The following is a 42394-nucleotide window of genomic DNA, read 5'->3' as shown; positions in this document are numbered from 1 at the left end:
AGTGCTTTAATATCGTTTTTTAGAAAATGTAAATTAAATTGTTTTTTGCATGGAAATGTTCATCCCATGCATTGTCGATATTATGATTTTTATGCTTTTTTGCAAAAAAAGCAATTTAACATTATCGTTTACTCTCAACTAAGTTTATCTTATAATATGAAGGATTTTGATAAGTTTTTTAAACTTATAGATAAGAAAGTTCCAATCCTGTTTTTAGTAAGAGATCCCATATCAAGATTAAAAACAGGAACAAATCATCCTATTGCTAATCCAAATAGCATAAAAGATCTTAATTTGAACACTAATATTTATGATGTTTTTAAAAATAAAATGTATGTTGGAGATTTTGGAAAGAATTTTTGTTATTCGGAAGAGCCTTCGATGAAATATTTGCCAAGATGGATTATTGATGATATTCTTTTTCAAACTTCTTTGATTAATTTTTTACTGCATAGAGATATTTTTTATCTTGATATGGAAGAAATAAAACCAGCAAGAGCATTTGATACTATGTGCGATTTAGCAGATAAGTTTAATTTTGAAAAACCCACTGATAAACATTTTTTTGAAGGGATTATGAATGGGGATCTAATGCTTTTTATTCCCCTTAATTTTTATGCAAGTAAAAAAAATATAATCAAGAATGATGATGTGGTTTACAAAGATGAAAGCAGTATATATATATTAATTTCTTCTGATAATTTTGTTGAATATTATAAACAATCCAAAGAATATATTAATTTTACTAAAGAATTTTTTGACCATCCTTTAAAATATGAAAATTTAGGAATATTTTTAAAACAACAAGAATTTGAGCGTTTGAAAAAAGATAATAGTTTATTTGATGCTGCTAAAAAATATTTAAATAATTTTGTAAAAGCTTTAGAAGAGAAAATAGAGTTAGAAAAAGCTAAATTATTTAAAGAAGAAGATGTTTTAAATTATTTTAAAGAAAATAAAGAGTTAAGGCTAAAATTGAAAAATATATTAGACAAAGAATTGGTTCATATTAAAAAGTATCGTCCTGATATAGTAGCTTCTTGGAAGTATTATCAAGAATTTGAAAAAATGTGTGAGGAGTTGGATGGTTAAGATTTGTGAAATTTCTTAAACAGTTTCATCCAGCTCTTACTTAACATTTTTTTAGGGGTTATTATGGCATTTTCTTTACCATTAACTGTATGATAAACGCTTACTCCATATTTGCTTGCGTAAAATTTCATCAATAATTGCTGAAGTTTATATTCGCTTGAGTGATTAAACCAAGCATTGTTACTTATGGCTATGATAATTTGAGAATTTTGATAATTTTTTTCTTTAGTTGCTTCATAGCAAATCGCATTGGTGATGATTTTATGATCGAGCTTGTATTTACTTTGAATGGGACCCTTAGAAAATTCTTGAGTGTTAGGTAAAAAATATTTTTGAATAAGATCTTTAAAGATCGGAATTTCTTCCCCAAATGGAACTAGATAATGTTTATTGAATATATAGACATTGCCTTCTTTAAAAATATAAGTGCTATTGTAAATATGATCATTTTCGCTATTAAAAGCTCCTGTAATAATTGTGATTTGATAAGATAAATTTTTGAGTAAATTTTGATAGGGGGTATTTTTCAAATCAAAAGGAAAAGCAGTTTCAGGTAAAATTACTAATTTTTTATTTTCTTTAATTGCTTCAACGATCTTTTCTAAAAGGAATTCTGTATTGGATTTTATATTTTCTGCTAAAAATTTTTGATCTTGAGATATATTTGTATTGATTAATTTGTAAGATATGTCTAGTTTTTGAGCTTCTTTTTCGTGGTATTGTAGTCCTATAAAAAATAAAATTAAAACTATAGCTATTTTATAATATCTTGAAATATAACCTTCATAAATAAAATAAGCGATTAGAAAAATAGAAATAATGCCCTTGTAACTTGTATCAAAAAAACCATAAACAGTAAATATTCCCCAATTTAGCCAATCAAACCCAAATGGATGGATAAAACTAAGGCAAAAAATTCCACAAAGTCTTAAAAAATCAAATTTCAACCAATGACAAATTCTAAAAAGTAAGCCATAAAACAATCCTACAAAAAAGATGATAATTGGAACTAAATAACTAAGATTAAAATAAATAGAAGAAAGCCCTATCCACCAAAACCAAAGTATTCCTGTAAAAAAACCTATCCAAAAATATTCTTTAGCTTTTTTATGTTTTAAAAGTAATATTAAACCCCAAATCGCTAAAAATGGACTTATAGTTTGAGTAAAAATGTTTTCAAAAAAAGATAAATAAATTGGATTTGAAAGTAAAATTGCAACAAAAAAGACTTTTATTATTTTAAAAATGGTAGAATTAGTATTTAATTTTTTTAGAATAAAGGAAAAGTATGGAAGAAAAGTCAATTTTAACCTCATTGTTACCTCTTGTTGTTTTATTTGCTATTTTTTATTTTTTAGTAATAAGACCGCAGCAAAAACAAGCAAAAACTCATAAAGATATGCTTAATTCTTTGCAAAAAGGCGATAAAATTATTACCACTGGTGGACTTATTTGTGAAGTTGTAAAACCAGAAGAGGATTTTATCAAAGTTAAGCTTAATGAAGACAATGTTACTGCGAAAATTTCGCGAGAATTTGTAGCAAAGAAAATTGATGCGTAATTCTAAACTAACCTATAGACTGATTGTTTTTATAGTGGTTTTTATCTTTGGAGTGATTTTTTCACTTCCTTCTTTTTTACAATCTCAAAAAGGTGCCAAAATCAATTTAGGTCTTGATTTACAAGGCGGACTTTATATGCTTTTAGGGGTGGATAATGAAGAAGCAGTAAAATCTAAAATTAAGTCTATCGCTTCTTCTTTAAATTATTCCTTTAATAAAGAGAATATTTTAAATGATGGATTAAGCACCTATGGAGATAAATTAGAATTTACCTTGCTTGATAATGCAGATGTATCTAAGGTAGATGATTTGCTTAAAGAAATTAAGGGTTTAAAAATCCAAAATGAAAATATGCATTATCAAATTTCTTTTACTCAAGAAGAAGTTAAAAATATCGAAAATTTTGCACTTTTACAAGCCGTTGAGACGATCAGAAATCGTTTGGATCAATTTGGACTTGCTGAACCTACAGTTGCTAGACAAGGCGAAGATAAAATTTTGGTTGAACTTGCAGGCATTAAAACTAAAGAAGATGAGTTAAGAGCAAAAGAGCGAATCACTAAAGCAGCACATTTGCAGCTTATGGAAGTGGATGATTCTAAAATGGGAGAAGCTGCAACTATGAGTGATGTAGAGGCGGCAAGCTATGGACTTATTTTAGTGCCAGATTCTAGAAATCCAAATTTAAAATATCCGTTAAAAAGCGTTCCTATTTTAGATGGATCAATGCTGACGGACGCTAGGGTTGGTTTTAGTGATAAAAGTAATTATCCGGTGATCAATTTTACTTTAAATTCTGAAGGTGCAAAAAAATTTGCTGATTATACAGGATCTCATGTTGGCAAACGTTTAGCAATTGTGCTGGATAATAAAGTTTATTCTGCTCCATCTATTAATGAAAGAATAGGCGGGGGAAGTGGTCAAATTAGTGGGGCTTTTACTCAAGAAGAAGCACGCAATGTAGCCGTAGCTTTAAGAAGTGGAGCTTTATTAGCACCGGTTAAACTTTTAGAACAAAGAAGTATAGGGCCATCTTTAGGTGCTGATAGTATAAAAATGAGCATGATGGCCTTAATAGGCGCTTCTATTTTTATTATAGTTTTCATGATGATTTATTATCGCGTGGCAGGAGTTTTTGCTAATATTGCCATGATAGTTAATATTTTAGTTGTTGTTGCAATTATGGCAATGTTTGGCGCTACTTTAACCTTACCAGGTATGGCAGGACTTGTTTTAACTGTGGGGATGGCCGTGGATGCTAATGTAATTATTAATGAGCGTATCCGAGAGCTTTTAAGGGATGGAGTGAAGATAAAAACAAGTATAGAACAAGGTTATAAAAACGCTATGAGTGCCATTGTGGATTCTAATATTACCTCTTTGGTTACTTCGGTTGTGCTTTATATTTATGGAACAGGATCGGTTAAAGGCTTTGCTGTAACTTTGGGTATAGGTATTGTTGTTTCTATGATCACTGCTATTTTAGGAACTCATGGAATGTTTGATTTGTTTATGCATCGTATCGAAAAAAGCAATGATACAAAATTTTGGTTTGGATATAGGAGAAAATAATGCAGTTTTTTAGCGAGAAGAAAATTTATGATTTTATGAGAATGCGATTTGCTGCAATTTCTCTTTCTTTTTTTCTATTTTTTGGATCGATTTATTTACTTTGGGATAGAGGTTTGCAATACGGTATTGACTTTAGCGGAGGAACTTTGATCCAGCTTAAATATGACAATGAAGTTGCCCCTATACCTCAAATTCGTGAGCTTTTAGAAAAAAAGGGTGGTTTTCAAAGTCTATCTGTGACAGAATTTGGCAATAAAGATGAAGTAACCATTCGTTTTTTAGGAAGTAATGATAACTTAGGAAGTGATATCAGCGCTTATATCGGTGAAATTTTAAAAGATACAGGAAAATTTGAAGTTCGTAGGGCCGATGTTGTAGGCCCAAAAGTTGGAGATGAGCTTAGAAATAAAGGAATTACAGCCGTCGTTATTTCATTGATCGCTATTTTAATTTATTTAGCAGTTCGTTTTGAGTGGCGTTTTGCTATGGCTGCAATCATCAGTGAAATTCATGATGTGGTTATTACTTTGGGTGCGATTTCTCTTTTTAAAATTGATGTTAATTTGGATACTTTAGCTGCAGTTTTAACTGTACTTGGATATTCTTTAAATGATACAATCATTATTTTTGATAGAATAAGAGAGGGGATTAAAACAAGTAAAAGAACGGAACTTGCGCCTATTATTAATGAAAGTGTATCGGCAACTTTATCAAGGACTATCTTAACATCGGGACTTACTTTAGCCACAGTAGTTATTTTGTACTTTTTTGGTGGAGAAATGATACGAGGATTTTCTTTAGCACTTATAGTGGGTATTATAGCAGGAACCTTAAGTTCTATTTTTGTAGCAAGTCCAACTTTACTTTGGTTTAAATTTAATGTGCTTGATTTTAGAAATAAAGAACTTGAAAAACTTAAAAGAAAACAAGAAAAAGAACGTAATCGTTCCATGTATGAAAAAGGAATAGTTTAAGGAGAATAATTGATGGCTTATGAAGCAAAGAGTATAGAAAAAAAATGGCAAGAGATTTGGGATAAAAATAATTATTTTGAACCTAAAAATGATTTTTCTTTACCTAAAAAATATATTTTATCAATGTTTCCTTATCCAAGTGGTCGTATTCATATGGGGCATGTTAGAAATTATAGTATAGGAGATGCTATATCAAGATATTACCGAAAAATAGGCTATAATGTTTTACATCCTATCGGTTTTGATAGTTTTGGTATGCCTGCTGAAAATGCTGCGATTAAGCATAAGGTACATCCAAAATCTTGGACTTATGAAAATATAGATTATATGAAAAATGAACTTTTTTCTTTAGGTTTTTCTTTTTCAAAAAAAAGAATTTTAGCCACTTCTGATCCGCTTTATACAAAATTTGAACAAGAATTTTTTATTAAAATGTATGAAAAAGGCTTGATTTATACTAAAGAAGCTAATGTTAATTGGTGTGAGCAAGATCAAACGGTTTTGGCAAATGAGCAAGTTGAAGATGGAAAATGTTGGCGTTGTGGACATGAGGTTGTCCAAAAAAAAATGCCAGGATATTATGTAAAAATCACAGCCTATGCGGATGAGCTTTTAAAAGAGCTTAAAACTTTGAAAGACAAGTGGCCAAATCAAGTATTAACTATGCAAGAAAACTGGATAGGCAAAAGCGAAGGTCTTGAATTTAAGCTTATTTTGGATGAAAAAAGCCAAGAAAAAAGCCAAGAAGATCGTATTGATGTTTTTACTACTCGTGCTGATACAATATATGGGGTAAGTTATATTGCTTTATCAGTTGATCATAAAATTGTCCAAAATCTTATCAATCATTCTCATTTAGATTCTAAGGTAATTGAAAAAATCAAACAAATTCAAAACCAAACTCCAAGAGAAAGACAAAGTGCTGAAAAAGAGGGCTATTTTTTAGATATTTATGCTTTACATCCTTTAACAAAAGAAAAAATTCCTGTATGGGTTGCTAATTTTGTTTTATCTGATTATGGAAGTGGTGCGGTTATGGCTGTTCCTGCGCACGATGAGAGAGATTTTGAATTTGCAAATAAATATAAGCTTGAAATTAAAAAAGTGATTGAATGTGATTCTAAACTCCCATATACACAAAAATCAGGAAAACTCATAAAAAGTGGTGAATTTAGCGAAATTGAATGCAATATAGCAAGAGATAAAATCATTGCCTTATTTGAAAAAGAAAATATAGGAAAAAGAACTATTAATTTTAAAATTCGAGATTGGGGAGTTTCGCGTCAAAGATATTGGGGTGCTCCTATTCCTATGATCAAATGTGAAAAATGTGGTATAGTTCCACAAAAAATAGAAAATCTTCCTATTGTCTTACCTGAGGATATAGAGATTACTGGAGAAGGAAATCCTCTAGAAAAGCATCCAACTTGGAAAGAATGCACTTGTCCAAAATGCGGTCTTAAAGCTTGCAAGGAAACAGATACTTTAGATACTTTTTTTGAAAGTTCTTGGTATTTTGCACGTTTTGCAAGTGATGAGAAAACTTGGCAAGAAAAAGCCTTGGATGAATCAAGTATGAAATATTGGATGAATGTTGATCAATATATTGGTGGTATTGAACATGCGATCTTGCATTTACTTTACGCAAGATTTTTTCAAAAAGCTTTGAGAGATTTAGGGTATTTAAATGATAGCGAGCCTTTTGATAGACTTTTAACTCAAGGTATGGTTTTAAAAGATGGAGCTAAGATGTCAAAGTCTAAGGGCAATGTTGTAGATCCTGATGATATTATTAAAAAGTATGGAGCTGATACAGCAAGATTGTTTATTTTATTTGCTGCACCACCTGCGAAAGAATTAGAGTGGAATGATGATGCGCTTGAAGGTGCTTATAGATTTATTTGCAGACTTTATGATAAAGCGCAAAATGTTAAAAAAGGAAAGGTTTTAGAACTTAAGCAAGAAAATTTAAGCAAAGAAGAAAAATATGCGAGATTAAAAGTGTATGAAGCTTTGAAAAAATCTGAAGAGGTGTATACTCAAACCTTTGCATTTAACACTTTGATTGCATCTTGTATGGAAGCTTTAAACGCGCTTTCAAATTGTAAGAATGAAACTTTAGAACAAGAGGCTTTTTATATCATCTTAAATATCTTAGAGCCTATTATCCCTCATGTGTGCTTTGAGTTAAGTGAACAGCTTTTTGGATGTGAAAATTTTAAAATTTTAAAATTAAAAGAAGAAGTTTTTATAAAAGATACACTAAATTTAGCCGTAAGTGTCAATGGAAAAAAACGTGCAGAGATAGAAATTTCAAGTTCTGCTAACAAAGATGAGATTCTAAAAACAGCCAAGGAAAGCGTTTTAAAATGGATTCAAGATAAAAATATAGTCAAAGAAATTTATATTGAAGGAAAATTGGTTAATTTGGTGATTAAATGAAGAAAATTCTTATTGGTTTTATAGTACTATTTTTTTCAGCCTGTGGTTATGTTCCAACTTCAAAAATAGCCGATAATATCTTTGATGAGAAGGTTTATGTTAATGTAGAATTAAACCTTCAAGATCCTAAAAATAGTATTTTTGTGGCTGATACTCTTAAGGAAATGGTTATTTCTAAGCTCGGACGAAAACTTGCTTTAAAGCATGAGGCTGATGATATCATTAACGTTAAAATGGATAATCTTGATTTTATTCCTTTGATTTATGATAAAAATGGCTATGTTGTAAGTTATAAGGCCAGATTGAATTTGGAATTTTATGTTATTTTTAAAGATGGCGCAAGCGAACATTTTAGTACAAGTGGTAGTTATAATTTTGATATTTCGCCTAACAGTATTATAAGTGATTCTGCACGTTATGATGCTATCCGTTCTGCTTCGAGCGAAGCTTTTGATGAATTTATTTCAGCTATAGCTATTAAAGGGAATAAGCGTGCTGCCCAACATTAATGAAATCGCAAAAAAAACCTTAATTGCTTTAAAAGAAAGGAAAATGCGCCCTACACCAGAAAACTATACTGAAGTGTTTGAGGAAATTGCACACAAAGATAAGCTTACGACTCTAAATAAAGTAAAATTAGAAAAATACAAAGCCTTGCTTTTGTCAAATTATCAACAAGAACTTGATTCAAAACCTATTCGTACCATTGAAGAGTTTATTACTTTTTTAATTTCTGTTCTTAATAGGCAAAGCGGAAAACAATTTAGCGAATTTTTTGATCTATTATCTACTTTGTGTAAGGCTTTGCAAGTAAGTAAAGATAAGAAAATCAGAGATTTGGCAAAAATTACTTCGATAAGAATTTCTAAAACCATGGATAGCGAAAGTATTTATTTGCTTTCTAAAAAATGGAAAGAACTAGAGAAAAGTTATGAAGAAAATGATTTTGATAACGAGATAAAAAAGTATGGTATTAGTAAATTTGATGATTTTGACACAGCGATTAAAAAACTTTTAAATAAACTTGGCGAAAGAAATTTAGAATATTTTTGCGAACTTTTAACGTCTTGTTTAAATCCTTCTTTGGTCGAAGATCTTAAAATTCAAGGATTTTCACAAAATTTATCTAAAAAAGCTTTTTTAATTAATGAAAATAATTTTAAAAATGAACTTTTGGAAATTGTTGGCCATAGGGTGATGGTTGATAATATGTATGTGCAAAAAAATTTAAATTTTTTCAATGAGAATTTAAAAAAGATTTACGAGCTTTTTAGTTTATTAAATAAAACCAATCAGCAAAATATGGATTTTGTTAATACTTTAAATCCGGATGAAAAAGGCGAGGTTAAGATTAGTTTTGAGTTTTTAAAGAAAAAGCTTGAGCAGCTTAGCGAAAAAATTAATTCTTTAAATACTCAAATTGAATTCACTCAAAGTCTTGAAGAGAGGGAATCTTGGACCGTTGTTAAAGAACTTGAGAAATTGGATGAAAATTTCAAAAAATACAAAGTAAATTATGCTTTAGCCTTATTTTCTATACAGAATTATCGCTTTATTATGGAAAAATATGGAGTTGGAAGTTTAAATGAAATTTTTGTTCGTTTTAAGAAAATTTTAAAAGATAGTTGCAATGAATTTGATGAACTTTGGATGATTGATGAAAAAAGTTATTTGATTATTACCCCAGGAAAAAGTAAAGAGGAGGTTGCTAAATTTGTAAACAATAATTTAAAGACTATTGAGAATTTTCGTTTTATTTATAAGCAAGATGTTATCACACCAAAGATTAATACAGCTTATTTGGATAAGCAAAGCAATCCAGATATAAATATTTTAGAAGAATTAATAAGCCAAATTGCCAATTTAAATCAAAAAAAATGATGCAGAACAAAGTGAATGATTTTTTAGCAAAGAAAAGCCTTTGCTATGATAGAATTGATCGTTTTTTAATGTTTAGAATGTATGAAAAATACAAAAATCAACTTTTAATAAAATCAGTAATTCAAATCATTGGAACCAATGGAAAAGGAAGCACTGGACGTTTTTTAACTCAGCTTTTAGAAAGCATAGGGTATAGCGTTGGGCATTATACTAGTCCTCATATATTTGGTTTTAAGGAACGTTTTTATAAAAATAAAGACATAGTTAGCGATGAGGAATTAGAGCGAGCTCATGAGCAATTAGAAAAAATTTTCAAAGAAGAATTAAACAAACTAAGTTATTTTGAATACGCTACTTTTCTTGCAGCTGTGCTTTTTAGAGAATGTGATTATATTATATTTGAAGCAGGATTAGGCGGAGAGTATGATGCGACTTCAGTTTTTGAAAAAGAAATGAGTATTTTTACAAAAATAGGTTTTGATCATATGCAAATTTTAGGTGATTCTTTGGAAAAAATTGCAAGAACTAAACTTAAGGCTATGTCAAAAAAAACTTTAATTTCATCAGAACAAGAAGAGGTTGTTTTGCAAATGGCAAAAAAAATTGCTAAACTAAAAAATGTCGATCTTATTTTTGCTTCAAATTTTGAAGGCGAATACTTATCATTAATTCAAAATTATATCCGAAAATATCATTTGCCTTTATATTTAAAACACAATTTAATTTTAGCTTTAAATGCCTTTGAGACATTAGTTTCCAAAGAAAAAATAAAAGCAGCTTTAATTAAGCTAGGAAAATTAAATCTCAAAGGGAGACTTGAGCAACTAGAGCCAAATTTATATATAGATGTTGGGCATAATGTTATGGCAGCAGAAGCTTTGCGTGATCAATTTATTGGCGAAAAAATAATTTTAGTTTATAATTCTTATCAAGATAAAGATGTTTTTGAAATTTTAAAAACATTAAAGCCTATTATTGATACAATTAAAATATATAAATATATTAGCGCAGAAAGAAAATTAATAAGTGATGAAATTTATAATATAGCTAATATTTTAGGGATTAAATGCGAAGAATTCACTGTCTTAGATAAGCAGAGGAAAACTTTAGTATTTGGTTCTTTTGCTTTAGTAGAAAATTTTTTAAAGGAATGGAGTGATAAAAAATAAATTTACCATTACGATCACAGATATTAATGGTTCTAAGCATTTTTATCTGAATCAGATTATTAAAAAAATTTTTATTTATATTATTGCTTTTGTGCTTTTGTTTTTAATTTTTAGTGGTTTTTATATCAAATACCTTGATAGCAAAGTTGAGGATGTAAGCAAAAAAAGAGAAGAACTCTTAGAAAAAAGTAGAGAGCTTGAGCATTCTAATATTCAAATGCAGAAGAAAATCGAAGAAAAAGCAAAGCAGTATGCAGCTATCGAAGATAAAATCGCTTCTTTTGAAGAAGCTTTGGGCTTAGAGGCTGAAAACAATCTTACAATTACAGATAGGCTAGAAAATCTTAAGCTTACCAATGAGCAACAGGTTGAGATTTTAAAACAAATTCCTAATGGATGGCCTATAGAAAATAAAGGTATCACTGGAAATTTTGGTTGGAGGGAGCACCCACTTTTAAAAAGAAAAGAATTTCATCCAGGTATTGATTTAAGAGCAGAAATTGGCACGCCTGTGCGTGCCACAGCTAATGGAGTTGTGGAATTTGCAGGATATAGTGATAATGGCTATGGTTATAATGTCATTTTGCTTCATAATTTTGGTTTTAAAACTGTTTTTGCACATATGACGCGCAGAGATATTGTTAAAGCAGGGCAATTTGTCACCAAAGGACAATTGATAGGATATAGTGGAAATACTGGACTTTCAACTGGGCCGCATTTGCATTATGAGGTACGGTTTATCAATAAAACTTTAGAGCCATTGTATTTTTTAAATTTACAAAGAAAAAATATGAATAATTTTTTTAATCAAGAAAGGAGAGTTCCATGGCAATCTTTAGTAAAGGCAGTCACAGCGCAACATCTAGCTCAAACTCAGAAACAACAGTAATTTCTTCGGGTGCTAGAATAGAAGGTAAATTTTATTTTGCCTCAATGCTTCATGTAGATGGAGAACTTAGCGGAATCATACACTCTGAAAGTATTGTAGTGATCGGTAAAAATGGCAATTTAAAAGGCGAATTAAAAGCCGATAAAATTGTTGTAAATGGTTATTTTGAGGGTGATTTGGAGGCAAATAGTTTGGAAATTTTAACCGGCGGTATGGTTAATGGAGATATTAATATTAAAGAATTAGCTATAGAAAATGGCGGTCGCTTTAATGGGGTAAGCAAGATTAAGCAAGATGAACCAGTTAGATTAATAGAAAACGCACCAGAAGAATAAATGCAAGCTAATTTTTTTGAATACTTGCAAGAAAATAAAGCACCACAGCTTGTGCTTTGTGAAAATGATAAAGAAGCTTTTTTATTAGCTCAAGTTTCTCTTTATCAAGGTTTTAAAACTTTTGTTTTGCCAGATTTTAGGGCTGAATTTGGAGATGATTTAAGGGCATTTTCTAAAGAACTTTTTGAAATTTGTAAAGTTTTAAATGCTTATCACAAAGAAAACAATGATAAAATTTTAATCTCTCCATTATCGACTGTTTTAAAAAAACTTCCCTCTAAAAATCATTTAAAAAATTATGTTGTATCTAAAACAGATACATTTAAAATCGATAAATTTCGTGATGAGCTTTTAAAATTAGGATATGAATTTGTTGATATGGTGCAAGATAAAGGCGAGGTGAGTATTAGAGGCGAGGTTATTGATATATTTTGCATCAATGAAGAAACTCCAATTAGAATTTTATTATTTGATGAAGAAATAGAAAGTATTAGAAAATTTGATCTTGAAACCCAAAAATCGATACCTAAAGAATATGAGAGTTTTGAAATTTGTCCATTTTTAAACCATTTTTCAAATTCAGATTATGAAAATTTTCAAAATAATTTAGAGCATTTTGAAAGTAATACTTTAATCAATGATATCAATTCTTTGGGCTTTTGGTGTATAGATGATTTTTATGATTATTTAGAGCTTGATTTTGTTAGTATTAAAAAATTTGATGAACAGGAATGGCAAAAAGATTTAAGCAAGATCAATGCTAGAATTATACCTGAAGCAAAAAAATATAAAGATTTGAAAAGTTTTTATAATAAAGATTTTTTTTATTTTCATCAAAATAAAAAGATTACGGTATTGGCAAAAAATGAGGCTCTTTTTAAAGCTTTAGAATTAGATGAATTTTCAAATATTCACTTTGTAAAAAGCGAGTTGATTTTAAATTTAATCACTCATGAAGAATTGATTATCTCGCTCAATAAAAAAGAAAAACAAAAATACAAACGCAAAGCAAATTTAATTATAGACGAGCTAAAACAAGGTGATTTTATCGTCCATGAAGATTATGGCGTGGGTAAATTTTTAGGTCTTGAGATGATCAGTATAGCAGGAGCTAAAAAAGAATTTGTTTCTATTGAATATCAAAATAGCGACAAACTTCTTTTGCCGGTTGAAAATTTGTATCTTATAGACAAATATTTAGCTACAAGTGGTTCTATTCCACTTTTGGATCGTCTAGGAAAAACCACTTTTATCAAATTAAAAGAAAAATTAAAAGTTAAACTTTTAGTTATTGCTTCTGAGATTGTTGCTATGGCAGCTAAAAGATCCTTGATTAAGCCAAAGCCAATCAAAGTTGATTACGCCCAACAGGCATATTTTACGTCAAAAGCCGGATTTTCTTATACTGAAGATCAAGTTAAAGTGTGCGAGGAAATTTTACAAGATTTTCAAAGCGGTAAGGTTATGGACAGGCTTTTAAGTGGAGATGTGGGTTTTGGTAAAACTGAAGTTGCCATGAATGCCATTTATCCAGTAGTTAAAAGCGGATTTAGTGTTTTTTTCTTTGCACCAACGACACTTTTGTCTCATCAGCATTTTAAGACTTTGAAAAAACGTTTTGAAAATTTTGAAATTCCTATTTTTAAGCTTGATCGTTTTACAAATTCTAAAGAGAAAAAAGTACTTTTAGAATATTTAGATCAAGAAAAACCTTGCGTTGTTGTTGGTACCCATGCGCTTTTAAATTTACAGTGCAAAAATTTAGCTCTTGTGATTATTGATGAGGAGCATAAATTTGGAGTAAAACAAAAAGAAAAATTAAAAGAATTAACCCAAAATTCACACCTTTTATCTATGTCAGCTACTCCTATTCCAAGAAGTTTAAATCAGGCTTTAAGCTCTATAAAATCTTATAGCGTATTGCAAACTCCACCAGAAGATAGACTGGATGTGAGAACTTTTGTTAAAGAAAGTGATGATGCGCTTTTAAAAGAAATTATTTCTAGGGAATTAAGACGTGGAGGGCAAATTTTTTATATCCATAATCACATAGCAAGTATTGAACAATGTAAAAAACATTTGCTTGATCTTTTTAAAAATTTAAAAATTTTAGTCTTGCATTCTAAAATCGATGCAAAGGTGCAAGAAGAGGAAATGCTTAAATTCGAAAATAAAGAATATGATTTACTTTTAAGCACTTCTATAGTTGAAAATGGTATTGATTTGGCTAATGCTAATACTATGATTGTAGAAAAAAGTGATCGTTTTGGAATGGCTGATTTGCACCAATTGCGTGGAAGAGTTGGAAGGAGTAATAAACAAGGATATTGTTATTTTTTAGTTGAAAATAAAGAAAATATCACTCAAGATGCTTTAAAACGTTTAATCTCTTTAGAAAGCAATTCTTTTTTAGGAGCAGGATCTGTTTTGGCTTATCATGATCTTGAGATTAGAGGTGGGGGAAATTTATTAGGAATTGATCAAAGTGGGCATATGGAACAAATAGGACTTAGTCTTTATCTAAAAATGCTAGAGGATGAGCTCAATGCTTTAACAAAAAAAGAAATTTTTGAAGAGAAAAAAATTGATTTAAAATTAAATATCAATGCTTTTTTAAATTCAGAATTGATTTCTGAAGATCGCCTTAGACTTGAAATTTATCGTCGTTTAAGCAAATGTGAAAAAATCAATGAAATTTATGAAATTGAAGGTGAAATTGAAGATCGTTTCGGTAAGCTTGATGTTTATACTAAGCAATTTCTATCTTTAATGATGATTAAAATTTTAGCCTTAGGTAAATTTAAAATAATCAGTAATTTTGAGCAAAATATTCAATTTGTAAATTTTAAGGACGAAAAAGAATTTATTAAAGCAAGAAGCAAAGATGATGATGATGTTATCGATGCTATTTTAACATATTTAAGAAAAATAGATGAAAAACAAAATATCTCAAAGGATATCGTATGAACGGGGCAGAAATTTTTAAAAAATTGTTGAGTTTAAATTTGGATTTTAAAGAATTTGATTGGCTTGAAAATCAGGGCTTAAGCGATGTTGAATTATTAATTTCTGTTATTTTAACGCAAAATACAAATTGGAATAATGTCTTAAAAGCTTTAAATAATCTTAGAAATTCTCAAATCACTTCTTTAGAGCAAATTAGTCAAATTGAAAATAATGAACTCGCATTGCTTATAAAGCCAAGTGGATTTTACAATACCAAAGCAAAGCGTTTAAAAGATTTAATTGAAGCGATTTTAAAAAAATACAATGATTTGGATAATTTTAAGAAAAATGTTTCTAGAGAATGGCTTTTAAAGATTAAAGGTTTAGGTTTTGAAAGTGTGGATAGTATTTTAAACTATCTTTGCAAAAGAGAAATTTTGGTTGTAGATAGTTACACTCATAGACTTGCTTTATTTTTAGGATATGAATTTGAAGATTATGAAGAATTAAGGGAATTTTTTCAAAGTGGTATAGAAAATGAACAAGAAGATTTATGTAAAATTTTAAACAAATCTTATGAGCCTTATGAACTTTATCAGATTTTTCATGCTTTGATTGTTGCTTTTGGAAAACTCGCTTTTAAGGGTAAAAAATTAAGTCTTGAGGGTAAAAAATTGATTCAAATTTTAAAGGAGGGATGATGAGAGCAAAAGGGAGTGATTTGATTCCTGTTTTGACAATAGCGGGAAGCGATTGTAGTGGTGGAGCTGGAATTCAGGCGGATTTAAAGACTTTTAGTGCTCACGAGCTTTTTGGCATGAGTGTGATTTTGAGTGTTGTGGCTGAAAATACAGCAAGGGTTATTTCAGTACATGATATACCAACTACAAGCGTGGATGAGCAAATGTTGGCTGTTTTTGAAGATATAGTGCCAAAAGCAACCAAAATAGGAATGATAGGAAGTTGTGAGCTTATGAGCTGTGTTGCGAAAAATTTAGAGTTTTATAAACCACAAAATTTGGTTATTGATCCTGTGATGTTTGCTAAAAATGGTTACGCTTTAATGCCTGAAGAAAATTGTGATTTTTTTAAAAAGACGATTGTTGCTTTTGCAGATTTACTCACCCCAAACATACCAGAAGCGGAATTTCTTTGTGGTTTTAAAATCAAAAATGAAGAAGAAATGATAGAGGTGGCAAAATATTTATGTACTTTGGGTGCTAAAGCCGTTTTACTTAAAGGCGGACATAGTGAAAATAATGCAAACGATATACTCTTTGATGGTAAAGAAATCCATATTTTAAAAGGTGAGCGTATAGAAACTAAAAATACACATGGAACAGGTTGCACTCTTTCTTCGGCTATTGCAAGTAATTTGGCTAAGGGTTATGATTTGTTAGAAGCAGTAAGCAGAGCAAAAGAATATGTTAAAAATGCGATTTATTATTCTTTAAATTTAGGCAAAGGTTGTGGGCCAACCAATCATTTTTATAGGTTTTTAAGTGAAAAATAATCTTGATTTAAAATTATATCTTGTTGCAAGCAGAGGAAAAAGAAGTGATGAGGTATTTTTAAATATACTTGAAAATGCTATTAAAGGCGGGGTTAATATAATTCAATTGCGTGAAAAAGAGCTAAATTCTCGTGAATTTTATGAGCTGGGAAAAAAGGTGCAAAAGCTTTGCAAAACTTATGAAATACCTTTTTTAATTAACGATAGAATCGATATAGCGTTAGCTTTAAATGCCGATGGTGTGCATTTGGGGCAAGAAGATTTGGAAGTTAGGATTGCAAGAAAGCTTTTAGGAGAGAAGAAAATAATAGGTTTAAGTTTAAAAACCTTAGAGCAACTTGATTTTATAGAAGGTGCTGATTATTTAGGTTGTGGCGCGATTAAGACAACACCAACTAAAGAAAGCTCTCTTATAAGTTTAGAAATTTTAGAGCAAATTTGCAAAAAAAGCCCTATACCTGTAGTGACTATAGGCGGGATTGATGAAAAGGTGATATCTGAATTAAAAGATATTGCTTTAGCTGGAATTGCTGTTGTTAGGGCTATTATGGATGCTAATGACCCTTGTTTGAGTGCAAAGAAACTTAAGGAAACTTTTTGTGCCAATTTATCTTCTAAATAAAGCTTCTTTTGAGGGGGTGAAAAATCTTATCTTAAATGAGATTGTTTTTTTTAATATTAAACTCGATTTAGATCAATATGATGCCTTAATTTGTACTTCAAAAAATGCCTTAATAGCTCTACAAAAAAACAAAATTCCTTTAAATTTAGATATGGAAATTTATACCATAGGTAAGAGTACAGCTTGTTTTGCCCAAAAACTAGGATTTAAAAATATTAAAATTGCTAAAAAACCCTATGCTAGTGAATTTTTTCAAGAATTTAAAGATGAGTTAAAAAATAAAAAATGTCTTTATTTAAGAGCAAAAATCATAGCTTCGAGTTTAAATTTAGATTTAAAAAATAATGGTGTTGATTTAGATGAAGTTGCTGTTTATGAGAATGTTTTTAAATCAAGCAGTGAAATTTTAATACATCCTTCGATATTCATTTTTACCTCTGCTTTGAGTGTAGAGAATTTTTTCAAAAATTATAGTTTACATGAAAATGATATCGCCATAAGCATCGGAAATAGCACAGCAAAAAAGCTTTTTGATTTTAAAAATCTTTTTGTGTGTGAAAAACAAAGTATTGAAGCTTGCGTTGCTTTGGCTAAAAAGTTAGAGTTTAAACTAGTATAATTTAGTTTTTGCGTTTAAGCCAAAAATTTTCTTTTGTGTGCAAAATGAAGGTTTTATTGATTAAAATTTCATCATTAACTCCTTTTTGAGAATTTAAGGCTACACTAATATGAGCGATTATAATCCCATCTTTGCTTAAATTTGCGTCTTGATTGATGGATATAAGTTTAAAATCTTCACACTTAGCGATGGGATAATAATAAGTGATTTGAATTTTATCATTTGGATTAGGATAGTTTAAAGTGATGAAATTTGAACATTCTTTATTTTCTAATTTGGCTTTATATAATAAATATTTGGCGAGTTTTTCATCAATAAGTATTTGTGCTTGCAAATAATAATACGTATCTCTTATAAATCTTGGCGTGTAGCTTAAAAGTGTAGTGTTTAAACTCAGCCAAAATCCTAAAAAAGATATTAAAACTATGAGAGTGATTAAAATATAAGCTTTTTTCATAAAAATAATCTTTTTTCAAGACAATATTCTTGTTTTTGATTTTTAATGCATATTTTTAATTTGGAATTTTGCATTTTGAAAAAACTTATATTTTCAGCTAAGATGGCTTTTTGTTTTAATTCATCGTTAAATCTTGGCTTGATTTCATAATAAATTTGATTGTCTTTAAAAATGAGATTTAATCCAGCACTTATAGGTATAAAGCTTCCAATAAAAGAACTTGAAAGATTGTTTTCTGATGAGATAAAAATTTTTTGAATTTGATGATTATATAAGCCGTAAATTATGTTTTGTTCATCTTTATAAAGTGCTTTTCTATTTTGTAGTTGGGTTTGCAAATCACTTTTTGGGGAATATAAAGTAGCATTATTTTTTAAAATCAAAGCGGAGTTAAGCAAACGTGTTTCTTTATTTTCAAGAATCAATAAATCATCTTTTAAAAAACAATGGATAGAATACTCATCTACCAGACTTATATCAATGCAAGATTGGAGCAATTTTTCTATTTTAAGTAGTGTTAAATGTGTATTGGTGGCAAGTTCTTTTGATTTTAAATTTTTATTATTGAGTTGATAAAATTCCCATAAAGGCTTAGAAAGTATAGCAAGTATTGTTCCAGATAAAAGAAGCGCAATGATGAATTCAAAAAGAGTAAAAGCTTTTTTCATGGTAAAAAATAGTAAGTGTAATTTTGATCTTGTATGTAAAGTCTTTTAAATTTAAACAAATCATTCTCGATACAATGTTCTTTAAATTTTAAATCTTTCAATTCTTGAGTATGAAGTATAATGTCTTTTTGTTTAGGGTTTAGATAAAGTTCATTTTGGAGTGTGTATAGTTTTTGAAAAATATCTAATTTTTTTTCATTCCTATGAAAATAAAAAAATAGTTTTGAAAGGCTTATAAAAACTATACTTAAAATTATAATTGATAGGATGATTTCTAAGAGGGAAAAGGCATTTTTATTCATTTGAGTTGAGATCAATTTTTAAATACAATAGTATTTTCTTGAGGATAAAAAATACTATTTTTTGTATTTAAAAATTTATATTTTAAATGTTTTGATTATTTGTTTTCATTTTTTTTAATGTAATTAGAAATTTGATCAGCTTGGAAAAAGTCAGGATAATTAACTGTATCAAGTATAACTTGAACCATGGTATTATTATCAAGATTGATAACCACAGGGGCTAAAAAATTTACAGTAGATTCTTCTATGCTTTTAGCGATAGCTACTATATTATAAATTTTCATATTAGAATCAGGTGTTAAAGAAAGTAATTCTTGATAATAGGTTGGTATATCAAATTCATAATCAGGTCTTATAAGATAAGGGTTGATAAGTACAAATGAAAAATTTTTACCATCTAGACTTTTTAATCTTACAAATACTTCATCTATAGTTGAAAATTCCATATTTTTAGTTTCTTCAAAACCTAAAATGGGACATTTAACAGCTAAGGTCATTTTTTCTCCTCAAGATTTATAATCATTATTCTACCATAAAATAAGCAATATTAGTTCCAAATTTTAAATTTATTTATCTAAATTTATTATAATTTACAAAAAATAATCGTAAAATAATGATTTTGATTAAGATATTTTAAAAGGTATAAATTAATGAAAAAAAAACTTTTTCTTTTTATTTTAATAGGAATTTTTTTAAGCTCGTGTAGCGTAAAGACTAGCGAGGGTTTATACAATTTAACCGCAAAAGAATGGTATAAACAAATCATCAAAGATTTACAAGATAAAGATTTGGAAAAAGCCGATGAGCATTATAATGGTATGGCTAGTGAGCACGTTTCTAACCCGCTTTTAGAAACTACACTTATTATTTTAGCGCAAGCTCATATTGATGAAGAAGAGTATCAATTGGCCGAGTTTTATTTAGATGAATATAATAAAAAATTTGGTAGCTCTCGTAACGCTGATTATATACGTTATTTAAAAATAAAGGCTAAATTTGATGCTTTTGGGGTGCCAAATCGAAATCAAGCGCTAATGCTTGAGAGTCAAAAAGAAATCAGTGATTTTTTACAAGATTATCCTGATACAGAGTATAATCCTTTGGTGCAAACTATGCTGACTAAATTTAACTTAGCGGTTTTTTATCTTAATGATACGATAAAAGATTTATATTATAGAACTGGACGCACTCAAAGTGCAGAAATTTACGAGCAAAAACTAAGGGAAAGTGAATTTTATAAACAAAGTATTATAAAACCGGAACTTCCTTGGTATAGAAGCATATTTGAAAAATTTTAATTTTAAAGGAAAATAATGCAAATAGAAGACATACAAAAATATCCAGCTGATTTGCCTGTTTTGGTAGAAGATGAATTATTTTTATATCCTTTTATGATCACACCTATTTTTATCAATGATTCTGAAAATATGAAAGCCTTAGATCTTGTAATTAAAAAAGATTCTATGCTTTTTGTTGCTCCTTCTAAATTTGAAAACGGAAGAACTTTTGATGAAATTTATGATTGTGGCGTTGTGGGTACTATTATGAGAAAAGTGCCTTTGCCTGATGGAAGAGTTAAGATACTATTTCAAGGTTATGCTAAAGCTAGGATTATAAAACCAATTTCAAATAAACCTTTAGAGGCAACTATAAATTTAATCGAAGAAGAACCTTTGGATAACACTAAAAAAGAAGCCTTGCTTGGAGTTTTAAAAGAAAAAATCAAAGCATTGGCTAATATCAGCCATTATTTTTCTCCTGATTTGCTTAGAACTATTGATGAGGGAATGGATGCTTCTAGAATTTGCGATTTAGTTTTAAATATCATACGTATTAAAAAACAAGATGCTTATAATTTTTTCATTTTAACCAATTTAGAAGAAAAACTTTTAAAATTAATTGATTTAATAGCTCAAGAAATTGAAGCAAATAAAATTCAAAAAGAAATTAAAAATAAAGTCCATTCTCGTATTGATAAAGTCAATAAAGAGTATTTTTTAAAAGAACAACTCAGGCAAATTCAAAAAGAGCTAGGAAGTGATTCTCAAAAAGAAGATGAGGTTAGAGAATACTATAAAAGATTAGAAAATAAGAAAAAATTTATGCATGAAGATGCCTATAAAGAAATTAAAAAACAAATTGATAAATTTGATCGTATTCATCAGGATAATTCTGAAGCATCTATGATACAAACTTACATTGAAACAGCCTTAGATATTCCTTTTGAAAAAATATCCAAAAAAAAGCTTGATATTAAAGAAGTATCTAAGCATTTAAATAACGATCATTATGCTTTAAATAAGCCAAAAGAGCGTATAGAGGAGTATTTTGCTGTTAAAGAGCTTTTAGAAAAACGTTCGGTTTCTGATAAAGATGGGGCTAAAGTTATACTTTGTCTTTATGGTCCTCCAGGTGTAGGAAAAACTTCTTTGGCTAATTCGGTTGCAAAAGCGTTAAAAAGAGAACTTATTCGCATTGCTTTAGGTGGGCTTGAAGATGTAAATGAATTAAGAGGACATCGTCGTACTTATATAGGAGCCATGCCAGGACGTATTACTCAAGGACTTATAGAAGCAAAGCAAATTAATCCAGTGGTTGTTTTAGATGAGATAGATAAATTAAACCGAAGTTTTAGAGGGGATCCGAGTGCTGTTCTTTTAGAAATTCTTGATCCAGAGCAAAATTCAAAATTTAGAGATTATTATTTAAATTTCAATATCGATTTAAGTAAGATTATTTTTATAGCTACCGCAAATGATATAAGTAATATTCCAGCACCTTTAAGAGATAGGATGGAATTTATAGAGCTTAGTTCTTATACGCCTAATGAGAAATTTCATATTGCTAAAAAATATCTTATTCCAGATGAGCTTAAAAAACATGGATTAAAAGCTAGTGAATTAAGTATAAATGATGAAACTATAGAACTTATTATTAGCGAATACACTAGAGAATCAGGTGTGAGAAATTTACGTAGAAAGGTAGCTGAAATTTGTCGAAAAAGTGCAAAGAAATTACTTTTAGAAAAGATAAAAAAAGTAAATATTAATGTTAAAAATCTAGAGGAATTTTTAGATAAAAAGGTTTTTGAGATTGAAAAAAATGATGGAGAAAATCGTATAGGACAGGTCAATGGTTTGGCTTGGACAACTGTGGGTGGTGATGTATTAAAAGTTGAAGCGATTAAGATAAAAGGTAAAGGAAATTTAACCCTAACTGGAAGCTTGGGCGACGTGATGAAAGAATCAGCTAAAATCGCTTTTAGCGTGATTAAAGTTTTGATCGATCAAGGTAAAATCAAAGTTCCTAAAAAATTTATCTTAGATTCTAAAGGTAATGTTTATGATCATTATGATTTGCACATTCATGTTCCAGATGGTGCAACCCCTAAAGATGGACCAAGTGCAGGTATTACTATAAGTACTGCAATTGCTTCAGTTTTTGGTGATAAAAAAGTATGTGCTAATGTCGCAATGACGGGTGAGATTGACTTGGCGGGAAATGTATTGCCTATAGGAGGTTTAAAAGAAAAACTCATTGCTGCTTATAAGGCTGATATAAAAATCGCTTTAATTCCAAAGAAAAATTATGAAAGAGATTTAAAAGATATTCCTAGCGAAGTTAAGGACAATATGAAAATAATTGCCGTGAAGAGTTTTGATGAGGTTTTAAAATATGCTTTGGTAAAATAAAATCAAGCAAAGGTAAAAAACCTTTGCTTTTTATTATAATCCTTCAAAAGGATTGCTGATTACTTCTTTTCTATCAACTATATAAGGAATTAACGCAACGTGTCTAGCGCGTTTGATCGCTACTTCAACCATTTCTTGATATTTTTTACTTGTGCCTGTTAAACGACGAGGCATAATTTTAAATCTTTCTGATAGAGCATGTTTTAACATAGCTGTATCCTTATAGTCTATAAATTCAACTTTTGCTTCAGTGTATTTGCAATATTTGCGAGAATATTTTCTTTTTTCTGCCATAATTAATCCTTTTTAAAATGGTAAATCCGTGTCGTCGCTATCATAAGCATCGACATCAATTTCTTTGATTTTTTCTTGGTTTTGATTGGAATTTTGCATTTTTTGCGGAGCCTTTTCAAAATTGCTTTGACTTGCATAAGGATCATAGCTTTGATTTTCGTAATTTGCATATGAATTACCAAAATTTCCACTATTTTGAGGAGTATTGTTTGCTCCTAGCATTTCCATATTTTCAACTTGGACACTATGTTTTGATCGATTTTGACCATTTTGATCACTCCATTGTTCAAATCTTAGACGCCCTTCGATTAAAATTTTTGATCCTTTTGTAAGATATTGATTTGCGACTTCTGCTGTTCTACCATAAAAGCTGATATCAATAAAGCAAGTTTCCTCTCTTTTTTCTCCATTTACAGTAAAACGTCTGGTTACAGCAATAGCTGAAGCACCGATCGCATTACCATTTTGCCCATAACGCATTTCTATATTACGTGTAAGATTGCCAACCAAAACAACTTTGTTAAACATTGTATTCCTTATTGAATTTCAGGGGTATCTAAAGGTTTAATCTCTTTTTTAGACTGCTTGATACCATGACTTAGTTTCTCCCAAGCCGCAATCTCTTTTTTGTTTTCATATTTTACAATTAAAAATCTAATAATTTCTTCTGTGATTCTTAAAACCCTTTCTAACTCAGCAATTAATTTAGGAGGAGCTTTAAAATAAATGACAAAATAAGTTCCACGCTCATATTTTTTAATTTTGTAAGCGAGTTTTCTAGTGCCCATTGGAACAACAGTTTCAATTTCTGCACCATTCTTTGCAAGGACTTCTTTTACGAATTCCAACTTAGCATTAACTTCTTCCTCTGTAAGAGTTGGTTTTAAAATAAATAAAACCTCATAATGTTTCATAAATTCTCCTTGTGGATATTAAGCCCATAAATGAGCAAGGATTTTCGCAAAGTTTTAACTATGCAAACTTTTAATTATATCAAAATATACTTAATTTATGCTTGATTAGGATGAAATATTACCAAAGGTAACATTATTTATTTAAATTTAATTAAAATATGTTTTAAATTTATTCAAATGATGTTTTTTGTGCTAAGATAATTAATGATTCTGTTGATTAGGAGAATACTATGCAGACAAAACCTATTCGTTGGTTTACTTTTATTATTTTAGTCATAGGAGGAGGGACCGTCTTTAAACTCTCTTCTTTAAAAGATGCTTTTTATGTTCCTATGCAAGATTTTATGGGACTTAGTAATACTCAAATTGGTCTTGCACTTTCAGTTTATGGCATAGTTCAAACGGTTGGAAATTTCGCTTCAATTTATATAGCAGATAGATTTTCTAAGAAAATCCTTATTCCGTTTTCCTTAGTATGTGTTGGTTTAGTTGGAATTTATATTTCCACTTTTCCATCATTTTATGGTATTTTAATCGCTTGGGGATTATTAGCTTTATTTGGCGAGGTGATTTATTGGCCTGTTCTTTTAAAGGCGATCCGATTGCTTGGGGATTCTACACAGCAAGGAAGACTTTTTGGTTTTTTGGAAGCTGGAAGAGGTGTGGTAGATACTATTGTTGCCTCTAGTGCTTTGGGGATTTTTTTACTTTTAGGATCAGGAGCAGGTGGTTTAAAGGCTGCTATACTTTTTTATAGTATTTGTGTGATTATTGCGGGTGTTTTGGCTTATTTATTGCTTGATGATGATAAGATCAATACCACAGATGAACAAGGTAATGAAATCAGTAAAAATAAGGCCGCTTGGAATGGAGTGATAAAGGCTATAAAAACTCCTGAAATTTGGGTGGTTTCTTTAACTATTTTTACTATTTATTCTATATACTGCGGTTTGACTTCATTTATACCTTTTTTAAAAGATATTTATGGTATGCCAGTAGCTTTAGTTGGAGCTTATGGAATTATCAATCAATACACTCTAAAATTAGTCGGTGGCCCTATAGGTGGATATTTGGCAGATAAAAAATTTCATTCTTCTGCTAGATATTTAAGATTTGCTTTAATTTTAGCAGTTCTTGCGATTTTAATTTTTATTTTAATGCCACATGAAAAACTAAATATTTATTTTGGAATGTGTTTAACTTTAGGTTTTGGAGCGATTGTATTTACTATGCGTGCAACGTTTTTTGCCCCTGTAGATGAGATTAAAATTCCTAGAGAAATCAGTGGGGCAGCTATGAGTATTGCTTGTATTTTTGGATACTCCCCTCAACTTTTTTGCTTTGCGTTATATGGCTTTATTATTGATCACTTTGATAAAAGTTTATTAGGATATAGAATTGTTTTTGGTTTGATGGGATTTTTTGCAATTTGTGGCGTTGTGGTGACAACTATTTTATTAAAAATGATAGTTAAGAAAAAAATAATTAAGGATTAAAAATGAAAATTGGTTTAGAGAGTGAAAGCATGCATTTATGGTTTCAAAATGGTAGAATGGATATATTTTCTTATATTGATTTTGCAAAAGAGTTAGGTTGTGATGGGGTAATTATAAATATCATTAAAGATTTTGGCTTGGATGAGGAATGGGGGTGTTTAGGAAGCAATGAAGAACATCACCTTAACAGGATTAAAGCAAAACTTGATGAATATGATATGTATTGTGAAATTGATGCTAAAGGTTTTGATAAAAATAAATTTGAAAAAATTGCCAAAGTAGCACAAATTTTAAATGCTAAGATTATTAGATCTTATGTGCCTTTAACCGATAAAAGTAAAAAAGTTAAAAATGCGAGTGATGGTAGCTTTGATGATTCTAAGATCACGGCGCTTTTTAATAAAGAAGAATTTTTAAGCTCATCGGATGAAATTAAGGCCTTAATTGACATTTTGGAAAGATACGACTTAAAGCTCGCTATAGAAAATCATGAATATCAGACTTCAGGTGATTTACTTGAATTATTGGCTTTAATTAATCATCCTAGAATAGGATTTTTATATGATTTTGGAAACTCAATGATGGCCTATGAAGATCCCATTAAAGCTTGTAAAGATATGGCAAAATATACTTTTAGTACGCATTGTAAGGATCACATTGTTTTTAGCGAAGATGGGGTGGATTATGTTTGTGGTGTACCTTTGGGTGAAGGAAATATTGATATTAAAGCTTGTGTAGAAATTTTAAGAAGTGAAGGTTTAGATCGTATTAATATAGAGCAATGTTATCCTTATTGTGCAACTTTTAAAAGAGAGAAAGGAACTGGTGGGGTTGCTGAGCTGGGCGAGGGTGCTTTTAAAATCGAAAAACCTTTATTTAAAGGCTTAAAAGCTATGCAATATTATTATCCTCAAGAGGTTTCTAACGAGCAATTAGAAAAGCTTTTAAAGCTACAAAAAGAAGGTTGTGAGAAAAGTGTTCAGTATTTAAAAAGCATTATTTAGAAAAAATTTCATTGATTTTTTTCTCAATTTCATCAAGTATTACAAAACGCTTTTTATACATAGAGCGTTTTTGACTCGGAATTTCTTCAATCTTTTTTCTCAAATGAGAGAGTTTATAATAATTGCGTCTATTGATTTTTATAAGCTCTCCACCATTTTCAAGCCAAATTTTTTGATAATTTGTATAATAACCCTTACTTTGTCCTTTTTTGGATCGAATTTGATTTTTTCATGTGAACACCGAGTGTGATATCACAATTTAAAAATTTAGTTAAAATTTTAATGCATTCTATGATTAAATCTATAGGTCTTAATCCAAAAAATTTTTTAGTATAAATTTTATTGATTTTTTAAAGAATCTAAATTTTCATGCTTATAGCCTTGTATGCAAGCGATTAAAATATTATTTTACAAAGTAAAGCAAAAACTTGCTTGTAAAATGACTTGAGTATTAAGTTTAATTGCCCAAAAACCTTCCTCGTAAACATGATAATTTTGATCAAGATCGATTTCAAAAGTATTTTCTTCATCTTTAAGTGTAAAAATGCTTTTCTTTTCCGGAAGAAAAGTGAATGTTTTCAATCCTTTATCGACATCATAAAGTAAAGTTTTAATTCTATTATTGGCACTAAAGCTTTTATCGCAAAATCTTCTAATGACATTGTAACAAGCATAAGGTCTTTCTTGAAAAAAATATTTTAAATGATTGTTTTTTTTCATTGAGTATTTTAATAAAAAAAATTACTCGAGAAAAATGCAAGAGTTTTTTAGCCCAAAAACGAGAATAACGCCAAAAAATAATACTTTTTTTAGGGTCTGAAAAATCGGGCAAAGGATAGGTAAAATTTTGGCTCATTGTAAAGCTCTTAAAATATCATTAAAAGTAGCAAAAAGCATCAAGCTTAAAAGTATAGCCATTCCTCCATAACTTAGATATTCAAAAGCTTTTTTTGGTACTTTGCGTCTAAAAATAATTTCATAAATATTAAACAGTATATGTCCTCCATCAAGCATAGGAATAGGCAAAAGATTTAAAATTCCTAGATTGATTGAAATTAAAGCAGCGATAAATAAGAGGAGTGTAAAACTTGTTTGCGCCGCTTTTGAGGTGATATTAGCCATTGTGATAATGCCACCTAAATTTTTAGCTTCTACATCTCCAACAATAAGTTTTACTATACCTTTAACAATAAGCGTTGAGGCTTTGATACTTTCATCTAAAGCATAATTTAGGCTTTGTAACCCTGTGTGAAAAACCAATACATTAGTGCCTTTTGGACTTACTCCAAGTTGTGCTTTTGGAACTAATTGACCAAAATCATTATACCCTTGTCCTATTTTTGGGGTAAGATTAAAATTGATTTTTTCTCCATTTCTATCAACTACAATATTTAAAGGTTGTAAATTTAGGTGTTTTGAAATTTCATCGAAACTTTGAATTTTAACCCCATTGATGGATAAAATTGTATCATCAGGTTTCATTCCAGCTATTTGTGCAGCAGAATTTGGCGCAATTGCACCTATTTGTGCTGATAATTTTTGTATCCCTAAATTTCCAATGAGAATATAAAGCATAAAAGCTAAAAGGAGATTGAAAAAAGGCCCAGCAAATAAAATATAAATTTTCTTCAAAGGATGTAAAATACTATAGCTATCAGGATCTAAATTTTCAAAACCTGGACGCATATCATCTTGTCCTTTAAGTTTAACATAGCCTCCAAAAGGTAAAGCACTTAAGCGATAAACGGTATTTTTAAAATTAAATTCTAAAAGACTTTTTCCAAAACCGATGCTAAAAATTTCCACCTTAACACCTAGAGATTTTGCGGCTAAAAAATGTCCAAGTTCATGAAAAAAGATTAAAAAAGAAATCACTAAAATTGTTGCTAAAAATTCAATAGAATAAAATTTAAATCCAAGTATGAGTATTAAAATTAAAAAAAATAAAGATTTCATTGTAATTTTCCTTTGTTTTGTTTCATATAGCTTAAAACGTATTCAAAACTAGAATAAAGAGTTAGAACAAAGGCAATATAAAGCAAAATTTGTCCCCCTGTCCATTGCATTGTTAAAAAACCTATGGCTATCATTTGAAAGGTTGTTTTTAATTTTCCTGCAAATGAGGCATTGACGTTTAAATTTTCACTAACCATAACTACGCGAAATCCTGTGATAAAAAATTCACGAACGAGTATGAGATAAATAATCCACTCATTTGCTCTTCCTATCATCAATAATCCTAAAAAAGCTGCCAAGATAAGCATTTTATCGGCTAAAGGATCTAAAATGCCGCCTAGTTTTGTTGTTTGATTCCAAGTTCTTGCAATATAACCATCAAAAAAATCACTGATTGCGGCTAAAGAAAATGTTAAAGCGGCAAAATAATTAATCCAACTTTGATCTATTTTTTCAAAAGAATGAGTGAGTAAGAAAAAAAATAAAGGAGCTAGCATAATCCTTAAAAATGCTAAAATATTGGGTAAATTCATATAAGACCTTAAATTCTATAAAATTTAAAAAATTATATAGAATTTTAGCAAAGTAATGGTAAAAATAGAATTTTAATTCTATTTTTTTATTTGGCTATAAAAATTGAACCACTTCATCAAAATCAAAGCGATTTTTTTGCGGCAAATTTTTATCATTAGAATAACCTAAAGCTACAACTATTGTCGCTATTTCTTTTTGAGTGTTAAGGTTTAAGTAAGAATCAAGTTTAGTTTTATCAAAACCTCCTATTGAACAACTAGCTATATTTAAGGCATTAGCACTATAAAGTATACCTGCTAAGGCAATATGAGCTTGCTCTCTAGCGTAGGCAATTTTTTGCTCATGATTTAGAGATTTTAGAAAAGGCATATAGGTATCTAGACGTTTTTGAATTTCTTTTTCTCCCATATCTCTTTTTCTTAATTTTTCTTCAAAATAATCTAAGAAGTCAAGTCTTGATAAAATGATGATCAAAGCAGAACAATTTTTAACATGATTTTGATGATTGCAAATTTGAAATAATTCTTCTTTCTTCTTTTCATCTTGTACAACCAAAAACCTCCAAGGTTCTAAACCTAAAGAACTAGGACTTAATCTAGCAACTTCTAATATATTTTTTAGATCTTGTGGATTTAATTTTTCATTTTTAAAATTTCTACAAGAATATCGATGTTTGAAAATATCTAGTTCTTTCATTATTTCTCCTTATAAAATTCAACAACTTCATTAAAATTTAAGCGTTTGGTTGTGTGTTTTGGCTCTTGCGCTCTATATCCAAGGGCTAATACAACCGCTGTTTCAAAAGGATATTCTAATTTTAAAAATTGATCTATTTTTTCTTTGTCAAAGCCACCTATCATACAAGAATCAATTCCTAAACTTATAGCAGCTAAAGACATTTGCATCATTGCAAGATAGCATTGAAGTTGGGCATAATGATAGAGCTGTTTATCATCCATAGTGTTGGTTTTTTGAGTGTAAATTTGTAAAATTTTTTGAAATTTTTCTTCATCAGAATCAGCAAATCGATGTACTTGCTTTTGGATAAAAGCATCTTTACTTTGCAAATCTTTTCTAGCTAAAATAACGATATTATGGCTCGCACTAGCAACATTTTGTTGATTAAAACATAATTTAGAAAGATTTAAATTATCTTCTTGCTTTTCAAAAACAATAAATTTCCAAGGTTCAAGGCCGTAAGAACTCGGAGTTAAAATTCCACTTTCTAGAATAAAATTTAAGTCATTTTGATTAATTTTTTTATCGCTAAATAATTTACAAGCATGGCGTTTTAAAATAAGGTCTTTAAAATTCATAATTAATTCCTTAATGTAATTTAAGCTAAATTAATTATAGGTTATTAAAGTTTAATCATTTATAAAATTAAAATTCAAAAATTTCTGGCTTGAGTTTTAATAATAAACAAAAAGTTGCCATCGCAGCTTGTTTTTGCATTAATTCTCTATCTCCATCTAAATGAAGAATTTCTTGCACAAATGTTCCATCTTTAAACATCGCTCCTATGTAGACAGTACCCGATTTTATCGCGTCTTCATCATTTTCTCCGGTTACCCCACTGATAGCTAAGGCAAAATCAGGTTTTGCTGTTTTAAAAATTCCTTTTAACATAAAATACACACAACGTTCGCTATATTCTCTTTTGTTTTGTAAATTTTCTTCTGCAATGCCTAGCCATTCATGTTTTAAACGATTAGAATAACTTACAATCGATCCTTCAAAAATTTGACTCACCCCATTAAATTTAGTAAGTATACTAGCACAAAGCCCACCTGTGCAACTTTCAGCAAAGGAAATTTTTAAGTTTTTTTCTAAAAGTTTTGAAATGATAAATTCCAAAGGATTTTTTCCTAAAAATACTTTTTGTCCAAAAAGATTTTTAATACTGGTTAAAAATCCATCTAATTTTCCAAAATTAGGACAAGTGGCTTTAATGAGTGTGAGATTATCTAGTATTTTGCTTGTTTTGATTTTAACTTCATAAGATTTTGTTAAGGCATCAAGAAGCACAACTGCGCTTTCATCATCAATCCCAAAAAGGCAAAAATAGGTAAAATTAGGTTGTATGTTTCCAAGAAGTTCTGGAAGTTTTTTGCCTATCGTAGTTTTTATAACATTGATTTTTGAATGGATAAAATCGCATACAAAACTATCTTTGGAAAAATAAGCTTTATCAGGAACTAGATTATCCTCTTTTAAAACTAAAGCATCTTCATTGAGTGTTGCAAGAATTTTAGCTATGGTTGCATAATGATTAGATGTGGTAAAAAGGGTTATAAAGTCATATTCTGTTAAAAGTTTTTCTAGTAAAAAAGGTAATTCCTTATCGGTTTTATTTTGAAAACGAATTTCGCAAATTTCTTTAAATTTTTTTTCATAAGAGCGATAAATATAATCCTTATAATCATCATTCATTGCCAATTCATCGCCAATAAGAAAAAGTAAATGTTTCATAAAATTTCCCTTTTTTGTGTAATTATAGCTAAATTTTAAACTAATTTTAGTAAAATTTGAGATTATAAAAAATTTAGGTGGAAAATTATGGATTATAAAGATACCTTGCTTTTGCCAAATACCACTTTTTCAATGCGTGCTAATTTGGCAGAATTTGAACCTAAAAGATTTGAAAAATGGTTTAATCAAAATTATGCTTATGAGAAAATGAAACAAAAGCGTAAAGATACTTACGATACCTTTACTTTGCACGATGGTCCTCCTTATGCAAATGGCCATATTCATATTGGTCATGCTTTAAATAAAATTTTAAAAGAAACGATTATTAAATTACATTATTTTAACGGAGAAAAAATTCGTTTTACTCCAGGTTGGGATTGTCACGGCTTGCCTATAGAGCAGCAGGTTGAAATTAAACTTGGTGAAAAGAAGAAAAGTCTAAGTAAAAAAGAGATCCGAGAATTTTGCAGAAAACATGCTGATGAATTTGTCAATATTCAAAGAGAAGAGTTTAAAAAACTTGGCATTATAGCGGATTGGGATAAGCCTTATCTTACGATGAAATTTGAATTTGAGGCCGCTATTTATAGAACTTTATGCGAAATTGCTAAAAAAGGATTGCTTTGTGAGCGTTCTAAACCTGTTTTTTGGAGTTGGGCTGCAAAATCAGCTTTGGCTGAAGCTGAGGTAGAATATGAAGATAAAGAGGATTATTCTATCTTTGTAGCTTTTAATTTGGATGAAAATGCTTGTAAAAAAATAGGAGTTTCAAAAGCTAGTGCAGTTATTTGGACAACTACACCTTGGACTTTAGTGGCTAATCAAGCCATTGCTTTAAATCCTAATGAAAATTATGTGATCACTAAAGAGGGCTTTATTTTTGCAAGTGCTTTGCTTAAAAGTATGGTAGAAAAAGGTTTAACAAAAGGAGAGGTGCAAAAAGAGCTTAGTGCAAAAGAATTTGAAAGATTGGAAGCGATTAATCCTTTAAATTTTAGAAAATCCACTTTGATTATGGGTGAGCATGTTTTAATGGATGGTGGAAGTGGGCTTGTGCATACCGCTCCAGGCCATGGCGAAGATGATTATTATGCTTGTTTAAAATATGGTATTGAAGTTTTAATGCCTGTGGATGATGGAGGGTGTTATGATGAAACTTTAAGGACTAAAAAACTTTTGCCAGAAAATTTACTAAATGAATTTATAGGGCTTCATATTTTTAAGGCCAATGAAAGAATTTTAGAACTTTTGGGTGATTCTTTATTGCATTCTTCCAAATTTATACACTCTTATCCGTTTTGCTGGAGAACTCACAAACCTGTCATTTATAGAGCAACTAAACAATGGTTTATTTTAATGGATGAAGCACTTTTAGAGGGTAAAACTTTAAGAGAATGCGCAAAAGAACAAATTCTAAAAACAAAATTCTATCCACAAAGCGGTATAAAAAGAATCGGATCTATGGTTGAAAATCGTCCTGATTGGTGCATTTCACGTCAGAGAGATTGGGGGACGCCTATAGCGTTTTTTAGGGATAAAACCACCAAGGAAGTGATTTTTGATACTGAACTTTTTGATTTTGTAGCCAATATTTTTGAACAACATGGAGCCGATGCGTGGTGGGAATTTGAAATTAAAGATTTAATTCCTGAAAATTCAAAATATAATCCAGAAAATTTAGAAAAAGTTTATGATATTTTAGATGTTTGGTTTGATAGTGGAAGCACTTGGAATGCGGTTTTAAATAGCGGAATTTATGACGCTGGAGAAAAAAGAGCTAATATGTATTTAGAAGGAAGCGATCAGCATAGAGGTTGGTTTCAAAGCTCTTTGCTTATTGGAAGCGCTATTAAACAAATCGCTCCTTATGAAAGCATTTTAACCCATGGATTTACTACAGATGAAAAAGGGCAAAAAATGTCCAAATCTAAAGGTAATGTGATAGCACCTGAATATGTAGCCAAAACTTACGGGATTGAAATTTTAAGACTTTGGATACTTTTAAGTGATTATTCAAGTGATTTAAAAATTTCTGATAATATCTTAAAACAAGTAAGCGAGCAATACCGAAAAATAAGAAATACTATAAGGTTTTTACTTGCGAACATTAATGATTTGCAAAATTTACAAATTAATGAATTTAGCTTTATAGATAAATGGATACTCACGCGTGCAACTTATGTATTTAAAAATGTTAAAGAAAATTTCCTAGCTTATGAATTTGCTAAAGGCTTTAATATGCTTTTAAATTTTTTAAGTGCGGATTTAAGTGGAATTTATCTTGATATCAGTAAAGATAGATTGTACTGTGATGCTAAAAATGGCGATCGTAGAAAATCAGCTCAAGTAGCAATGGCTTTAATCACTAAAGAACTTTTAAATTTACTTGCTCCAACTTTAACTTATAGCGTTGATGAGGCTTTAGAACATGCTAATGATTTGATTAAAGACAATATTGTAGATGTTTTTGATCTTAGTTTGAAAGAAAAATTTGAGTATGACTTCGACATAGATGATAAATTTTTACTCAATGTGCGTGAGAAATTTTTTGAAAAAATCGATGCACTTAAAAAAGATAAATTAATAAAATCAACTTTAGAACTTAACCTTATCACAGATTCTAAGCGTTTTGATTTTATACCAAAAGATGAATTAAATGATTGGTTTATGGTGAGTGATGCTAAAGATGGCTTTGGCGAAATTTTGTGCGAATTTGAAATTGAAGGTGAAAAATTTAAAATTGCCAAAGCTATATCACATAAATGCCCTAGATGTTGGAAACTAGAAAGCCAAAAAGAAAACGAACCTTGTGTGCGTTGCAGTGAGGTTTTGAAAAATGTTTGAACATCCTATTTCAAATAGCGTAGTGATTATAACTATTTTTACAATCGCTTTTTTTTGTGGCATATCGATTGTTTTGATTAAAAAATATGCAAAAAAATACAAGGAAAGAAAATGATAACTTTAAAAGAAGCCTTGAAATTATCTCAAGAAGAAATTCAAAATTTAAAAAAAGAATTAAATGAAAGAGCCAAAAAAGAAAGTCATCTAGGAGCTTACATAGAGCAATTTTTAGGTAAAGATTTAAGTCAAAGCTGCGAAGGAATTCCTGTTGCTATCAAAGATAATATTAGTGTTAAGGGTTGGGAATTAACCTGTGCGAGTAAAATTTTACAAGGTTACGTGGCACCTTACGATGCGAGTGCTATTGTGAATTTGAAAAAAAATGGTTTTGCTCCTTATGGACGAACTAATATGGATGAATTTGCTATGGGTAGTTCAACAGCGACTTCTTATTATGGAAAAACTCTAAATCCGTTAAATCCAAATAAAGTTCCAGGGGGATCAAGCGGAGGTAGTGCCGCGGCTGTAGCTGGCGGCTTAGCTTTAGCAAGTTTAGGTAGTGATACGGGTGGTTCTGTGCGTCAGCCTGCTGCTTTTTGTGGTTGTGTTGGATTTAAACCAAGTTATGGCAGGGTTAGTCGTTATGGTTTGGCTTCTTATTCTTCAAGTCTTGATCAAATAGGTGTTTTAACGCAAAATGTTGAAGACGCTGCGATTTTATATGATGCTATTGCTGGATATGATAAAATGGATAGTACAAGTGCAAATATTGAATTTATCAAAACAGCATCACAATTAAACGCAAACAAAAAACTAAGAATTGCGGTGATTGAAAATTATATCCATGATGCAAGTGAAGAGGTTAAAAAAGCTCTTTTAAAAACTATAGATATGTTAAAATCACACGGACATGAAATCGTTTATAAACATATGCTTGATTGTAAATATGATATAGCGGCGTATTATATTATCGCAACGGCTGAGGCGAGTGCGAATTTAAGTCGTTATGATGGTGTGCGTTATGGAAGACGTTCTGAAAATATAGAAAATCTTAAAGATATGTATATTAATACCCGCAGTGAAGGTTTTGGAGAGGAAGTAAAAAGAAGAATTTTACTAGGAACTTTTGTGCTTAGCAGTGGATATTATGATGCGTATTATATTAAAGCGCAAAAGGCTAGAGCATTTATAAAAGCTAAATATGAAGAAATTTTAAAAGATTGTGATTTGATTTTTATGCCTGTAGCTCCAACGACAGCTTTTGATTTCAACGCCAAAAAAAGTCCTATCGAAGTTTATTTAGAGGATGTTTATACTATTTCTTTAAATTTAGCCGGTCTTGGAGGTATTAGTGTGCCAGTGGGTAAAGATAAAGATGGGCTTAATATTTCAGCTCAGCTTGTTTGCAAAGCCTTTGAAGAGCAAACCTTGCTTGATGGTGCTTTAAGTCTTGAAAATATTATAAAGGAAGGAAAATAATGAATATAGTCAAACGTGCTTTAACTTTTGAAGATGTGCTTTTACGCCCTTGTTATTCTGAGATACTCCCAAAACAAGTTCAAATTCATACTCAACTTACAAAAAATATTTTCTTAAATATGCCTTTGATTTCTGCTGCGATGGATACAGTAACTGAACATAGAGCAGCTATTATGATGGCAAGACTTGGTGGGCTTGGAGTTATCCATAAAAATATGGATATCGCTTCTCAAGCAAGAGAAGTTAAAAGAGTGAAAAAAAGTGAAAGTGGAGTGATTATAGATCCTATTTTTATTGGTCCAAAATCAAGCATAGCTCAAGCCTTAGAAATTATGGCAGAATATAGAATATCTGGTGTTCCAGTGGTTGATGAGTCTAGAAAATTGATCGGAATTTTGACTAATCGTGATTTAAGATTTGAAAATGATTATTCTAATTTAGTTGAAAATGTGATGACAAAAGCCCCTTTAATCACTGCTCCAAAAGGATGCACTTTAGATGATGCTGAAAAAATTTTTAGCAAAAATAAAGTAGAAAAATTACCGATTATAGATAGTGAAGGTCATTTGGAGGGATTGATCACAATTAAAGATCTTAAGAAACGTAAAGAATATCCAAATGCAAATAAAGACAGCTTTGGAAGACTTCGCGTTGGTGCTGCTATAGGTGTAGGACAAATCGATCGAGTCGATGCTTTGGTAGAAGCTGGGGTTGATGTTGTCGTGCTTGATTCTGCGCATGGACATTCTAAGGGTATTATTGATACGATAAAAGCTGTAAAACAAAAGTATCCAAATTTAGATTTGATCGCGGGAAATATCGCTACCGCAGCGGCTGCAAAAGCTCTTTGTGAAGCGGGTGCGGATGCTGTAAAAGTGGGAATAGGGCCAGGAAGTATTTGTACCACTCGTATAGTTTCTGGCGTGGGTGTCCCTCAAATTTCAGCTATAGATGAGTGTGCTATAGAAGCTAAAAAATACGGAGTTCCGGTGATTGCTGATGGTGGGATTAAATATTCAGGTGATATAGCTAAGGCTTTAGCAGCGGGTGCGAGTTCTGTTATGATAGGATCTCTTTTAGCGGGAACAGATGAAAGTCCAGGAGAGCTTTTTACTTATCAAGGAAGACAATACAAATCTTACCGAGGAATGGGATCGCTTGGAGCGATGCAAAAGGGCAGCTCTGATCGTTATTTTCAAGAAGGAACAGCTCAAGATAAATTAGTTCCTGAAGGTATAGAAGGACGTGTGCCTTATGTGGGCAGTATTAAAAGTGTGGTGCATCAACTTTTAGGAGGACTTCGTTCTTCTATGGGTTATGTGGGCGCTAAAGATATACAAGATTTTCAAGCTAGAGCCGAATTTGTAGAAATTACAAGTGCAGGTCTTAAAGAAAGTCATGTTCATGATGTAACCATAACTCATGAGGCGCCAAATTATAAGGTTAATCAATGAGTTTTGAAGAAAAGATAAAAAAAGCTAATGAAGCATTAGATAAATTAAATAATGATGAATTGACTTTAAATGAAAGTGTGAAAATATATAAAATGGGTCTAGAAAGCATCAAAAAAGCTAGAGAAGAATTAGAAAAAGCAAAATTAGAAGTGGAGAGTATTGATGAGTAAAATTTCAGCCTTGCAATTTCCTACTTTAGCTTTAAGTGAATCAAGATTGGATTATTATTTAAAAGCTTCAAAAGATAGCGGAGCTGATCTTGTTGTTTTAGGTGAATATGTCATCAATAGTTTTTTTACCGAATTGCTTTCTATGCCAAAATCCATGATAAAAGAGCAAAGCGAGGCTAAAAAAGAAAGCTTAATACGCCTTTCAAAAAAATATGAATTAGAAATTATAGCACCTTTTGTTAGCGTTGAAAGCAAGGGTTATAAAAAACTTTGTTTAAAGGTTTCTCCTAATGGAATAAAAAGTTATGAACAGCAAATTTTGATGCCTTATAGTCATTGGAATGAAAAAGGTTTTTTTAATAATAAATGCGACAAATATAAACTTTTTACTTTTTCTTATGCAGGATTAAAATGTGCTTTACTTTTTGGTTTTGAAGTTCATTTTGATGGCTTTTGGAAAATGATCATGCAAAAAAAGATTGATTTGGTTATTATCCCTACGGCTTCAACCTTTGAAAGCAAAAAAAGATGGGAAGAGCTTTTAAAAATGAGAGCTTTTTTAAATTCAACCAGTATTTTAAGAGTTAATCGCATAGGTAAGCTTAAAGAGGATTGGAATTTTTACGGCGATACTATGTTTATTGACGCTTTTGGTGAAATTCAAGAAAGACTTGGTAACGAAGAAGAAATGCTAATCATTGAGCCTACGAAATCAGACGAAGCGAAAAAACTTTGGTGTTTTGATAAGATGACGAAGGGTTTTGAAAGATAATAAGTGCATAATTTAAAAATATTTATTTTTATGCGCTTATAATATAATTTTTATATTTGAGGTTTTGCATGAGAAAAATTCTATTACAAATTATTATTTTTACTTTTTTATTTATAATTGTTTTTACAGTGAATAGAATTTTGATGCAAATTGGTTTTATTCCTAGTAATTTAGTTAGTAATAAAAGTGAATTTGCTCAAATGTATCTTTTAGGCATTTTTCACGATATAAGATTTTTAAGTGTTGCTTTTTTACCTTTTTTATTATGTGCTTTTATATCTTTGTTTTTTTCTCAAATAAAATTTAGTAGTATTTTTAAAGAAAGAATATCTAAAATTTATTTTATACTTTCTAGTTTTTACATAGTTTTCATTTCTTTTCTTTCCTTGGGTTTTTCTTATGCAAAATATTATTATTATGAAATTTATAAAAGCAAGTTTGATATTTTTATGTTTAGCTTAAAAGATGATAATACAAAAACTATTTTAGATATTATTTATAATGATTATCCTATTTTAAAAATTTTTGTATTTATGTTTATTTTTGGATTTTTGTGTATTTTTATTAATTTAAAGATTCTAAGATTAAAATTAAGAACCATTAAGCTAAAATTTCCTATATTGATATTGTTAAATTTAATATTAATTGGAAGTTATATTGTGGCCTTAAGAGGTCCTTTTAAGCATGTAGCTATCAATGTTCAAAATTATTCTTTTAGTGAATTTAGCGTTTTAAATGATACTATGCTAAATCCTATTATGGCTTTTTCTTGGGCTTTTAAACAATACCGACAAGAAGAAAGTTTTAAGGCAATCAGTTCTTTAAAAGCTCAAGAGCTTAAAAATAAACTTTTTGATAATTTATACACAAGTCCTAAAAATAGACAAGCTGAAAAAATTCATCCTAGTGTTTTTATCAATTTAATGGAAAGTTTTGGACTTAATTTGGCAGATTTTTCAAATGAAGAGCATAATTTTTTAGGTGCCTTAAAGCCACATTTTGAAAAAGATTTTGTATTTAAAAGATTTTTAAGTGCTTACAATGGCACGATACCAAGTTTTGCTAATTTGTTTTTTATAAGTCCATATCAAAATATCTCTACAAGTAAATTTCAAAAAACTTATTTAGATTTAACCCCTATTGCTGTTTATAAAAAAGCAGGATATAAAGTTATTTTTGTAAGCGCAGGAAATGGTTCATGGCAAAATGTTAAAAATTATTTAAGTGTTTTGGGTGTTGATGAAATTATTGATGAAAATGTTTTGATGAAAGAATACAAACAAGCTAAAACGAGTGAAAATGGTTATGGGATAGCCGATAAATATTTATATAAAAAAGTTTATGAGTTATTGCAAAAAAATCCTCATAATACTTTGATCATCGGTTTAACAATTTCAAATCATCCCCCTTATAAAATCGCACAAGAAGGTTTGCCTAAGCTAGAAAATATCCCACAAGCTTTGCTTAATTTACTTCCTTATGATAAAAATAAGCAAGAAAATATCATTAAAGCTTATACGTATGCAAATAATGAATTTGGTAAATTTTTAGATAAGGTTAAGCAAAGTTCATTTAAAGATAGTGTTATAATCGTAGCTACTGGAGATCATAGAGTTCGTGAAATGGGGATTGATTTAAATTCTCAAAAAGCCTTTGCTTATAGTGTGCCTTTTTATCTTTACATACCTAAGATTTTGCAAAATAATCTTTACTATGATAAAAATCGTTTGGGTTCTCATAAGGATATTTTTCCTACTCTTTATGCTTTAAGTCTTAGCAATGCTCATTATTTAAGCGTTGGTGGAAGAAATATGCTTGCAAAACCTACAAATAAAAAATTAGAATTTGCTTTTAATGATGTTGTATGGGCGGATAATGATGGAGTTTATATAGGAAATAAAGGATATTTTTTTGAAAACAATAATACTTTAAAAGATAACAATAAAGCTTTCGATCTTGACGCGTATCATAAGAATTTTGCTCAATCTTATAAAGAATTAAATTTCTATCAGTTGGCTCAACGTTTAGGTGTGGCAAACTAAGGCTTATATTTTCTTTTTAGTAAAAAAGTGTTAAAATTTAGGCTTTTTAAAATAAAGGCTTAAAATATGCAAAAAATTCATTTTATTGGTATAGGCGGTATAGGAATTTCTGCGCTAGCAAGATTTTTAAAGGAAAAAGGCTGCGTTATTAGCGGGAGTGATCTTAAGGAAAGTAAGATTACTAAAAAGCTTGAAAAAGAGGGTGTAAAGATCTTTATTCCTCATCATCAAGATAATGTTTTAAATAAAGATTTAGTTATTTATTCAGCGGCTATAAAGGAAGAAAATCCTGAATTTAAACACGCTAAATCTTTAGGTATAAAATGCCTTTCAAGAAAAGAGGCCTTACCGCTTATTTTGCAAGATAAGCGTGTTTTTGCCGTTGCTGGTGCGCATGGAAAGAGCACTACATCGAGTATTTTAGCTTCTTTATTTGATGATGCTTCGGTGATTATAGGTGCTATTTTAAAAGAATTTGGCTCTAATATGATCTATAAAGAAAGTGAAAATCTTATTTTTGAAGCGGATGAAAGCGATAGCTCTTTTTTAAATTCCAATCCTTATTTAGCCATTGTTACTAACGCTGAAGCGGAACATTTAGATCATTATGAAAATCAAGTTTCAAAATTGCATCAAGCTTATACGCAATTTCTTGATATGGCAAAAATTCGCGTTATCAATGCAGAAGATGATTTTTTGAAAGATTTTAAGGCAGAGGCTTTGCGTCTTTATCCTAGCAAAGATATTAAAAATTGCACCATGAAAATAGAAAATTTTAAGCCTAAAATGAGTTTTGAACTTAAAGATCTTGGAAATTTTGATATTTTAGGAATGGGTTATCATCTAGCTATCGATGCTTCTTTGGCAATTTTAGCGGCTTTAAATTTTTTAGATGTAGAGACTATAAAAACTAGACTTAAAAATTATCAAGGAATTAAAAAAAGATTTGACATTTTACATGCGGATGAAAGCTTGGCTTTAATCGATGATTATGGTCATCATCCTACAGAGATCAAAGCGACTTTAAAAGCAGCCAAAGAGTATGCTAAACTTGGCGGTTATACTAAGATCACAGCTATTTTTGAGCCTCATCGTTATACGCGTTTGTTAGCAAATTTGCAAGATTTTATCCATGCTTTTGATGGGGTTGATGAACTTGTGATTTTGCCCGTTTATGCTGCAGGAGAAGAAAAAGTTGAAATCGATTTAAAAAAATACTTTCCTAAGGCCTTATTTGTAGAAGATATCAAAAGAGAAGGCAAATTTTTAGTTAGTGATAAAGGAAGAGTTTTTGATCAAGGACTTATTATAGGATTTGGAGCAGGAGATATTAGCAATAAATTAAGGCAAGCTAATGATTAGACTTTTTCTGTATTTTTTTATTTTCTTGTTTTTTGCTATTTTTGTTTTTGCTCTTAATAAAAAATCAAGTTTAAAGCTTAAATTAATTTATCTTTTTTTCTTTGTATTTTTGATAGCTTTTGCGATATGGTTTGAGTATAAAAATTCAAAACAAGATTCTAAAACAATACTTTTGATTGAAAAATTCAACCATGGTGAAAATATTGTTTGTAAAGAAGGAAATGTCTCAAATCAATTTTTTAATTATGAAAGTGGTACGCAAAGTTTTATTTCAAAAAAAGATAATTTGATTATTGATATAAAAAGATGTGAGTTATAAGATGGAAGATATTGCTTTAAGGCTCGATTTAAAAGCTTATTTGGATGAATTTAAGGCTTTTTTTGCAAGAGAAAAAGATATATTTTTGCAAGGGGATTCTCATTTGCATTTTGAAAGAATTTGTGAGCTTTCAAAGATAGATTTTAAGCCCCCGCTTTCTTTAAAAAAATTAGACTTTGCTTTAATACATTTAAGCAAACAAGGTGTTTTACATTTAGCAGAAATTTATGAATTTGTTAAGATTTTTCGTTATTTTAAGTATTTAAAGGGTTTAAAATTTGAAACACATTTGAAAACTTGGCTTGAAAAAATCGAATTTCCAAGCGGGATTTTAGAACTTAGTGAAAAATTTGACGATAAAGGCGAGCTAAAAGAAAACCTAGATGAAAGATTGATCAATTTAAATACAGCTTTTAAAATGAAAAATGAAGCCATACAGGCCGAATTTAAAAAATACTGTTATAGCAAATCCTTAACCCCTTATCTTATGGATACTCAAATTCATCTTGTTAATAATCTAGAATCTTTACTCGTTAGAGGCGGTTTT

At 29.7% G+C, this 42394-nt stretch carries 40 protein-coding genes and 2 pseudogenes; 28 read left to right on the top strand and 14 right to left on the bottom strand.

Annotation, left to right across the window (positions count from 1 at the left end; genetic code table 11):
• Positions 1–1092: DUF2972 domain-containing protein (locus H2277_RS05805; protein ID WP_337201406.1), on the top strand; the 1092-nt coding region annotated here is incomplete at its 5' end.
• On the opposite strand, the gene H2277_RS05800 is transcribed toward H2277_RS05805, so the two are convergent.
• On the bottom strand, positions 1089–2408 hold the full coding sequence (locus H2277_RS05800) for an apolipoprotein N-acyltransferase (RefSeq protein WP_337201405.1): 1320 nt from the start codon (positions 2406–2408) through the stop codon (positions 1089–1091). The genes H2277_RS05805 and H2277_RS05800 overlap by 4 nt on opposite strands.
• On the opposite strand from H2277_RS05800, the gene yajC reads away from it, so the two are divergent.
• The 14 genes from yajC to H2277_RS05730 are packed head-to-tail and all read left to right on the top strand — an operon-like array spanning position 2381 to position 17616.
• A complete protein-coding gene (gene yajC / locus H2277_RS05795) occupies positions 2381–2653 on the top strand; it encodes a preprotein translocase subunit YajC (RefSeq protein ID WP_137623435.1) in 273 nt (90 codons plus the stop codon). The two genes, H2277_RS05800 and yajC, sit on opposite strands and share 28 nt — an antisense overlap.
• A complete protein-coding gene (secD, locus tag H2277_RS05790; RefSeq protein WP_337201404.1) occupies positions 2646–4226 on the top strand; it encodes a protein translocase subunit SecD in 1581 nt (526 codons plus the stop codon). The genes yajC and secD overlap by 8 nt, the downstream gene beginning before the upstream one ends.
• Positions 4226–5200, top strand: a complete 975-nt coding sequence (gene secF, locus H2277_RS05785) for a protein translocase subunit SecF (RefSeq protein ID WP_337201403.1) — start codon at positions 4226–4228, stop codon at positions 5198–5200. Before secD ends, secF begins: the two co-directional genes overlap by 1 nt.
• Before the next feature lie 12 nt (positions 5201–5212).
• Positions 5213–7642, top strand: a complete 2430-nt coding sequence (leuS, locus tag H2277_RS05780; protein WP_337201402.1) for a leucine--tRNA ligase — start codon at positions 5213–5215, stop codon at positions 7640–7642.
• The gene (lptE, locus tag H2277_RS05775; RefSeq protein ID WP_337201401.1) at positions 7639–8151 is read left to right on the top strand and encodes an LPS assembly lipoprotein LptE; all 513 of its coding nucleotides are present in this window, start codon (positions 7639–7641) and stop codon (positions 8149–8151) included. The genes leuS and lptE overlap by 4 nt, the downstream gene beginning before the upstream one ends.
• A complete protein-coding gene (locus tag H2277_RS05770) occupies positions 8135–9523 on the top strand; it encodes a hypothetical protein (protein WP_337201400.1) in 1389 nt (462 codons plus the stop codon). The genes lptE and H2277_RS05770 overlap by 17 nt, the downstream gene beginning before the upstream one ends.
• On the top strand, positions 9520–10692 hold the full coding sequence (locus H2277_RS05765; RefSeq protein WP_407928561.1) for a Mur ligase family protein: 1173 nt from the start codon (positions 9520–9522) through the stop codon (positions 10690–10692). The genes H2277_RS05770 and H2277_RS05765 overlap by 4 nt, the downstream gene beginning before the upstream one ends.
• Positions 10679–11581 (top strand): M23 family metallopeptidase, encoded by a 903-nt coding sequence (locus H2277_RS05760; protein ID WP_337201399.1) that lies wholly within the window; start codon positions 10679–10681, stop codon positions 11579–11581. The genes H2277_RS05765 and H2277_RS05760 overlap by 14 nt, the downstream gene beginning before the upstream one ends.
• Entirely contained in the window at positions 11518–11916 is a 399-nt protein-coding gene (locus tag H2277_RS05755) for a polymer-forming cytoskeletal protein (protein WP_337201398.1), read from the top strand. The genes H2277_RS05760 and H2277_RS05755 overlap by 64 nt, the downstream gene beginning before the upstream one ends.
• Entirely contained in the window at positions 11917–14883 is a 2967-nt protein-coding gene (locus H2277_RS05750; protein ID WP_337201397.1) for a DEAD/DEAH box helicase, read from the top strand.
• Positions 14880–15563, top strand: a complete 684-nt coding sequence (locus H2277_RS05745) for a 3-methyladenine DNA glycosylase (RefSeq protein ID WP_337201396.1) — start codon at positions 14880–14882, stop codon at positions 15561–15563. Before H2277_RS05750 ends, H2277_RS05745 begins: the two co-directional genes overlap by 4 nt.
• Positions 15563–16375 carry a bifunctional hydroxymethylpyrimidine kinase/phosphomethylpyrimidine kinase gene (gene thiD, locus H2277_RS05740; protein ID WP_337201395.1) on the top strand — a complete coding sequence of 271 codons (813 nt, stop codon included), beginning with the start codon at positions 15563–15565 and terminating at the stop codon, positions 16373–16375. The genes H2277_RS05745 and thiD overlap by 1 nt, the downstream gene beginning before the upstream one ends.
• Positions 16365–16997 (top strand): thiamine phosphate synthase, encoded by a 633-nt coding sequence (gene thiE, locus H2277_RS05735; protein ID WP_337201394.1) that lies wholly within the window; start codon positions 16365–16367, stop codon positions 16995–16997. Before thiD ends, thiE begins: the two co-directional genes overlap by 11 nt.
• The gene (locus H2277_RS05730) at positions 16975–17616 is read left to right on the top strand and encodes a uroporphyrinogen-III synthase (protein ID WP_337201393.1); all 642 of its coding nucleotides are present in this window, start codon (positions 16975–16977) and stop codon (positions 17614–17616) included. The genes thiE and H2277_RS05730 overlap by 23 nt, the downstream gene beginning before the upstream one ends.
• 1 nt (position 17617) lies before the next feature.
• Here the strand turns inward: H2277_RS05730 and H2277_RS05725 are convergent, their stop codons facing one another.
• The 4 genes from H2277_RS05725 to fliW all read right to left on the bottom strand — a co-directional run bounded on the left by H2277_RS05725 (position 17618) and on the right by fliW (position 19540).
• A complete protein-coding gene (locus H2277_RS05725; protein WP_337201392.1) occupies positions 17618–18073 on the bottom strand; it encodes a hypothetical protein in 456 nt (151 codons plus the stop codon).
• A complete protein-coding gene (locus H2277_RS05720; protein WP_337201391.1) occupies positions 18070–18741 on the bottom strand; it encodes a hypothetical protein in 672 nt (223 codons plus the stop codon). Before H2277_RS05720 ends, H2277_RS05725 begins: the two co-directional genes overlap by 4 nt.
• On the bottom strand, positions 18738–19043 hold the full coding sequence (locus tag H2277_RS05715; RefSeq protein WP_337201390.1) for a hypothetical protein: 306 nt from the start codon (positions 19041–19043) through the stop codon (positions 18738–18740). Before H2277_RS05715 ends, H2277_RS05720 begins: the two co-directional genes overlap by 4 nt.
• A gap of 95 nt (positions 19044–19138) precedes the next feature.
• A complete protein-coding gene (gene fliW, locus H2277_RS05710; protein WP_337201389.1) occupies positions 19139–19540 on the bottom strand; it encodes a flagellar assembly protein FliW in 402 nt (133 codons plus the stop codon).
• Positions 19541–19693: 153 nt separating this feature from the next.
• Between fliW and H2277_RS05705 the strand changes: the two genes are divergently transcribed.
• Together H2277_RS05705 and lon are read left to right on the top strand one after the other, a co-directional pair.
• On the top strand, positions 19694–20341 hold the full coding sequence (locus H2277_RS05705; protein ID WP_337201388.1) for an outer membrane protein assembly factor BamD: 648 nt from the start codon (positions 19694–19696) through the stop codon (positions 20339–20341).
• Positions 20342–20356: 15 nt separating this feature from the next.
• Complete coding sequence (gene lon, locus H2277_RS05700; protein WP_337201387.1) at positions 20357–22735, top strand: endopeptidase La; 2379 nt, start codon at positions 20357–20359, stop codon at positions 22733–22735.
• 33 nt (positions 22736–22768) lie between these two features.
• Here lon and rpsR read toward each other — a convergent pair whose 3' ends face one another.
• The 3 genes from rpsR to rpsF are packed head-to-tail and all read right to left on the bottom strand — an operon-like array spanning position 22769 to position 23943.
• Positions 22769–23029, bottom strand: a complete 261-nt coding sequence (gene rpsR, locus H2277_RS05695; protein WP_059117862.1) for a 30S ribosomal protein S18 — start codon at positions 23027–23029, stop codon at positions 22769–22771.
• 12 nt (positions 23030–23041) lie between these two features.
• Positions 23042–23557 carry a single-stranded DNA-binding protein gene (locus H2277_RS05690; RefSeq protein ID WP_337201386.1) on the bottom strand — a complete coding sequence of 172 codons (516 nt, stop codon included), beginning with the start codon at positions 23555–23557 and terminating at the stop codon, positions 23042–23044.
• Positions 23558–23565: 8 nt separating this feature from the next.
• Positions 23566–23943 carry a 30S ribosomal protein S6 gene (rpsF, locus tag H2277_RS05685; RefSeq protein ID WP_337201385.1) on the bottom strand — a complete coding sequence of 126 codons (378 nt, stop codon included), beginning with the start codon at positions 23941–23943 and terminating at the stop codon, positions 23566–23568.
• 230 nt (positions 23944–24173) lie between these two features.
• On the opposite strand from rpsF, the gene H2277_RS05680 reads away from it, so the two are divergent.
• Both H2277_RS05680 and H2277_RS05675 read left to right on the top strand, forming a co-directional pair.
• Positions 24174–25439: an MFS transporter gene (locus H2277_RS05680; protein WP_337201384.1), complete on the top strand. Its 1266-nt coding sequence runs from the start codon at positions 24174–24176 to the stop codon at positions 25437–25439.
• 2 nt (positions 25440–25441) lie between these two features.
• Positions 25442–26443: a TIM barrel protein gene (locus H2277_RS05675; protein ID WP_337201383.1), complete on the top strand. Its 1002-nt coding sequence runs from the start codon at positions 25442–25444 to the stop codon at positions 26441–26443.
• Here H2277_RS05675 and H2277_RS05670 read toward each other — a convergent pair.
• The 6 genes and pseudogenes from H2277_RS05670 to H2277_RS05645 form a co-directional block, all read right to left on the bottom strand.
• Positions 26436–27299: pseudogene (locus H2277_RS05670) on the bottom strand (DUF535 family protein). The gene H2277_RS05675 and the pseudogene H2277_RS05670 sit on opposite strands and share 8 nt — an antisense overlap.
• Positions 27296–28399: an RIP metalloprotease RseP gene (gene rseP, locus H2277_RS05665; protein ID WP_337201382.1), complete on the bottom strand. Its 1104-nt coding sequence runs from the start codon at positions 28397–28399 to the stop codon at positions 27296–27298. The pseudogene H2277_RS05670 and the gene rseP overlap by 4 nt, the downstream one beginning before the upstream one ends.
• Complete coding sequence (gene pgsA, locus H2277_RS05660) at positions 28396–28932, bottom strand: CDP-diacylglycerol--glycerol-3-phosphate 3-phosphatidyltransferase (protein WP_337201381.1); 537 nt, start codon at positions 28930–28932, stop codon at positions 28396–28398. Before pgsA ends, rseP begins: the two co-directional genes overlap by 4 nt.
• Before the next feature lie 94 nt (positions 28933–29026).
• Positions 29027–29632: an NAD(P)H-dependent oxidoreductase gene (locus H2277_RS05655; protein ID WP_337201407.1), complete on the bottom strand. Its 606-nt coding sequence runs from the start codon at positions 29630–29632 to the stop codon at positions 29027–29029.
• Positions 29629–30249 (bottom strand): NAD(P)H-dependent oxidoreductase, encoded by a 621-nt coding sequence (locus H2277_RS05650; RefSeq protein ID WP_337201380.1) that lies wholly within the window; start codon positions 30247–30249, stop codon positions 29629–29631. Before H2277_RS05650 ends, H2277_RS05655 begins: the two co-directional genes overlap by 4 nt.
• A 67-nt stretch (positions 30250–30316) precedes the next feature.
• Positions 30317–31405 (bottom strand): CinA family protein, encoded by a 1089-nt coding sequence (locus H2277_RS05645; protein ID WP_337201379.1) that lies wholly within the window; start codon positions 31403–31405, stop codon positions 30317–30319.
• An 87-nt stretch (positions 31406–31492) separates the two neighbouring features.
• On the opposite strand from H2277_RS05645, the gene ileS reads away from it, so the two are divergent.
• From ileS to H2277_RS05600, 9 genes and pseudogenes are all read left to right on the top strand, one after another.
• Positions 31493–34249, top strand: a complete 2757-nt coding sequence (gene ileS / locus H2277_RS05640) for an isoleucine--tRNA ligase (protein ID WP_337201378.1) — start codon at positions 31493–31495, stop codon at positions 34247–34249.
• A gap of 111 nt (positions 34250–34360) precedes the next feature.
• Positions 34361–35728, top strand: a complete 1368-nt coding sequence (gene gatA / locus H2277_RS05635) for an Asp-tRNA(Asn)/Glu-tRNA(Gln) amidotransferase subunit GatA (protein WP_337201377.1) — start codon at positions 34361–34363, stop codon at positions 35726–35728.
• Positions 35728–37182 carry an IMP dehydrogenase gene (guaB, locus tag H2277_RS05630; RefSeq protein WP_337201376.1) on the top strand — a complete coding sequence of 485 codons (1455 nt, stop codon included), beginning with the start codon at positions 35728–35730 and terminating at the stop codon, positions 37180–37182. The genes gatA and guaB overlap by 1 nt, the downstream gene beginning before the upstream one ends.
• Positions 37179–37352, top strand: coding sequence for an exodeoxyribonuclease VII small subunit (gene xseB / locus H2277_RS05625; RefSeq protein WP_137623403.1), 174 nt, complete (start codon positions 37179–37181; stop codon positions 37350–37352). Before guaB ends, xseB begins: the two co-directional genes overlap by 4 nt.
• The gene (locus tag H2277_RS05620) at positions 37345–38124 is read left to right on the top strand and encodes a carbon-nitrogen hydrolase family protein (RefSeq protein WP_337201375.1); all 780 of its coding nucleotides are present in this window, start codon (positions 37345–37347) and stop codon (positions 38122–38124) included. The genes xseB and H2277_RS05620 overlap by 8 nt, the downstream gene beginning before the upstream one ends.
• A 68-nt stretch (positions 38125–38192) precedes the next feature.
• Complete coding sequence (locus tag H2277_RS05615; protein ID WP_337201374.1) at positions 38193–40166, top strand: LTA synthase family protein; 1974 nt, start codon at positions 38193–38195, stop codon at positions 40164–40166.
• Between the two features lie 66 nt (positions 40167–40232).
• Entirely contained in the window at positions 40233–41528 is a 1296-nt protein-coding gene (murC, locus tag H2277_RS05610) for a UDP-N-acetylmuramate--L-alanine ligase (RefSeq protein ID WP_337201373.1), read from the top strand.
• Positions 41521–41847, top strand: coding sequence for a hypothetical protein (locus H2277_RS05605; protein WP_337201372.1), 327 nt, complete (start codon positions 41521–41523; stop codon positions 41845–41847). Before murC ends, H2277_RS05605 begins: the two co-directional genes overlap by 8 nt.
• A 1-nt stretch (position 41848) precedes the next feature.
• Positions 41849–42394 (top strand): annotated as a pseudogene (locus tag H2277_RS05600) (endonuclease MutS2); the annotation flags it as partial.

It is taken from the genome of Campylobacter sp. W0014 (genome assembly GCF_020135975.1).
GTDB lineage: Bacteria > Campylobacterota > Campylobacteria > Campylobacterales > Campylobacteraceae > Campylobacter_D.
This window is presented reverse-complemented; position numbering and strand designations above follow the sequence as displayed.

What these genes read in the sequence shown, in the direction of transcription:
- yajC (WP_137623435.1), top strand. Translation starts at nt 2,381, where the DNA reads ATGGAAGAAAAGTCAATTTTAACCTCATTGTTACCTCTTGTTGTTTTA.
- H2277_RS05800 (WP_337201405.1), bottom strand. Translation starts at nt 2,408, where the DNA reads ATGAGGTTAAAATTGACTTTTCTTCCATACTTTTCCTTTATTCTAAAA.
- secD (WP_337201404.1), top strand. Translation starts at nt 2,646, where the DNA reads ATGCGTAATTCTAAACTAACCTATAGACTGATTGTTTTTATAGTGGTT.
- secF (WP_337201403.1), top strand. Translation starts at nt 4,226, where the DNA reads ATGCAGTTTTTTAGCGAGAAGAAAATTTATGATTTTATGAGAATGCGA.
- leuS (WP_337201402.1), top strand. Translation starts at nt 5,213, where the DNA reads ATGGCTTATGAAGCAAAGAGTATAGAAAAAAAATGGCAAGAGATTTGG.
- lptE (WP_337201401.1), top strand. Translation starts at nt 7,639, where the DNA reads ATGAAGAAAATTCTTATTGGTTTTATAGTACTATTTTTTTCAGCCTGT.
- H2277_RS05765 (WP_407928561.1), top strand. Translation starts at nt 9,520, where the DNA reads ATGATGCAGAACAAAGTGAATGATTTTTTAGCAAAGAAAAGCCTTTGC.
- H2277_RS05755 (WP_337201398.1), top strand. Translation starts at nt 11,518, where the DNA reads ATGGCAATCTTTAGTAAAGGCAGTCACAGCGCAACATCTAGCTCAAAC.
- H2277_RS05750 (WP_337201397.1), top strand. Translation starts at nt 11,917, where the DNA reads ATGCAAGCTAATTTTTTTGAATACTTGCAAGAAAATAAAGCACCACAG.
- H2277_RS05745 (WP_337201396.1), top strand. Translation starts at nt 14,880, where the DNA reads ATGAACGGGGCAGAAATTTTTAAAAAATTGTTGAGTTTAAATTTGGAT.
- thiD (WP_337201395.1), top strand. Translation starts at nt 15,563, where the DNA reads ATGAGAGCAAAAGGGAGTGATTTGATTCCTGTTTTGACAATAGCGGGA.
- H2277_RS05725 (WP_337201392.1), bottom strand. Translation starts at nt 18,073, where the DNA reads ATGAAAAAAGCTTATATTTTAATCACTCTCATAGTTTTAATATCTTTT.
- H2277_RS05720 (WP_337201391.1), bottom strand. Translation starts at nt 18,741, where the DNA reads ATGAAAAAAGCTTTTACTCTTTTTGAATTCATCATTGCGCTTCTTTTA.
- H2277_RS05715 (WP_337201390.1), bottom strand. Translation starts at nt 19,043, where the DNA reads ATGAATAAAAATGCCTTTTCCCTCTTAGAAATCATCCTATCAATTATA.
- fliW (WP_337201389.1), bottom strand. Translation starts at nt 19,540, where the DNA reads ATGACCTTAGCTGTTAAATGTCCCATTTTAGGTTTTGAAGAAACTAAA.
- H2277_RS05705 (WP_337201388.1), top strand. Translation starts at nt 19,694, where the DNA reads ATGAAAAAAAAACTTTTTCTTTTTATTTTAATAGGAATTTTTTTAAGC.
- lon (WP_337201387.1), top strand. Translation starts at nt 20,357, where the DNA reads ATGCAAATAGAAGACATACAAAAATATCCAGCTGATTTGCCTGTTTTG.
- rpsR (WP_059117862.1), bottom strand. Translation starts at nt 23,029, where the DNA reads ATGGCAGAAAAAAGAAAATATTCTCGCAAATATTGCAAATACACTGAA.
- H2277_RS05690 (WP_337201386.1), bottom strand. Translation starts at nt 23,557, where the DNA reads ATGTTTAACAAAGTTGTTTTGGTTGGCAATCTTACACGTAATATAGAA.
- rpsF (WP_337201385.1), bottom strand. Translation starts at nt 23,943, where the DNA reads ATGAAACATTATGAGGTTTTATTTATTTTAAAACCAACTCTTACAGAG.
- H2277_RS05680 (WP_337201384.1), top strand. Translation starts at nt 24,174, where the DNA reads ATGCAGACAAAACCTATTCGTTGGTTTACTTTTATTATTTTAGTCATA.
- H2277_RS05675 (WP_337201383.1), top strand. Translation starts at nt 25,442, where the DNA reads ATGAAAATTGGTTTAGAGAGTGAAAGCATGCATTTATGGTTTCAAAAT.
- rseP (WP_337201382.1), bottom strand. Translation starts at nt 28,399, where the DNA reads ATGAAATCTTTATTTTTTTTAATTTTAATACTCATACTTGGATTTAAA.
- pgsA (WP_337201381.1), bottom strand. Translation starts at nt 28,932, where the DNA reads ATGAATTTACCCAATATTTTAGCATTTTTAAGGATTATGCTAGCTCCT.
- H2277_RS05650 (WP_337201380.1), bottom strand. Translation starts at nt 30,249, where the DNA reads ATGAATTTTAAAGACCTTATTTTAAAACGCCATGCTTGTAAATTATTT.
- H2277_RS05645 (WP_337201379.1), bottom strand. Translation starts at nt 31,405, where the DNA reads ATGAAACATTTACTTTTTCTTATTGGCGATGAATTGGCAATGAATGAT.
- ileS (WP_337201378.1), top strand. Translation starts at nt 31,493, where the DNA reads ATGGATTATAAAGATACCTTGCTTTTGCCAAATACCACTTTTTCAATG.
- gatA (WP_337201377.1), top strand. Translation starts at nt 34,361, where the DNA reads ATGATAACTTTAAAAGAAGCCTTGAAATTATCTCAAGAAGAAATTCAA.
- guaB (WP_337201376.1), top strand. Translation starts at nt 35,728, where the DNA reads ATGAATATAGTCAAACGTGCTTTAACTTTTGAAGATGTGCTTTTACGC.
- xseB (WP_137623403.1), top strand. Translation starts at nt 37,179, where the DNA reads ATGAGTTTTGAAGAAAAGATAAAAAAAGCTAATGAAGCATTAGATAAA.
- H2277_RS05620 (WP_337201375.1), top strand. Translation starts at nt 37,345, where the DNA reads ATGAGTAAAATTTCAGCCTTGCAATTTCCTACTTTAGCTTTAAGTGAA.
- H2277_RS05615 (WP_337201374.1), top strand. Translation starts at nt 38,193, where the DNA reads ATGAGAAAAATTCTATTACAAATTATTATTTTTACTTTTTTATTTATA.
- murC (WP_337201373.1), top strand. Translation starts at nt 40,233, where the DNA reads ATGCAAAAAATTCATTTTATTGGTATAGGCGGTATAGGAATTTCTGCG.
- H2277_RS05605 (WP_337201372.1), top strand. Translation starts at nt 41,521, where the DNA reads ATGATTAGACTTTTTCTGTATTTTTTTATTTTCTTGTTTTTTGCTATT.